The organism is Acholeplasma laidlawii PG-8A (assembly GCF_000018785.1).
GTDB lineage: Bacteria > Bacillota_I > Bacilli_A > Acholeplasmatales > Acholeplasmataceae > Acholeplasma > Acholeplasma laidlawii.
In genome coordinates, this window is record NC_010163.1 from 1,268,768 (window position 1) to 1,326,438 (window position 57,671).

Here is a 57,671-nt window from a genome sequence, read left to right on the forward strand (position 1 = left end):
TAGAAGTGCCCAAGTATATGGGTGTTTTGGATCATAGAAGATTTCTTCTACATTACCAGTTTCAACAATCTTACCAGCATACATTACTGCAACACGGTCAGCCATATTCGCAACAACACCTAAATCGTGAGTAATGAAGATAACTGAAAGGTTACGTTCTTTTTTAATACGGTTAATTAATTCTAAGATTTGAGCTTGAATTGTAACGTCTAACGCTGTCGTAGGCTCGTCACAAATTAAGATTTCAGCATTGTTTGCAAGTGCAATCGCGATAACGATTCTTTGTCTCATACCACCTGAAAATTGGAATGGATAGTTAGAATAACGTTGTGCAGCATTTGCAATACCTACTTCTTCCATAAGTTCAATAGCTCTTGCTTTAGCCTGTTCTTTTGTCATACCCATTTTTAAATAAAGGGCTTCTGAAATTTGATTACCAACACGCATAATCGGGTTTAAACTACTCATTGGATCTTGGAAGATCATTGAGATTTTAGTCCCTCTTAATAAATGGAAATCATCTTCTGAGATTTTCATTAAGTCAATAATATCAGTTTCATCATCATTTTGTTGATCTTCTTCACTACCTTCAGTTTGTTTTAATTTCTTAATGCCACTGTTATAGTAGTAAATAGAACCTTTTTCATGGATGGAGTTACCAGCTAATATACCAATAATTGCTCTAGAAGTAACACTCTTACCAGAACCACTTTCACCAACAATCGCTAGTGTTTCACCACGATGTAAATCGAAGTTAATACCACGAACAGCCTTTAGTGTACCTTGTTGAGTTCTAAATGAGACAGTTAAATCTTGAACGGATAAAATTTTATCTGACATTATTCTTCAACTCCTCTCAAGGATGGGTTAAACGCGTCACGTAAACCATTACCAAATAAGTTAAATGCTAAGATCATAAATGAAATAACTAATGATGGGAAGATAACTAAATGGAATGCTGACATCATACGTGATTGACCATCTGATAATAATGCACCAAAGCTTTGAGCATTACTATAGTTAATAATACCAAGGTATGCAAATGTTGATTCTGATGTAATTACACCTGGAATATATAATACTAAAGATGTGATTAAAGTACCAACAGTACTCGGGAAAATATGTTTTGCCATAATACGAATATCACTAGCACCTAATGTTCTAGCTGCAAGTACGTACTCGCGGTTTTTATATCTGTAAAATTGTGCACGGGTTAGTGCGGATATACCTAGCCATCCAGTTAATGTGAATGCTATGATAACAATCCATGTCGTATTACCATATCTTAATAGTAATAGTGTTAAGATAGCCATGAACGGTAATCCTGAAAGTATTTCAGAAATACGTTCAATAACTAAGTCTAATGTACCACCATAATAACCGGATATAGAACCCACAATAATACCTACAATAATATTAATTGCAGCAACCATAAATGCGATGATTAAAGAAACACTTAAACCATCCCACATTAATGTGAATAAGTCATCACCAGCAATTGTAGAACCAAACCAGAAATCTTGATTTGAATGACCATAAACAACTTCTAAGAATTTAAAGAAATGAATTTGTACTTTATAAGTACCGTTTACCTCAGGTGCATCAGTGATAATGATTTTGTCACCTGGATTTTCATTTTCATATGCTTTAATTAGGTTATATTCTTTAATTGATAAAGAAAATACACTCTCATAGCTGTTTATATAATCTACATATTTGTAATAATCAACTTTTACTTTAACCATTCCAGCTGCATTAGGTTGACTAAAATCTCCAATAATAATACCTTCAGCATTTGGGTCAGTTAATAAGATAGAAAAGCGTGCCGGAAATCCTTCGAGAGTCTTGTGACCGCTAAAACCAAACCACTCTAAACCAGAAATCCTTGGTGGCATTTCTTTTAATCTATCTGTCCATTTTCTACTTTCTGAATTAGATGTAAGATCATAGTTTCTAAGGTGTGGACCAACAACTGACATTAATATAATAATAATTAATATAATGAACGCAATTAAAGAAGCCTTATTTTTCTTAAAGCGACTCCAAGCGTCTTGATAGTAACCAACGGCTTTTGTCTTTAATTGTTCATCATAAATAACGCCTTTATCTTGAGTAAATACAAATTTACTTTTGTCTACATTTATATTGTTCATCGTTTTCCAGCTCCCACTCTAATTCTTGGATCAATAATTCCATATGAAATATCAACGATTAAACCTGCAAATAAACCAATGACAGTGTAAAACATTAGATAGCCCATGATTAATGGATAATCTCTGTTATTGAACGCTTCGATGTAAATACCACCAACCCCTTCAACTCTAAAGATTCTTTCAATTATTAGTGATCCAGATAAGATAGATACAAATCCACCAAGTAATGATGGTGCAATTGGAACTAATGCATTTCTTAGCGCATGTCTTACTGTTGCTTGCTTTTTATTTAAGCCTTTTGTTCTACTTAATAACATAAATTCTGATGTTAGTACTTCTGTTAATTCTGCTCTAGTTAATCTTGTTAAACCAGCTACAGAACCAATAGTCATTACAATAACAGGCATTGCATAAGAAGCAAGACCTCTAGCTATATTCTCTGCAAAATCTATGTTAGCTAAAACAAAAGGTGTGTCTAACCATTTTAATTGGTAGACTACAAAATATTGTAGTAATGTTGCTACAACAAAGGTTGGTACGGAAATAAAAATAACAACACCGATTGAAATTAAGTGGTCGGTTAATTTATTCTTTTTAAGTGCGGCCCAAATCCCTAATCCTATACCAATTGGAATTGATAATAAATAGGGAACAATATTTAATCTAAGTGATATTGGAATTCTATCAGCTAAAATAGCAGTTACGTCTCTTGCTCTATTTAGCGATCTTCCAAGACTACCTGTTGTAAAAATATTTTTTACCCAAATCCCAAATTGTTCTAAGATTGGCTTATTATATCCCTCTATTTCCTCAAGTATTTTTCGTATCTCTGGGTCTACTCCAAGAACAGCAGCATGATAATTTGGCAACATTTTAATAAATACGAATACTAAAAAAATGATGATTGATGCTGTTATGAAAATGAGGAAAACCCTTTTTAAGATATAATTTCTCATAATTTCTCCATTCATACGACATAAGAACCCTAATGTTTTATATCATCAGGGTCTTACTGTCGAAATAAGTTTTACTTATTATACTATGTGTTTAGTTAAAATACAATACTTTTTTTAGTCAAGGTACATGTATTTTAGACCACCCCAACCCATCCATGCATGGTATTCGGTAGCTTCAAATTTGACTCTTGAACTATAAACTGTAGCTGAAACTGATGTAAATAATGGGATTGCGATCATTTCGTCTAATAATGCCGCTTCAAATGCTGCTGTAATTCTATCAAAGTCATCGTTACGACCTGCATAGTTTACATCACTTACGTTATAGAATGTAGATGCAGCCGCTTTGTAGACATTATCTAATGTGTCAGAATATGTGTTTGAATCACCAAACTTAGCTAAAGCTGCTGTCCATCTTCCATATGCTGCTAATTGTGCTTCTGATGCTGTTTCTTCATTAAATTCAGCAACCCATTTTTGTAGAGCAGCTTTTGTATGTGGTAATTCGATACTTAATTGAATATTACCAGTATCAAAACCATTTTCTAACATGTTAGCAGCACCACTAATTGAGTTATAAACTTGACCCATTAAGGAAACTGGATTGAAGTTTAGACCTTGCCATCCACCAAATGTCATGTCGAAGTCAAAGTTATCCCAAGCAGCGTCTAATGCATCAGATGATACACCATTTAATTTAAGTTCGAATTTATCACCAAAGATAGTTTCAACTGTTTGTTTTACCCAGTTAGCAACAGTATCGTTAGTTTCGACTTTGTAATATGTATATTCTACAGTTACTTTGTCACCGTCTGCAATATTGCCATCAGCTACTGATTTAGCATAAGCTGCATCAAATAGTTGTTTAGCTTTAGTTGGGTTAAATCCAGTTGTTTCTGGTGATAATGGAGCAAATACTGCTTTACCTGCGTCTGATCCACGGTATGATACGGAACCATATTCAGTTGCTATATAGACTGGTCCGATGAATCCTTGGTTAGCGTAAGCCGGAGCTCTAACTTCAGATGCAAACTCTTCACGGTCAATTGCATAGTAGAATGCTTGTCTAAATTCTTTATATGTTAAAATTGGATTAGTTGTTCCATCAGGTCTTTCATCAATATTAAATGCAAATCTGAAGAATGTTGTTGCTGGAGTTAATTTTAATGTTGGTGAGTCTTTGAATTCTTTGAAGTATTCACCGCTTGCACCAACGATATCTAAACGCCCTGCTTTAAATTCGTTAACTGCAATACTTTGGTCAGCAATAACATCATATCTAATTCTCTTAATTCTATATTCTTCAGCAGCATAGTGATCATCATTTCTTTCGTATAAGTATAATACACCATCTTGCCATTCAATTAAGTTATAAGCACCGTAAGATACTAATGGGTTGTCAATTGTACCGTAAGTTGTAGTACGTTTGTCAGCTGATTTACCAGCTTCGTATTTAGCTTCGTGAACAACACCTGTAATACCACTCATTAATTGACCTTTAACGTACCAAGCGTCTTTAGGTTCTGTTAATGTGATTTGGAATTTGTGTGTTCCTGTAACTTTGAAACCAACATTTGCCCAAGCTACAGGATCGTTAGGGATTTTTGTTCCGCCAACTGGATCGCCATTTTCAGCAACCGGTACAACAGCACCGTCTTCAAATCTTAATTGTGGTCTACCAGATACATAACCTTCTTGAGCTGATTCTGCATCAAATGCAGGGTTTGCATCACCGTTAGGTAATTTTGATAGATTTCCAGCTGCGTCTTCAGCTAATAATGAACCATCTTCTAATGTAAGTGCCCAGTTAGAATAGTTTCTTGGGAAATATGATGCATAACTTGCACCATAGAATTCAACAAAGTAACCTTCTACTGTAGCGAAGTAGTAGTCATAACCACCAACTTCGTGTGAATAAGCGTTAGCAATGGACACTTCTTTTCCATCTACTAACCAAACAAATTCACCGAAACTATCAGATTTTGGACTCTTTTGTTTTGTGTAAGCCTCTGCGTTTACTAACGGTAAGTTAGATGCATCGTAAAGGTTACTTGCTCTTACGTTTAATTGATCAGGATCTAATAATTGTCTCCATGAGTAATCAAATGTATTTGCGTTGATTGGAGTACCATCTTGGAACTTCAGGTCAGTTCTAAGTGTGATTTCCCAAACAGTACCGTCTCCATTAACGTCTACTGGTTCCCCAGCTGCCATTCTTGGAACACGTGCATATGGTAATGATGCTGCATTTGTGAAGTCACCTACTTTTGTAGCTGTTCCTTCAGCAATTGCTTTATCCCAATCGTAGTCTCCTGTATATAGTGAATCTGTAACATAATCGAATAATTCACTAGCAGTTGCTAAACTTTCAGAATATGGGTTTAGTTTAGCTGTTCCGCTGGTGTAAGTACGATATGTATTATTATCTTTTGGAGTACATGCGACTAAAACTAATGCGCTTAGTAACACTAAAAGTGTAAATAATATTTTTTTCATTCTCTCTTTTCCTCTCTACCCAATTTATGGTATGAAAAGAGTTTACTATAATTGATTTATTTAGTCAACAATAATATTTCAAAAAAACGACAAATGTTGTAATGTAAACGTATTCATAGCGAAAAATTTTATTTTAACCCTAAAAATCGCCCTTTTATGATATACTTTCACTGTTTCCACTTACAATTTTTTAGGAGTTTTAGCGATGAGAGATAAAAGAAAGATTTTAAAACTATTAATAATAGATATATTGATTGGTTCCGTAGCTTTTGGTTTGTTTTACTTATATTCACCAGACTGGAAGTACTTCTTTGATTACTTCTATGTTACAGCTGCAATACTATTTGCTTTTGGCTGGATGGTATTTATTGCAAACGAGGGTGTCTTTGACTTATTTATTTATGGTGTTCAACAATTCTTCAAAGGTATTGTTGGTAAACGTATGAATGTGTCTTATCCAGAATATATTCAAGATCGACAGATTATTGACAGAATGACCTATATCATGTTGTGGGTTACTTCCCTTTTATTTGTTCTAACAGGTTTGATTATTCAACTAGCTATATAATATATATAAGGAAACAGGGCGTACCGATTAAGGTATGCCCTGTTTTTATTATTCACCGTAATATGTGGTTAATATATCTAATAATACAGTTTCATTATAGATGTTTCCAATTGGAATTGGATGTGTTGGTTCAATACCAAATTCATTTGGATGATAAACATACGGATCTGCTTCTGTACCAGTACCAGTTCTATACGCACTCATATTATTAGATGAGGTTGTAAATGCTGTACCATTAGGTAATAGAATTGGTGTAATACTTGATGTACCACCACCGGATGTTAATCCAATAATTGGACCTAAATTGTTTTCTTTAAAGATAGTAGTTAAACTGTTAGCCGCTGAAAAGGATGTTGGTGTTGTTAGTAGTCCCCAGTTTAAGTGATCATATGTTGGAACACCTTCAATTTTTACATATGAAGTTGAGTTAGACTTCGTATCTGCACTGATACTTGATACTGCAAAACTATTTTGTGTGATAAAGCCTATAACTCTATATAGTGCACCTACGTTACCACCTGTATTCCAAGTGATATCTAAAATCATGTTTTTTAAGTTAGTTGTTTGACTTAAGATGATATCCATGTAAAACTCCATAAATACTGCACTATCAGATTTAATTAGTGAATCTGAACTATTAACAAACTCAGGAACAACTGATTTTGTCATGTCAAACACGGATAATCCAACGATGAGTGACTTATAGGTATCATCATAAGAAGTTGAAGCATAATATTTTAAACCATCTACTTCTTTAGTAAATGTTAAGTTATTAGCTGATGCTGTAAACCCTAAACTAACAAGTGAAGCATTATAAGTTTGTAAATCTGTTCTAGTTAATCCTTTAATTAGTATTTCCACTACATTATTATCGTGATTTGATTGGTTATAGTAGAAATACTTACTTCCACCGTTCATTGCAGGGAATATATGACTTTCCACTTTCAAGATATCTAATACAGTTTGATTATTATAAGCTGTATCTTCAATAATATCTGCAGTAGAAAAACCATCTAAAGATAATACTGCAGATGTTTTAGCTTCATCTAAGAACCAGTAAAGTTTTCTATCTCTACCTGATGCATTCCATCCACTTGCTGCCTCGCCCCATTTTTTACCTATTTGAGCATCGGTTGCTACCATACCATCTAAATACCATTTCTTAAATCTATCACCAAAGTCATTTAAACTTGTAACAGAAGGTCCGGTATAAGTTGCACGGTTAAAATATCCTGGATAACCATAGGAAGTATGCGGCTCATCCACCACAAACGTTAAGAATTCATGGATAGATAAGTCAAGTCTTAATGCATTTCTTGTTAAGAATGAATCGCGTTTTTCAAATAATAGATCATAATAAGTTTCAACTTCACGTAGCTCTTTTAGACCATAGAAATAATCCATAGAAAATGCTAAGAAGTTAAATGTATGGATTGTAAGATCTGTTGGCAATGCTGTATTATTTTTAGTTGATGTTCTAATGGTTTCGTATGCATCTTCACCTTCACTTGGAAGTGAGTATACACCAAATAATCCATCATAGTTGTAGTACACATTATAATAACTAGATCCTGCAAAGAGTTGATTTGCCATGTAATATGGTAAAACAACATCCCCTTCAAATAAAACAATATCCATGTTATATTTACTTAAATCATAAACAACATCTACGCCTTCTGTATAATGAGCATTTGGATTTTCTCTATCATAAGTAATATGACGACCATAGTTTGTTGCTGTTGAATACACATAGCCCCAATAAAAACCAGGGTCTGGTGCTACCAATGTATTGGTTACAGTATCAATTGTGACATTAAGGTCATACGTTTTATCTTCATCTTCATCATAATAATCATATTGAATATAAAGTGATGTGTCATTTGTTTCATATGTTATATCAAGTGCTGGATCAATAAATCCAGTTAATAACTTCATGAAATCTTCAACACGAACATAAGGCACACTACCACCTTTTTCATATAGAAGTTCAATCTCACCATCTGAAACATCATATTCTTCTGTTAGATTTTTAAACGGCACTGTACGTCTATCTTCTAATTCAACATCTTTATTTTGATATAAGTCCACATCAAACTCATGATTAATTGTCACGCCGTTTAAAACAAACTTACCTGTAATCAATGTTGTATCTTCTGACTCACCGTCTAATAACGGTAAGATAATACCTGTATTTGAAACATATTTGTTTGCTGATGACCAGGAAATCACTGAATTATTAATTGGCCCCTTACTAAGTAAACTTAAGTCATAATATGTTTTGTATAATTGTTCACCTACTGCATCTATATCTTCATTAATCATGGCAGTGATTGTAGCAATATCAGTTGGATTTGCTTCATCATCCCAAGATGCATTTAAAGTGATATTAGACGTAATTGGTGTGTCAAATGAAAATGCAACATTTTCATTTGTTGTGTACCAGTATCTAAATACAAATCCCTCTTTATTTGGATCAGCTGGTGCTTCAATTAAACCATTCTTATCCACTTTGATTGGTTCAACAGGTGAACCACCCTTCGTATCAAAAGTTACTGTTAACTTTCCATCTGAGTTATTCGGTGTACAGGCTACAACAAATAACAATAAAAAGACAGCAACTATGAGTGTAGTTATTTTCTTCATTCTTTTACCTCTCTTATAAAATTGTAAATATGATATCACATTTTTTCAAAATCTATATACAAAATGTTTATAACAGTGTTTTTGCTGGTCTATATTAATTGACAATAAACCTAACAGTGGTTACAATAAAGGTATAACAACGTTCGTGGGAGGGGACTATGACAACCAAACAAAAGATTTATGAAAACGACATAGAATTATTTGCTTTAAACGGATACCATAACTTAGGTATGAGAGATCTTGCTAAAAGTGTCGGTATTAGGGCATCTTCTATTTATAACCACTATAAATCCAAAGAAGATATATTAATTGAAATAGCTCATGAACTTATGACTGAGTTATCAACATATGTCTATCCTCTATATAAGAGAATGGATTTAACACCGAGAGAGTTCTTCCTAAATTTATCTATTGAAACAAATAGATTTTTCGAACGTCCACAAATTAATAAGTTAACTAAACTGTTAATTCCACTAGAATTTGAAATACCTAGGTTAAAAGAATTACTACATGTTGAGTTCATTCAAAAACCTAGAACGGGTTTTAGTTACTACTTCCAAACACTGATGCGTAAAGGTCAAATGATGGAAGCTGATCCAATGCTTGCTGCCAAGATGTACCATTCATTCTTTGTATATCATTTCTACGAAAAATTCTTAAGCAATGAACCTGATGGTTTTTTAACTAAGTATGAAACATTATTTAGAAATCATATCAATTTATTTATGGATTACTTTAAGATACAATAAACACCAAGGCATGCGCATGTCTTGGTGTTTTCTTAATATTTTTGAACTATAGATTTGGGGGAAATCTTATGAATCAAAAACAAATATACTTTATTACAACTGTCTTATCTGTTGTATCCTTATGTCTTTATCTTTTTGCTTTTACTACTTTTGTTATTACAACTACTAACTTTAAAGGTATAGAACACTTCATCTACTGGTTAGTCATTCAAGTAACCATCACCTCTGTAAGTTTATATCAATATAAATTAGCAGTTTATGCCAAACCAACCGCATTTAAAATGTCACTACTTTACTTTTTACCCATCATCATCTATTCTATTTTTCAGGCATTAAATTTAGGGAGTGCAGATATAGATATGGTCTATATCATTATATACACAATCTTATTTTCTTTAATTAGTGTCCTATATTTATATGGTTTTATTAAATATAGACGTTAATATAAAAATATAGACGTTATTCAATGGATGAATAACGTCTTTTTTCTATAGTAATACAACTTTATCTTTACATGCCTCAATGGTTTCATCATCCCAAACGGATGCTTGAACTTCACCAATGTGTGCTTTTTCTAATAATATGAGACACAATCTACTTTGTCCAATACCTCCACCAATGGTAAGTGGTAGTGTTTCATTCATAATCATTTGATGATATGGATATTTTAGATCTTCTAATCTATGTTTCATCTCTAACTGTTTTCTTAAACTTGTTTCATCTACACGAATACCCATACTACTAATTTCTATGGCCATATCTAGTGTTTCATGGTAATACAACAAATCACCATTTAAATCCCAGTCATCATAGTCAGGTGCACGTAAATCGTGTGGCATACCAGATGCTAGGTTATGACCAATACGCATGATAAATACGACCTTTTTATCTTTTACGATTTGGTATTCACGTTCTTTACTAGTAAGGTTAGGATATAAGTTTTCTAAGGCTTGACTATCTATAAAAAAAACTTCATCTGGGGCTTGGTATGTAATCTCTGGATATTTAAGCATGACTGTATTTGAAGTGTTTGCGATAGCTTCTACAATACTTTTTACAGTTTCTTTTAAATAATCTAGTGTTCTGTCCGTTCTTTCAATCACCTTTTCCCAATCCCATTGGTCTACATAGATAGAATGAATATTATCTAGTGTTTCTTCTTTTCTTACTGCGTTCATATCTGTATATAATCCATTACCTACATAAAAATCATTTTGATATAACGCCATACGTTTCCATTTAGCAAGTGAGTGCACAATCTCTGCTTGTTTATTCATACTTGGTATGACAAACTGTACTGGATTTTCACCATTTAAACCGTCGTTAAGACCCGTTTCAGATAATACAAATAAAGGTGCGGTAACGCGTTTTAAATTAAGTTCTAATCCTAAATTATGCTGAAAAACATTTTTTATAAATCCGATTGCTGTTTGTGTATCATATAAGTTAAGTTTAGATTTGTAACCATCAGGTATGATTGTTTTTGACATGTGTATGCTCCCTAAAAGATATGATGTAATAGTATCATAAATAACCCAATATTTCAAACAATAACTCATATATAAAAATCCACAACGAAATCATTCGTTGTGGATTGAATACATTTGTTAATAACTACATTAAACCGTCCATGATACCAGCAAATGGTGGATACTCAACGAGTTCAAAACCTTCAAGTTCAGTATCACTTGGTAAGGTTAATGGATCGGCATTAAAATCTAGTGTAAATCCTAATTTGTTTAACTTCACAGTTAGTTTCATTAAAACCGGGAACCCACCACTTTGTTCTTCGTCTAAACTCATGGTAAATCCACTAAAATCACCAGTGATCATCATTTCAATTTTAGTTAATGTCTTAGCACCTTCTAATTCACCTTCTAAAATGATTCTAAAATCAAAGTTGAATGCTTTAAATGCTGCTTTCATAGATGTTTTAATATTATTTAGTGTTTCTTGATCACCAAGATCTTGAAGCTCTGATAACATTGCAACAAATAGTTCATCAATAAGTTCTGCTACTTTATCTTGAGTAATTAAAAACTGAATCGTGTGCACTGTACCTGAACTATAGATATTTACATGTGTATCGACCATATCTAACATTTCAGCACGTTCTTCTGCAGTCATTTCAGTATTTACATCAATCATTAAGCTTTGTTGAAGTTCCAAAATGCTAGCCATTAATTCTAAGTACATCTCTTGAGTAATTTGTCCATCTACTATTTTTTGTTGTACGTTCGCATAAGTTTCAGATTGTGAAGATGCTTCAACGACTTTGTTATCTTGTTTGAACTCTACATCATATCGACCATTTAATTGATAATACGCATAATCACTACGTGCTAGGAAGAATGTATTTGAAAGTGATGCATCGATGGTTGTAACCGTATCAACTACAACTGGTTCTTCACCAATGATGTAGAAGAGTATGTATCATTTAACATGTTAAATTCAAACTTGTTAAATTTAGAATATACATAAGTATCCGCATTAGATTCACCTACTTCAATATAGTTTGTCATATTAAAATCAGCATCCAATGTCACGGTTGTATTATTTTCCATAGACATACCATCTGATGTAAATGACATCTCATTGGTTAAAGCAAACTCTAAATCAAGGAATGTATCTAATTTAAAATTATTTGTTACCTCATCATTTGAGGTGACAACAGTTTGTAGGAATTCTACTTTTTCTTCAGCCGTCATGTCTACTTTTTCGTCATCTTTTAAGTCCGGTAATTTATTGTCACTCGTTGTACAACCAACAAGTAATAATAAGATAAGCATAATTATCGAACTAAATATTTTTTTAATCATATTTAAAGCTCCTTTCGGGTTTGAAACTAGAATTTATAGTTTTATTATACCTTTTTTAAATAAAAAAATGTTGTAGGTACTATATAGAATTATATTTTCCTACAACATTTTAGTGAACTTATATTCATTTGTATGATCAATTAATCAATTGTTAAATACTGTTGAACGTTTTTTGTAATCATTTGATCCATACGCTTTTTAAAGACGATGACATACTCATATACTTCATAAGGATCTATGCTTACCTCTGATGGGTTTTTATAGTAGAACACATTATCAGGGGTTGCTTCATTGTCGGTTGCTAGATGTTTTGATAATAAGTAATAATCATCTGTAATAATGTCAAAGGTTCTTGTATCAATTGAAAATGTTCTTTCATTTGATAGTGCATTGACACCATAATAGTATTGATTGGTTGTAACACCAAATAACTCTACAATGGTTCTATATAAATCGACTTGACTACGTACTAGTGGTTGTCTACCCTTTATAAGCCCTTTAGGTAATACCGATGTTGTATCGGTATCATCTGGTGCATAGATAAAGGCTGTTGTTTTTAACATTTCTGTACGATATTCCAGCGGTGTTAAACTTCTACCCAGTATCACTTCTAAATCTCTTTTTGCAATACCAGAACCGTGGTCTGCATAGAAAATATAGACTGTATCTTTAAGTGTTTTAGCTACTTCAAAGAATTTTTGATAAAAGTCATTGGTATAGCGTTCATAGTTAATAAATTTTAAGGCGGTTTGATCGATATTTAATGTATCTTGAGTAAACAGTGGTGTATCGATGTATGGATCATATAAGTAAGGTGTGTGTGGTTGAATCATGATTGGGTATAGGAAATAATTTTTACCTAAGTTAGATATTCTTTCTGCCTCCATCATGGTCCAGTCCATTAAGGATAAATCACTAATCCAAGGACTTTTCTCATCCGTTTTAATTAAGTGGTTTGGATATCTATTTACTGCATTTTTATTTGATGAACGATTATCATCTTCTGCATCATAATAGATATACTCATCAAACTCAAACATGTTTTCATGTACATTTTGACGATTATAGAATATTGGTACATCGCTATGTAGGGATACTTTTTCATACCCATTAAATAGTTTAGGTAATGCATCAAATACATAAGGTACTTCATTATAATTCCAGTAGATGGTTGTATCGCCTCTAGGATATAGACCAGTCATAACAGAAAACTCAGCATCTGATGAGTTTCCAATACCTACATTGGTATAGAAGTTATCAAGTACATAAGATTCACTTAATAAAGTCTTTAAATTACTAAAGTAGGCATCATCAAAATAAGGATTGTCTGTTTCAAGTAAGAAATGATTAAATGTCTCCACGTGAATAACAACTACATTTTTATCTTTAAAAATACCATTTAAATTATTATTTTGAAGTAGACTTGGATCTATTTCAACGGTTGGTGCCTCACTAATATGTAGTGTTTTACCATAACTTTGACCAAAGATATTGGTGTATGTATCTCTATTTTTATTATATGCACTAAATAATGTGCTATCAAATTGTTCATCATCTGATTTTTCAAGTAAGTTAATACCGAAAAACTCGCCTAAATAGAAGTTATATAAACCAGCAGATTGTACACCATAAAGTGGACGTTCTGCATTAATCGGCCATTTAGATTCCATCGATACTTTGACAACACCTAAAGTAGATACAGATAATATGAAGCCCATGATAAGTACCATGATCGGTAGCATCGGACCATATTTTAATGTGTTTTTTTGACTAAAGGATTTTTTATCCGCTTTATGTTTAGATTTGATCACAAGGTAACATATAGATAAAACAATGGTTGGTATAAAGACTAAGATTCTATAATATACAAAGATTTCTCTTAAGGCTTCAACAAATATGGAACCAGCTAAATCGAGGGCAGGATTATAAAACAGTGTCATTTCATAAATAGAAAACATTGTAGAGTAGTATTTTGTAAAGATACCTACTGCAAATATACCGACATTTAAACCAAAGGTTATCCAGATAATGTAAAGTAATCTTGTCTTTTTACTCTTAAACACCAGTAAGCCAATAAATAGTAAAATGGTTAGTGCTGCAATATTACCAATAATTGAGTTTAACTCAATCATAGGGTTACGCTTAAAAGCGATTAAATAGCGATTTAATACGGCAGTTGTTACAAAGTATGTATTTATGATATTAAGTAAATAATATAGTACTACGACAACAATCGATACTTTAGCTTCTTTTCTCAAGTTTTACCAACCCTATTTCTTTTATAAGCACTATGATACATGTTCATTATAAATTAATTTATATAAAAGATAATTTATAACACATTTTATTATACAATGTTAATCTAGAATTGTCATTCAAAGTTACCATATTCATAAAATATAAACTACTCAAATAAAAATTTTTGAGTAGTTTATATCATAAGTTTAATCTATAATTAACATGTCTTGTGCATCAAACTTCCACATCGGTCCATATGCAACTTCCCAATAATAGCCGTCTAAATCTCTAAAATAGCCACTATAGCCACCCCATGATGTTGTTTGGGGCTTTTTAATGATTACGCCACCATGATGTTTGACAAGTGCCATCAATTCATCTACAGCTTCTTTTGTTTTCATATTACAAGCTAATGTAATACCGCTAAACCCTGTTGTTTGAATGACCGGTGGATTATTATCATTAATATCTTTAGCAAGCTCCTCTACCGGAAATAATTCTAACTTTGTACCATTATTGTTAAAAAAGACAATTGGTGCACCAAATTGGGCATTTGTTTTAAAGCCTAATGCTTTAAAAAATGCTAAAGACTTATCCATATTTTTAACACCCAAACAAATAAGGTTAATCCGGTTGATCATATTTACTCCTAACCTAGTAACTTTTTATTTTACTATTTTATGCTTATGAGGAAGCGTTCCTCCAGATAAAGTAACCACATCATTTTCAGCAATTAAAGCGTGAGGTTCAATTGCTAAAATGCCTTGTTTGAGTTCTAATATATTCTTACGGTGGGTAAATAGCATAAGTACTTGAACTTCTGTTTTTAACCCTTTTCCTTGAACGGTTGTTAATCCAATTTTTTTATCTCGAATATATTTCGCTATAATTTCGCTATTTTTGATTGGAATGATAATGTTTAACATCACTTTTCCAAACGCCATCTTCTTTTCAACAATAGAACCTGCTATCACACCTACACCATAACCTAATGCATAGACGATACCTAATAGTGGTGCAGTTTTTACATCATTAACTACTTGAGAGGCTACGAATACCCAAATTAATACTTCGATAAATGAAACTAATGCGCCCTGAAGTTTAAATCCACGGTTTACAATAATAATTCTTACAGTTGAAAGTGTAACTTCAACCACTTTTGCAACAAAGACAAACAACACTGTATACCATGGTGCTGCTAATAAAAAATCTAAAATAAAATCTATCATGTCTACTCAACTCCTATATAAACTATTATAACAATTAGAAGTTGATTTTTGTTAACCCTTTAAACATAAAGTTGTTTCTTACGTAATCCTTACACTTGTCTTAGCTTCCAGCACTTTCATATCGCTTTAAACCTCTAGACCAAACGAATAATGAAACCATGAGCATACTTACACTAGCAATCATAACATATAGTGTTGTAAGCCATAAGTTACCACCTTTTAAAAGAGCCTCTATGGGTAAAAATATCACTACAGAAAACGGTAAGATATAGGTTAAAACAAAACGGATTGCACGAGTAAAGATATCAATCGGATATTTTGCAAAATTAGAAAAGTCATAAATCATTGTCATTACTTCAATACTTCTTTTTGTCCAAAAGGATAATGAACCAAAAATCAACTTAATAGCAAAGAAGAATAACATTGCAAAAAATGCAACTATTACTAACGCTAAAACATTCATCAGTGTCCATTCTACTGTAACTAGTGGTGTAAAAAGCGCTAAGAAGACAATACCAAGTATCAGTTCTCCAATACCTTCTAACTGAATCATTTCAACAACAAGTTGAAATAATGGGTTAATAGGCTTTACTAAGTACTTATCTAAAATACCTCTTGTAATACCACCATTAGCGAGTTGCCACACTTGATCAGATAAAATATGATCAAGTGATTTAGGTATTAAATAAAACCCATATAAAAAGCCCATCATATTGATATCCCATCCATTTAAAGACGGAATTGCAGATATGGTTAAATACATGGTCGAAAAAATGAGTGCATTTTCTAATAAGAAACCTAATATGCCTATAAAAGCATCAAACCTATATGCTAGTCTTGCTTTGATACTTCTAGATACATAATAAGGATATAATCTTAAATATTTTCTCATATCAACCACCAACACTTACTACATGTTTTTTAAGTCTATTAAATGAAAAGTTACATAATACACTTAATATTACTACCCACATCAGTTGTATAAGTAGCGTCATTAGAATATCCATATACTCTAATCTACCCAATAAAATCATAATCGGTTTTTCAACCATACTTTGAAATGGTAAGAATCTTAAAACTGCATTTAACCAATCTGGGAAAAATGAAGAAGGTAGTAAACTACCAGAGAAAAAGGATAGGATAATATTTTTAATAATCATTAATCCAAATAAAGCATTGGTGAAAATGGATATTTCACCAATTAAGAAATTCATAGAATCCACAATAACAAATGATAGGACCACACTTACTAAAAATAAAAGTAAGTGCGCTAGCTCTGGAAAGCCTATACCTAAACTTAAATTTAAAATGACAATAGATACGATAAATAGTGGAATAAACATTAAGATTGCAGTGGATAAGAAGTTACCAAAACTAGATGCTAATAATCGGTAGCGGTAGTTTATTGGGCGTATTAAACTAATTGCAATATTACCTTCATAAATATCAAAACCGATATTCCAAAATGAAGACGATGAGAAGATAAGGGTAGTTGATACACGTGCAAATATTAAGTAAGCAATCATATCTTTAAACGTCATACCATTAATCGTTTCAGTTGGTGAGTTTTGGTAAATGGCTTGCCATAGATAAAAGAGGATAATTATAGATACTAAGTCGCCTAATAACCATCCAAGTGCACTAAACTTATATGCAAATCCATCCAGTATTCCCGCTTTTGAAAAAGCGAGATACTTTTTATATTTGTTTATTTTCATAGATCTTTTTCACGATACTTTCTAATGAATTTTCTTCTATCTTAATATCTTCAATTGTGTATGTATCTATGATTGTTTTTAATACGTCATTCACACTCATTTTTTCTAAATCAAAAGATAGATGGATATAACCTTCTATTTCTTCTATCAAACAATCTTTTGGTAACATCTCTTTTAACTCAAGGAGTATATTTCTTTCCTTAGTTAAAAAACTAATATGTCTCATATCACCAAATTTAGCTTTGATTTTCTTAATTGGCCCATCATATAAGATACTACCTTCATCTAGAATAATTACGCGTTTACATAAGTCTGTAATATCTTCCATATTATGTGTTGTTAAAACAATGGTTGTATGATATTTTTTATTAATTTCTTTAATCGCCTCAATCATACGATCTTTAACTAGCACATCTAACCCTATGGTTGGCTCATCAAGGAATAAGATTTGTGGGTTATGAATTAAGCTTGCTGCTAAATCTGCACGCATGCGTTGACCTAAGGATAGTGTTCTAACTGGTTGGTTTAAGAAAGGATCTAGTTCTAATACTGTACTTAAAAATTTAAAGCGTTCTTCATATGCATCTTTGGGTACATCATAAATCTCTTTTAAGATGACTAAAGACTCAATAAGTGGTAAATCCCACCAGAGTTGTGTTCTTTGACCAAAAACAACACCTATTTTATTTAATACGTGTTTTCTTTCTTTAGGATTGTATGGTTTATAACCATCAATCGTAATCACGCCATCTGTTGGTGTTAAGATACCGCACATCATCTTGATCGTTGTAGACTTACCAGCACCATTGGCACCAATATAACCTACAATTTCACCCGGTTCTAAACTAAATGATATATCTTTAACCGCTGCTACTGTTGTATATTTAAAACTAAACAGTGTTTTAAACATACCAAAAATACCAGGTTCTCTCACTGGTTTTTTAAATACTTTTTTTACGCCTTTAACTTCAATGATTGGCATATCCATGTACCTCTTGTTCGTGTGTACTTTAATTATAAAATAATTGATAATATTTTACTTGTATTACTTTATGAAACCGCTTTTATATTTTAATAAAGAAAAGGTATACTTCAGTTTTTGAAGTATACCTTAAGTGTTTTACTTATTTATTTTGGATCAAACTGTGAATTGTAAAGTTCAGCATAGAAGCCATCTTGACCTAGAAGTGTCTCATGGTTTCCACTTTCTACAATGTCGCCATCTTTCATCACTAAGATTAAATCAGCATTTCTAATGGTAGATAGACGGTGTGCAATCACAAATGATGTACGACCAGTCATTAATTCATCCATTGCTTTTTGAATTAATACTTCTGTTCTTGTATCAATGGATGAAGTTGCTTCATCAAAGATTAATAGCGGTGCATTTAAAATCATTGCACGAGCAATTGTTAATAATTGTTTTTGTCCTGCAGATAGGTTGACCTTATCTGTTAAGATCGTATCATATTTTTCTGGAAGGGTATTAATGAAGAAATGAATACCAACAGTTTTACAAATAGATTCTACTTGTTCTCTAGTTACATCTTTATTAGTAAATACTAAGTTATCATATACGCTACCTTCAAATAACCAAGTATCTTGTAAGACCATACCAAATAGATTATGTACATTTTCACGTGTGATATCTTGAATATCTACACCATCAATTAAGATGCGTCCTTCGTTTAATTCATAAAAGCGCATGAGTAGATTGACAAGGGTTGTTTTACCAGCACCAGTAGGACCAACAATTGCAACCTTTTGACCAGGTTTAATCTTAGCAGAGAAATCATTAATGACTAATTTTTCTTCATCATAACCAAACTTAACATGGTCAAAGGTAACTTCACCTTTGACATTGGTAAGTTTGGTTTCTTTATGAGATTCATCTTCTAACTCTTTTTCTTCTAAGAATTCAAATACACGTTCAGCAGCAGCTGTACCTGATTGTAGAGAAGTCATTGCTTGAGCCATAGTTGATAGTGGTTGAGTAAATAATCTAACATAAATTAAAAATGCTAAGATGACACCAAACTCTGTTTTACCACTTGATACTAAGATAGCACCAACAATAATCACTGCTACATAACCAAGGTTACCTACAAAACCCATTAAAGGCATCATGATACCTGATAAGAATTGGGACTTCCATCCACTTTGATATAAGTCCTCATTCATTTGATTAAATGTTTCTACTTCTTTAGGTTCTGCAACATATGCTTTCACATTGGTATGTCCTGTATAGATTTCTTCAATGTGACCATTTAATGCACCTAATTTTGATTGGAATGTTTTAAAGTATTTTTGAGATCTTGTTACAATTAACATCATAAAGACAAATCCAATTAAGGATGCACCAATTGCAGTTAATGCAAGAATCCAGTTAGTAATAAACATCATGACAATCGAACCAATAAACATGGTCACTGCAGTCACTAATGAACCAAATGATTGTTGGTAGGTTTGACCAACCATGTCCACATCGTTGGTCATACGACTTAAGATGTCACCAATGTTTGTTGTGTCATAATATTTAAAAGGTATTTTATTCATTTTAGTTGCGATATCTCTTCTAAAGCGATTGGATATTCTTTGAGATACGGTTGTGAGCATAAAGCCTTGAATATAGTTAAAGATAAATCCTAAACTATAGAATATTACAAGGGTTAGACCGATACGACCAATAAGTTCCATATTAATGGTTTCACTTGGGAAAATGCCTTGATCAGGTCTAAAGTCCACTGCTTTTGTAATTTCATTGGTCATTTGTTTAATTAAGTCTGGACCAATAATATTTAATACGGTACCAATAAATGCTAGAACAAAGGCAATACCGATTAATACATGGTATTCTTTTGCATAACTAAGCATTTGTTTAAAGGACTTTTTAAAGTTTTTAGCCTTTTGACCTCCGCCCATTTTTCCATGACCAAAGCCAGGATTTTTAGGTGCTGGGTTGTTATCGTGATTTTTTTCTTTAGCCATGATTGATTTCCTCCTCTGATAATTGTGATAATGCAATCTCGCGGTAAACATGATTATCTTTAATTAATGTTTCATGTTTTCCTGAACCTACAATCTTACCTTCATCAATTACTAAGATTAAATCCGCATTCTTAATCGTTCCAATTCTTTGAGCAACAATTAATGTGATGTGATTTTTAAGATTTGATTTTAATGCATTTCTTAAATTTCTATCTGTTTGATAATCAAGTGCAGAAAAACTATCATCAAAAATTAAGATATCTGCTTCTTTTTGGATTGCTCTTGCAATCGATAATCTTTGTTTTTGTCCACCAGAGAAGTTTTTACCTGCTTGAGATACACGTGATTTTTCTTGTTCTTCTAACGATAAAACAAAGTCACTTGCCTGTGCAATGTGAAGTGCATCTTGAACTGTTTTATCATTATCCACACCATAGTTAACGTTTGTTTGAATCGTTCCACTAAACAGAAAAGCTTGTTGTGAAATATAGCCAATTTTTGATCTTAAATCTTTTTGATTGTAATCTTTAATATTTACATTATTGATTTTAATTTGACCCTCTGTAACATCATAAAATCTAGGAATCAAGTTGATTAATGTTGTTTTACCAGCACCTGTAGCACCGATAATTGCAACTACATCACCCTTATTTGCACTAAAGGATACATTTTCAAGAACTAAATCAGATGCATCGGGATATTTAAAACTCACATTTTCAAAAGTTAAACTTTCTACTTGTTCTTGTAAGTTTAACTTACCATCTGTAAGCTTAGTTTTAGTTTGTAGCACTTCTAAAATACGGTTTGCTGATACTTGAGCACGTGGCATAATAACAAATATCATAACGAGCATCATAAATGCCATAATGACTTGCATTGCATATTGTGAGAAAATAATCATTGGCCCATATACTTCCATACGAGCTAATAATCCAACCATTGGATTTGTAAGATCTAGTGCGATATCACCAATTAATCCGCCACCAATCCAGTAGATCGCAAGCCCCACACCTGACATAACGAGTGTCATAGTAGGCATCATGAAACTCATGATTCTACCTGCAAACAAACTGTCATTCATTAAAGTATCACTAATACTGTTGATCTTATCTTTTTGAAACTTTTCAGCATTATAAGCTTTTATAACTCGTAAGCCTGATAAGTTTTCTCTTGAGTGCTTATTGAGTTCATCTGTATTTTTTTGAATTTTTTTAAATCTTGGCATTGCAAGGAAGATGACCATTAATAAGACAACACTAATAACTAAAATAGCAACAACTGTTGATAATGTAAATTCCCATCTAGAGTCAGATATCTTATATATACTCCAAATCGCTAAAATAGGCGCTTTTAAGATGATTTGAGCACCAAGTGAGATAATCATCTGAACTTGGTTAATATCGTTTGTAGATCTTGTAATTAAACTAGGTGTTGAAAAGTTATTTATCTCTTCCATTGAAAACTCTGTTGTCTTTTCAAAAATCTTAGAACGTAGTCTAGCACCAAATCTTGATGAGAGTCTAGCAAAGATTAAACCTACAACAACTGCAGATAATAAACTACCAAATGCAAGTCCTAACATTTTTAATCCTTCTAATACAATATCCATAAGCACTGCATTTTCACCTAGTGCCATCCTTGAAATATTAAGCATGTATTGTGGTAGTTCTAATTCTAAATAGACTTGCCCCATAATAAGGACAAGTGAAAATAATATCCACAACCATTCTTTTAATGTAATATGTTTAAGTATTTTAATCATTTTTAACCCTCTTCTTCTACGGTTATATTTTGCTTAATCTGGTCAATCACTCTAAAGAAGACTTCTAATTCTTCTTTAGAGATATTATCTTTAATTCTATTTTCCATTTCATCAAATTTTGATTTGATGTTTCGAATAATCTGGATTGATTTTTCGGTGGGTTTTATAATTTTCTTTCTTGAATCTTCTTTATCATCTATGCGAACAACCATATCATTTTGCTCCATCGCTTTTAGCATTCTAGAGCATGTAGAACCCCTCATACTAAATGCTTGCTCTAAATCTTTAGAGTTTAAATCTTTATCTTTATGATGAATTAAGTACTTAACTATTGCAGCTTGCTGCATAGATAAGCTTTCTAGTTCAGATAATTTATGGGTATAACGAACCATTAGGTTCATCAAACTTTTAAGTTCAAGTCCAATATTCAAGTCGGTACCTCCTTATTCATAATATAGTTAGCATGCTAATGATTATATAGTTTTTATAGATAATGTCAAATCATTTGTTTTTGTTTTTTTCATATTCGAAATATCTTTAATTTTTACATAATTAAAGCAATATAAAAATAAAAAACTTACCACATACGAACCGGTAAGTTTTTAAAATTATGTAATGGTTTCTATGAGAAAAAATTAACTATTTATGAAAGTTCAATATTATAAGTTCCTAATTCCAAATGGAAGGTACCACCATGCCTGATTGAATACTTACTTCTTACTAAGACCCTCACATGATTGGTAGTGTTAATCTTGACTTTTTCTGATTGTCTGATTACACCTTTAGGATCCGTGGATACACCCCAAGTTAAAAAACAAGTCACTAATGTTTTGTCAGTTGTTCTACTCACGATTTCTCCATTGTTTATAACTCCAACATAGTGATCATCTAAATATATATAAACAGGAACTAGTGCATTCATAAATTTCTTATCCCTTTTAAATTCAATCTTCCCCATATAATTATCTTCCTATCATATTGATGTAATCTATATTAATTTAATCATATCATTTTTTAATCATAAACAATTATCAAAACATAAATACCAAGATATATTCAAATGACCAAAGTGCTTTTTATGAGTTATGGTTGGAATAGATTCGTTTGGTATGTTATAATACATAGTTATTTAAATATCTATATAAAAGGGGTTAACATGAAATATATTAAAGCCATAACCATGATGCTACTACTAATCTTCTTAGTATCATGTACAACGACTGATGAAGTCACTTATGAAATACTGATTAATGAAGCTACACCAACCACTTACGAAGTTGGTGCTTCTATTACCTATACTGACTTTTTTATCATCAAAGACAGTCTAGGAAATAGGATAACTATCGAAGAATCTATGTTAGATGTATCTTTAGTTGATATGTCTAAGGCAGGTAGTTATATCATTAAAATTTCTTTTGAAGGTTTGAAAAATGAAGTAACTATTACTGTAACAGCACCCGAGGAAGAAATTACTTATACACTAGCTATTAATGAATCACTTCCAACTACGTTAGAATTAAATGATTCAGACATTGATTTTAAAGCTTACTTTACAATTACTGATTCTAAAGGTAACTTCATTGAAGTATTAGAATCTATGATCGATAGTTCAAACGTTAATCTAAATGAAGTGGGTACTTATAACTTAGTATTAAATTACCAAGGTTTAAGTAAAACTGTTGTTTTAGAGGTCGTTGATAACACACCTGTTATAACATATACTGTTGTAGTAAATGATGCGCTACCTACTGAATTTACATTAGGTACCACAGATATTGATTTTAAAACTTACTTTATTATTGTAGATTCTAATGGAACAACGATTGAAGTTACTGATGATATGTTAGATTTATCACTCGTAGACTTTACTAAGGTGGGTACATTTAGTATTACATTTAACTTCAATGATATTGAGCATATTTTAGAGTTTGAAGTAATACCACCTGACTTTATGTATGCAAGTGATTTATTTATTAGTGAATACTCAGAAGGTAGTAACTATAATAAGTATATTGAAATCTTTAATGGTACAGGAAAACATATTAACTTATCAGAATATAGTGTAAAACTATTTAATAATGGTGCGAGTACGCCTCAATATGAGTTTGCACTAAGTGGTGTATTAAATGATGGAGAAACTTATATTATTTATAACGGTGCTGCAAATACCACCATTAAAAATAGTGGTGATGCGAGTCACCAAGTAATCTCATTTAACGGTAATGATCCGATCGCTTTATATAAAAATGATGTTTTAATTGATGTTGTAGGTATCATGGATACCCCTGTATCTGATGGATATAATGCAGGTGGCGTTGTTAATGCTACCAAAGATAATACGATTGTAAGAAAATCAGATGTTTTTGGACCAAATGCTACATGGACTGAAGATGAGTGGTTAGTCTTAGGTTTTGAAGTTTATACAAATCTAAAACTACATGAAATGGATTATTATCATCTACCAGAAGAAATTGCTAGAATACCAGATTTATATATCTCAGAATATTTTGAAGGTGATGGCATCTATGCCACTTCAAAATATATTGAGATTTATAACAGTTTAGGTTATGATGTAGATTTATCTAATTACCGTGTTGAACTTTACAGTAATGGTAGTTTAACACCTACCTATACTCAAAACTTAACTGGTACATTAAAGCATAAAGAAGTTTACGTCATTTATGCACCACTTAGTCTAGATGATATTAAATTACTAGGCAACCTTTCTAGTGAAGTTGCAAACTTCACTGGACGTGATGCACTTACTTTAGTTAAGGATAACGTCATCATTGATGTCTTTGGAGTGATTGGTGAGACACCAAATGAAAATGGTTGGTTGATTGAAGGTACTAAAGGTAGTGTTAACTATACTGTCGTTAGAATACCTGAAGTGACCGGACCAATTGGTACTTGGGATATAAATGACTGGAAAGTCACTTACCAAAACGACTTATCTGATTTAGGTAAACATAACTTTACCTATGAAGATCAAGTGATTGAAGACTTTGACATTCTATTTAACTTAATTAAAGGTTTAGAACTTAACAGTAAAGGTACTGCAGCGAGTGCTTATAGTATCACAATTAAAGGTACAGTATTCATGGATGTTCAAAATGAAACTACATTAGTATATATGACTGATGGTAAAAACTTCATTAAACTTCATGGTGCAAAGATTCATAACTACACATCGTTAAACACTGTTTATGAAGTGAAGGGTAACTATAAGTCACACCTTTACATCCCTACATTTGAAGTCATCAATCCTGGCACTGACATTACTGCAATATCTAGTGCAACACCCGTATCTAAAATTACAGTTAAAGAGGTAAGTTTAAGTACTATCCTAAACTTAAAACTAGAAAACTTTGTAGAAAACATCAACAATGGTTATCTACAATCCATGCTTAAAGTTACAGGTTATCTACAATTAGATACCCATAACTCTACAAGATGGGATTACGCATTAACAGTTACTGAAACTTATACTAAAAATAATACACAATATATTAATAATGGTCTATACTTTAAAAATGATATTGGTGAATTAGAAGATACGTTAATTGACTATGAAGTCAATCTAGAATATGAAAATGTCGAAGTGTCTGTATTTGGGGTTATCTATGACTGGAATCCAAACCGTAAAAACTGGAGACTTTATGTTTCTAACACCTTAACAGCAGATTTTTTACTAACTTAACTAAATCTATAAATAAAACAGGTGGTGCAATTATCTTGCACCACCTGTTTTACTACTCATATATCATATCATCTAAAAAGTAAGGTTCCATTTCACTTCTACCTACATCCGTTAAGGTATATATACCCCTAGAAACTCTTACAAACCACTTATAGTAATTCTTGGTTAATATATTAGGTACATCTTTTATGCCAGTATATAAGGTGATTTCTTTAGGGGACTTTTCACCAGATAGGTAAAGATACTTAGCGACTTCTATAACTCTTTCTTTATAGTGAGTCATAACCTTACCACTAGTTCCGCCTATATTAGATTGACTTTTTCTTAATGAAAATTCTTTGATTAATTTTTCTTTTTGTTTCTTACTTGAATTGATACTTTTCTTTAAATCAAATCCAAAAGTCTCTATTATAACTTCTGCATGCGTACCAACAGCAATCAGTCCGATTTCTAAACGTTTTAGTAAGTTCATGAAGTCTTTTGCAGAACCTCTTCTTGAACCAATTACCTTTTTTGGTAAGGCAACATAGACTTTATCTGCTATTCTTTGCCTGTCGATTGCTTGGTAAATTAGTTTTAATGAAATGGTTGTTTTAAGTTCAACAATCACTATATAGTTATCTTTGATTGCAGTGATGTCTGTTTTAAGAATTTCTGCCTTTACTTCAAAGCCTTGACTTTCAAGTAGAGTTTTACAGGGTTCATATAGATCTGTTTCTTTCATTAAAATCCTCCATTAAACTTAACCTTAATCCTTATTGTAGGTCCAGCCAAAATCATTATGATAAATCATTAATTTAGACATGCCACCATCAACTCTAATATTTTCACCTGTGATGAAGCTTGCTTTAGTTGAACATAAAAAGGTAACAAGGTTTGCAACATCAGATGGTTTTCCAACATTGCCTACTGGATGTTGAAGTGCATCTGGACCTTCATAAGCAGTTGATGTGGTGTTGATCCAACCAGGAGAAATACTATTTACTCTAACACGGCCTTGAAGCGTTATTGCAAGTGCATGAGTAAGGGCTTTAATACCACCTTTAGCAGCTGTGTAACTTTCTGTGTTTGGTTGGCTTTGATTATCTCTTGAAGAAGATATATTGATAATGACTGCACCTTCATTAAATTCTTTATTAAACAGTTTAGTTAAGTAAAATGGTGCGAGTATTCCAATAGAAAGTGATTTTTGAAAACCCTCATAAGAAGCATCTTCTAACCCCAACATCGTTGGCGGTGCATTATTTATTAAAAAATCTATTTTTCCAAACTCTTTAAGTACTTTTTGTGTAAATTTTTCTAAAACTATTCTATCTGATATATCTCCAACAAAGTATGGATTGTCTTTAATATCAATTACAGCAACTCTAGCACCTAATGATTCAAAACTATCAGCAATAGCTTTTCCTATACCACTAGCGCCACCCGTTATCACAGCTACTTTATCTTTAAAACACATGATACTATCTCCTTACTACTTATTTAATATGGTTTCTATTTCTGAAACATGAATCAATTTATCTTGATCATAATATAGATGCATCTGGAAGGGTTCTTCTTGATCTAACTTTTCTAGAAAATAATAATCACCTTCCCACATAGGTAACTGTCTTAATTTATCTTTTTCTACCCATGTAAGATTCCCTTCTTCACTACTTTTAAGTACTCCTTTAAATTCTAGTGCCTTATAAAGTATCATATGTTCTTTATAGTCTTTAGAATGAAAATAGATGTTTCCCTTAAAGATTGGTTTAATAACTAAACCAGTCTCTTCAAAAGCCTCTCTTATTGCCGCTTCTATAGGTGATTCATCCGATTCAATTTTACCGCCAACACCCATGTATTTATTATAGTTCATATCCTTTTTCTGCTTATGAATTAATAAATACTTATGGTTTTGTTCAATATATATTAAAACCGTTCTTTTCATGATTTTTATCCTTTAAATTATATGCACATTAATTATAGCACAATAAAAATCATGAAATAAACTTGATTAAGTACTGCTTATTGTTATATAAAAATAAAATGGCTATACAGTATTCTTGTAAAGCCATTTTATTAATTACTTTAAAGGTTCATCTAAAAACTGTTTTAGATAAGCGATTAAATCATCATCATTTGTAGTTGTATAGTATTCACCATCACTTTTAGTATATACATCTGTATACATACCGTTAACAAGTACTACTATAGCCTCTCCATAAGGTTCTGGGTGCTCATGTGTTGATACAACTAAATGTTTTGGCACTCTTATTAAAACTGAATCATCACTACTTAAATGCATATTATATGCTCCCCTTTTTAATATTAATTATTATCTATAGAACAATTAATTTATTTTTTAATGCCCATACCATAACCACTTATTTGGATAATACCTTCTGCTGTAATATCATGATCTTGTTCCGAGCCAGCATTAACCCTGCTCCAATTAGAGGTTTTTAAAATGTACTTATCATTTTTATATAAAAGTTTGTATGCAAATCCACCACACATACCTGGTATTCCAAACCAGCCACTATCAACTATATCCAAATCTAACGTCTTTATTAGATCTTTTACAGTGGGATATTCTATTTTATAATGTGTCATTGCCTCTTGCGCCTCATAAGCACGAACCTTATCATTAATCAGTTCATGAAAATAAGCGAGAATTTTATCTAAATCATCCATTTATCTATCATTCTCCTTTTTATGGATTCATAATATTGCCTTATTATAGATGGTTTATCTAGTTAAATTATATCATCATTTTCATTTGTTTATAAAAAATACCCGAAGACGATATGTATATACATATCAATCGCCTTCGGGCATCTTATATTTTTTAATACATTGGTTGTGTAGGTATATTTTGGTCTTTATCTTTAATTTCCACAACTGCTGCTTCAGAAGTGATCATTAATGCTCCAATACTTGATGCATTAAGAATTGCATTTCTTGTAACTTTAGTTGGGTCAATGATACCTTCTTTCAGCATATTAACCCACTTACCTTCTTTAGCATCAAACCCATAGTTTTTATTTTGTTTTCTTTGTTCTGTTAATATATCTTGGCCATCAAAACCAGCATTTTCAGCTATTTGATAAAGTGGTTCCGATAATGAATCTAAGACAGCAAGTATGCCTTTATATATATCTATATGGCTATCTTTAAGTGTTTCTTTCAGTTCAGTTTGTATATCTACTAAAACGGAACCACCACCAGCAACAATACCTTCTAAAATTGCAGCCTTTGTTGCATTAAGCGCATCTTCTATTCTTAATTTCTTTTCTTTTAATTCTGCTTCAGTAGCTGCACCTACTTTGATGATTGCAACACCTCCAGCAAGTTTTGCAAGTCTTTCTTGTAGGCGTTTTTTATCATAATCTGATGTAGATGAATTAATTTGTGCTTCAATTTCCAAAATACGCTTGTCAATAGCATCTTTAGTGCCATGACCACCGATAAGTGTTGTTGTATCTTTTTTAACAACAGCTTTTTGGACCAGTCCAAGATCTTCTAATTTAATTTCTTGAAGCTTCATCTGTAAATCTTTTGCATAGAAGGTTGCACCAGTTAATATTGCAATATCATTTAACATGTCTTTTTGGTTATCACCAAAGCCAGGAGCTTTGGTTGCAACGACATTAAACGTACCTCTAAGTTTGTTTAGAATCAGTGTAGATGTCACTTCATTTTCTATATCATCAGCGATAATTAATAGTGGCTTATTTGCTTTAACAACTTGCTCTAATATCGGTAAGATATCTTGAATTGTAGATATCTTTTGATCAGTTACAAGTACATGTGGATTTTCTAATTCAACTGTCATTGTTTCTCGATCACTTACAAAGTAAGGTGATATATACCCCTTATCATATTGCATACCTTCAACAACTTCCAGTTCTGTTTCAAAACCTTTAGACTCATCAACTGAAATCACACCATTTTTTGAAACCTTATCCATCGCTTCGGCAATTATTTTACCGATTTCTCTAGAGGATGCACTAATGCTTGCTACATTTTCTATATCTTCACTAGTTTCAACCGGTCTAGATTTTTCTAATAACTTTTGTGAAACTTCTTTACCAGCACGTAAAATACCTTCTCTAACTAAGACTGGATTTGCACCATTATCCACAGCTTTAAATCCCTTATGGATAATGGATTGTGCAAGTAGTGTTGCAGTTGTTGTACCATCACCAGCAACATCATTTGTTTTAGATGCAACTTCATATAATAATTTTGCTCCCATATTTTCATATGGATCTTTTAATTCAATCTCTTTTGCAATGGATACACCATCATTTGTAATCAGTGGAGAACCGTATCCTTTGTCCAAGACTACATTTCTTCCTTTTGGCCCAAGGGTGATTTTTACTGTATTAGCAAGTAAATCTACCCCTTTTAGTAAAGATTGTTTAGCATCTTTACCATAACGAATTTCTTTACTCATTATAAGTATCCTCCTTAATATATGACTATTCTTCTATGATTGCGAGAATATTTTTAGATTGAACTAGTAAATATTCAACCTCTTTTAGTTTGACTTTAGTTCCAGCATAAGATTGATAAATAACCTCATCATTTACCTTAATATTTTCAACTTTTGGTCCTATTGAAATTACTTTACCCATAGCTGGTTTGTCTTTGTCTTCAGTTGCTAGGATAATACCACTTGCTGTAGTTTTTTCTTCCTTTTTAACTGATAGAACAACATAGTCTTCTAATGGCTTAATCACAATATCACCTCCAATTCTGGCACACTGTAGTTTAGAGTGCCAATCTAGTTATTATTATAACCAAAATAAAACGGTTGTCAAGTATTCACTTTAAAAAATGCAATTTTTATGCATGCTAATAAAAACAACTTTCATCTTTAACATTTACATGAATATTCTATAATAAATAAAGCGCAATACATTGCATAATATACGTTAAATATCGTATAAATGAGCAATGTATTGCGCTTTATATTATGTAATACTTATTTAATTTTATTATATCGTCTTAAAGGTACATACTTGGAAACTTTATGAATATAGTCCTTATACATTGGATATTTACTTAATGAAATATTTTCAGAAAATAAAGAACTACCCATAAATAATAATATAAGTACCATCGCACCAACTAGTGTCCAGTTAAAGAATATATAACTAGCTACTCCTGCACTGATAGTAAACAGATATAAGACTATCCAAATAGCTTGTTCAGAAAAATAGTTGGGATGTCTAGAACGTTCCCAAAGACCTTGAGTATTAAACCCTAAATTATATGGTGCAGGTAGATCTTTTAAACTTTTCCCTTCCTTTAAAAGGCTATATTTTTTGGTTTGAAACGACATCTGCTGTCTATCTGCAATTGTCTCTAATATAATAAAGCCTAACAAGAGTGCTGCAATCAATCCATCAAATATGTTAAAAGCCATAGCAGATTCCATAACCGCTAAAAGCGGTAATGTAATTGCAAGTACTAAGGCATTTTGAAATACTGAAATAAATACTAAATCAAATAAAGCCCACTTCCACTTTTTATTAAGTTTAGGGTCTTTTCTTAAAACTATCCATCTATAGTCTTCTTCACCTGCCCAAAACTTAAAAGAATACGCGCCCTTTTTAGCAAAGTTTAAGGTAAGTCTAACACCCCATATTGTAATAAGTAGAGCCATTACAATTAACCTTGGGTGCATTGATCCTTTTACCGCTACTATCCATGCATATGCTATCGGTAAAATAGACCATAATTTATCCATTTGAGAATTATTTCCTGATAATTCTCCTACGATAAAACAATAAGCCATACTGATACCACACACAATTACCAGTATATTTAGTGTCTCTTTTTGAAGGTTTGTTAAGTCAAATCCTCCAAATACAAAACCTAGTACAGACAATGTCAGTGCTAAAACAACCATAATGATTGTCAACAATCTTCTCTTCATACTTGTCCCCTTTTATTAAAATAGTATTTTGTATTTATTATACAATAAATTTACTTTATAAAGTTTTTAGTACGTTCCATTTTTGGATTATCAAAAATTTCTGTTGGTGTACCTTCTTCAACAATCAATCCTTGATCCATAAATATGATTCTACTAGATACCTCTTTTGCAAATTGCATTTCATGTGTGACAATAATCATTGTCATACCTTCATTTACTAAATCTTTCATGACTTGTAATACTTCACCAGTTAATTCAGGATCTAGTGCAGAAGTGGGTTCATCAAATAGTATAATTTGTGGATTCATACATAATGCTCTGGCAATTGCCACTCTTTGCTTTTGTCCACCAGATAAGGTGTCTATCTTTTTATATGCAAATGATTTCATGCCTACTTTATCAAGTAATTTTAATGCTAATTCATTTGCATCTTCTTTCGTCATTTTAAGCAATTTGATGGGTGCAAGTGTACAGTTATCGATAACATTTTTATTATTAAATAAATTAAAAGACTGAAACACCATACCAATCTTCATTCTTAATTGATCCAAGTTTGTACTCGGATCCATGAGATCACTTTCATTAAATATAATTTGTCCACTATCAGCTTCATTTAATAAGTTTAAACATCTTAGTAGTGTAGTTTTTCCACTTCCAGATGAACCTATAATAGTGACAACATCACCTTCATTAATTTTTAAATTAATATCTTTTAAAACATGGTGTGAACCAAAATGTTTAGATAAATTTTTAACCTCTAAGATATTACGCATGTTTAACTTCCTTTCCTGCTTGTCTGTTTTCCAAGTAATTTACAGCAAGTGATGTAACCCCTGTTAAGACTAAGTAGATAATTGCTGTAATAACAAATGGTGTAACAGTATCATAGGTTGCACCAACAACTTGACGTGTTGCATTAAATAAGTCAAGCACACCAATCACACTTAATACTGCAGTATCTTTTAAATTGACAATGAACTCATTGCCAATTGCTGGCAATGCATTTTTAATTGCTTGAGGATATACAATGTATAATAACGATTTTACTCTTGAAAACCCTAAAGATCTTGCTGCTTCCATTTGTCCTTTATCAATAGCATTCATACTACCACGCAGTATTTCTGCTATATAAGCAGCAGTATTTAAAACAACAATGATTAAACCAGCAGATAGTGGTGTCCACCAAGATAGATCAAAAATAAGTTTTACACCGTAATAAAAAATCATTGCTTGTACAATCATCGGTGTACCTCTAAATAAAACAATATAAATTGTAGCTATACCGCTTGTTAAACGCTTAAATAAAATTCTAATGAAGCCATCTCTTTTTTTATCTACTATTTGAGTTTTTAGCCAAACTAGTATAAGCGATAATATAAACCCACCCAAAGTACCTATGATCGCTAATAGAAGTGTTACCCCAACACCTTGAATGAATAGTGATACATACTTACCTATTAAATCAAATATACTAAGTTCAGATTCGTTGTTTCTGATCACTGCTGCAGTCATCATTTCATTTCTAGTTTCAACACTAATTGTGCTTAATGCACTATTAATTTCATCAAGTAACTCAGTATCTGATTTTCTAACACCTACAGAAACGGTAATATCTGATTCTTCTGATGTAAATCCAAATCCTTGTTCAAATTTAACAATTGTTAATGAAGGATTTGATTTTACAACAGATTCTGCAACTGGTAGCTCTGCTACAAAAGCATCTGATACATTTGTCATAACAGATGCAACTAGATTGCTATAAGCATCTAGCGGTGTTTGATGTACCACGTTTTCTATTTGTGGTATTAAATCATCATATAGTGTACCTCTTTGAGCAACAACCTTAGAACCGTTAAAGTCGGTTAATTTTGAAGCACTCGCATAATTTGAATCCTTTTTAACGACCATGACTATCTCAGAACGGTAATATTCATCACTAAAATTAATCTGTAGCTTTCGCTCACTTGTTGGACTCATACCTGCGATAATTACATCAATCTCGCCACTGTTTAAAGCAGGAATTAACCCATCCCATTCGATTGCTTTAATAACTAGATTACGATCCATAATATTAGCTAGTTCTTTTGACATTTGAACGTCATAACCATCTACATATGAACCTGGTTGATTACTAATCGGATAAGCGTAATCACTCACACTAGTTACAGTCCAATTAAATGGTGCATATGCCGCTTCTAATCCAACGACTAAATCTTTTTTAGTTTCATTATTTGCTTGTGTCGTACAAGCAATTAATGTAGTACTCATTATTAACACTATGAGTATTGTTACAAGTTTCTTCATATTAAACCACCTTATTTATTTTGTACAAAAAAAAACGCCAAGAAGCGTTTTATAATATCAATTATAATAGCTCCTCTACTTTCGTAGGAGTGTTATTGGTATTACCAACAACCCCATAAATAATGAATGTCTTCATTATTTATTCGGCGATTTTTGCCTTTGAAGTGGTTCATAGCCTACCGGCTCCCCACTCTACTCTTCTTAATCGCAACCTCTATTTATATTTATTTGTAAGGACATTATAATATAACATCCCTAATATATCAACCTAAGATTTTAAAAAAATTATATAATGTGATAAATGTCATATATCAAATACTCTTATTTTTAATGCTTTAAGTACTTATTAGATCTTTTGATCAAGATTTAACCATGTTTAAAGTTAATGCATTAAGTGCAACAATTACAGTTGAAAGTGACATCAATACACCACCAATTGCAGGTGATAAAATTATTCCAAACGGTGCTAAAATACCAGCTGCAATTGGAATTGCAATAAAGTTATAACCAGCACCCCAAATTAAATTTTCATTCATTTTTCTGTTTGTCTTAAAAGACAAATCAATAAATGATGCAATATCACCTGGTTCTGAATTTGTTAAAATAACATCTGCAGAATCTATAGCAACTTGGGTACCAGCTCCAATTGCTACACCAACATCTGCAAGTGCTAAAGAAGGTGCATCATTAATACCGTCTCCCATCATTATGACAATTAAACCTTGTTTTTTAAATTTATCAACTAATTTATACTTATCTTCCGGTGACTGATTAGCGTAATATTCAATGTCTAGTTTATTAGCTACAATTTTTGCAGCATATTCATTGTCACCTGTTGCCATAATAGGTCTTATACCTTTATGTTTTAATTCTTTTATAAGTTTTTGACTTGAAGTCTTTAGACTATCACCTAATTTGACAACCCCAATTGCTTTATTATTCTTTAATAGAATACTTACTGTGTACCCAAAATCATTTTGAATCGTGATTGGTTCTTTATATGCATTTACACTTATAAACTCATAAGTATCTAAACCAACACTACCTTCTAATCCTTTACCTGATATGTAATTGATCTTATCGAATTTTAAAGCTTTAATATCCTTATTTTTAGCATATTCTATAATGGATTGTGCAATCGGATGGCTAGATGCTGATTCTATACCATATAAAATTGAAATAACTTCTTCTTCAGTTAGTGAGTTATCTAATAGATCAATATGTTGTACTTTAAAAATACCTGTGGTTAGTGTCCCTGTTTTATCTAATATAACAATATCCGCTTTAGTAGTTAAATTATAAGTTTGTCTATCTTTTACTAAAACACCATTTACACTGCCAATGCTGGTGCTTCTAGATATTACTAGAGGTATTGCTAAACCAAGCGCGTGTGGACATGCAATAATTAAAGTTGTAATTGAAAATAAAATAGCACTATTTAAATCCTCCATCAAATACCATACAACAAATGATACAAGTGCTGCAAATAACGCTAAATAAAATAGCCATCCTGCTACTTTTTTAGCATTATTTTCAGCTCTTGACGGTTTAGACTGTGCATCCATAATTAAGTTTTTAACTTGTGATAAATATGCATCTTTGCCTGTTTTTGTGACTTTAACTTCTAGTTTACTATATTCGTTTGTTGAGCCACCAATAACAAAGTCACCAACTTTTTTTACTACAGGTACTGATTCTCCAGTTAATAAAGATTCGTTAACTCTAGATTCACCCTTTAAAATAATGCCATCTGCAGCAACATTTTCACCTGATTGAACAATGATTACATCATTTATCTTTAACTGTGAAATTGGAACTTCTACCATTTCACCATGCTCTTTTAGTAGTAAAGCATTTTTAGGTAATAATTTTGCAAGTGATTCTTGTGCATCACCTGCTTTCATTAAAGCAAGCATCTCTATCCAGTGACCGAGTAGCATAATAAGTAATAAAGAAGCAAACTCAAATAAAAAATCCATATAGTGTTCACCTGTAACATATCTTATAACCACAGCAAATACACTATATAAAAAAGATACACTAATACCCATTGTAACAAGTGCCATCATACCTGGCTGCTTATTTTTAAGTTCCGTTACTGCACCTTGTATAAATGGTTTACCACCATAAATGAAGAGTATTATAGAAATAAATAAGGCCAGTATATCTGAATATTTAAACTCATAATAAAATGGAAATGGTAAGTGTATACCCATAAAAGGTGATAACCACATTACGATTAAACCAAGTGGTAAGGAAATTAAAAATATCTTCTTAAAGTTACCGTGATGGTGATGTTTGTGATGGTTATGATCGTCATGGTTATGATGATTATGGTCATCATGGTTATGATGATTCATGTGTTCATGATTATGATGATTATGGTCGTCATGGTTATGATGATTCATGTGTTCGTGTTTATCATCCATTGCGTGTTCATGATTATGCTTAGACTTAGAATTAAATTGATTTTTTTTCATATGTGCACTCCTTATTTAACCCCTATATGGGGGGGGTATGTTTATATCATATCTAAATTTTAATTACTTGTCAATTAATATTACTTATAGTGTTTATTAAGTTTGATTTTAACATTTAGTTTGAGCAGGTTAAAAAAACCAGAAACTTTACATAGTTTCTGGTATAAATGTCAATATAAGAGGGTAGCAAAACTGGACATTCCAATACTTTTTATAGGGTATAGTTTAGTTTTTATCCTTAATTTTATTTTAATCACACTTTCTATAATAGACTGTGTTATTTTATCTAATTTTAATTTTTAAGAGGAGTATCTAATTTTTACTTAAAATCAAGCAAGTACGCAAAATCATCGATATCATATAATTTAATATTTAGCTTTTCTGCACCAATTTTAGCCTGTCTAGTAAATCCATGATTATTTGATATGACTACCCAATATTCATTACATTTATAAATTTTACCCCCTGAATGTACTTCTTTAACAGCATCATAACCAACTTTACCCTTATAGTGCTTAACCTGAATACCGATAACCTTGTTTTCGATCTTCGCGATTACATCAATACCAAAATCACCGGATTTCTTTGTCAATTCTGTCTTGTATCCGATCAGTTTTAAACTATCTGCAACAAACTTTTCAAATTGATATCCATCCATGGTTTTTATCTTTTTGAAGTTATACTTAATCCTTGTGCGTTCAATCTTCTTATTTCTTTCATAAATTTTATATATTTTGTAACCTCTCATACCTAACGCTGCTATCGTTAGTATAATCCCTGGTATTAAATATAAAATTCCATAATTCATAGCTGCAAGTATAATTGCTGCTAAACCAAAAGAACCAATAACTATATCCTTATTCTTTATTAAATATTTAATTTCAGCTTTTGAAAATAAATTGTCATTGCTCATTTTTATCCTCCACAAGATTAAATGCATTTGATTATCAAACAAAATAAAACTTATTATTTAAGCATGCTAGAACAATTATTTCAGTATGTTTATAATACTTTCTCTAACAAACATATATCTTCTTGAGTAGTCATTACCTATCTTTAGTAGTTTTATATTGTTATCCTTGCATATTTGCTCTTTTTTTGAATCACGCCACTTTGTTTCTTCACTCGAATCATGTTCAGGTCCATTAAGTTCTATTACTAGTACAGGTATTAAATTTCTACCACGTTTAATATAAAGCACAAAATCAAACACCGCTTTTGTACCATAATCAAATAATACTGGATGTGTAAATTTATTAAGAACATTAGCCACTTTAACTTGTGTTTTAATTTCATACTGATCAGCTGTTGTTAGATAGTGCTTAATTGTTTCGAAGAGTTCAGTTTCGGCTTTCGTATTATATTGTTGATAGTTATGGCTATTCACAGTCATAAGTTCGTTTTTTGGAGTTAACTCAAACTTCTCTCCATTATTAGCAACATAATCTACTAATTCCACCAAATCATTACTTTGCCCTAAAGATCTACTTCTAATTTCTTCTGCATCTCCAACAATAATGAGTTCTTTCTTAGGACGTGTGGTTGCTACATTAATTAGCTCAACATTATTCTTAATCCAATCAAAAGTACCTTGTTTAGTACTAGGAGTTATTGCTGGACTAAAGTATATCGTATCCTTTTCATCACCTTGAAAAGTATGAATAGTTCCCACTTCTACATGTTTCAAATCATATTCATTTAATATGTTTTTTATAAGCTCAGATTGATTAACAAATGGTGTAATTACACCAACATTAAAATTACCCCTTTTTTTAATATACTCTGCAATTTGGATTGCTTCCATTTCAGAAGTATTTTTTTGAGAATTTGTTTTATTAGTACTATTTCCAGCAACATCTGCTAAAAATAATGCCTTTGTATCGTTGATTGCTGTTTCTATTTTTAATTCATTTTTATAATACTTTTGATTACTAAAATTTATAATTGATTTGTGACTTCTATAATGATAGTTAAGTAGTACAAAGGGTGAAATATAATCAACTAATTGCATGAGCCCTAGTATGGAATTGTTTAAGTAATTATATACATCTGGTATCTTATACTTAATCATTAGTTTTTTATTTAATGCATGAGAAAGTGTAATCACTGGTCTTAATTGATTTAAATCACCCACAAGCAATAATTTTTTTGCTCTAGAAATAGGAAATAGAGCATAGCCGATTGAACATTGTCCAGCCTCATCTATAATCGACAAGTCAAATGAAGGCTCAGGATTTCCTAACCTTGCAGCAGATATATTTGTAGTCATTATAATTGGAAATATTTTGATTAAATCTTTTAAATTGTCTTGGTTGGTAATATATCTATTAAAGTCGGTTACTCTCTTTTGCTCGTTTTCATCTTTTATAATACTGATTAAATCATTGTATTTAGGTTCTTTAAATAGTTTAGAAAAACTATTTAAAGATGTATAATACAGCCACATTAAAAAGTCTCTATCAACTTTTTGGATGTGTTTTTGGATACTATCTACCTCAATATCCGGTAAACTATCATAATCTTTCTTATATTTTTCATACTCTGCAGTTATTGTTGATACTCTTAAGTTACCCTTAAAAGCTTCTATCACAGAATCTAATGAATCCATCTGTTCTTTAAGTTGTAATTTGTATTCGTAATCTTTTATTAAATTATTTATAATTGAAAAATTAGATTGACTCAAATTCTTTTTAGAATTAAGCTGACTCTCGTTAGGTCTGTCAAACTGTTCCTTATAACCATCATATATCGCCTTAATACGCTCTATGGCTTCTAAGACTCTATCTCTGTTGCCTAACCTTAAAACAGGTAGAGGTATTGTTTTAGTACCATATTTGAGATTAATCAGTTTAGTATAGATATCATCTATGGGTTTATTATTATTTGATGATACTAATACAGTTTGTTCGTTAAATAAGGTAGATATTAATAAGTTAATAATACTATGTGTTTTTCCTGTACCAGGAGGGCCTTGTACATATGTTATTGGGTGTTTTAATGCATTAGAGATAACTCTTAATTGACTTATATTTACCTTATTATCTAATGTCACTATTTGGTAATCATCTTTTTTTCCTAATCTGTGTTTACTCATATTGCCAAAAAAGGCTTGTAGCGGTGTATTACCTTCCTTTTTTGCCATAAGTATTGAAATATATTTGAATTGTTCTTGAACATTAATACTAAGTTGCCTAATTTGATCCATTATATATGGAGTATCATCAAGTTTCTCACCTTTTCTTATGTTGTCCTGTAAAATGTTCTTTGCTTCATTAATATTTGTTGTATATAGTTCTGTGAACACTTCAACTTCTATATCTAAGTAATTTCTTAGGTTATGAATGTTTATTTCTTTTTCATCCATAATAAATGAATAGTTAAAATGTACTTCATCTTCCATAACCAGAGATTTTGAATAAGGATTGAAATTTAATTTCTTGTAGGCAATAACATATTTACCCCTAGGTGTAATAATGGACAAATCATTAATAATAAGATCAATAATTGTGAGATTATTATTTTCCATTTGAGATGAAATTTTGCTTAACTGATCAGAAATTATGCCAATTTGTTGGTAGTTAAGTTTAACTGTTCCATTAGTTTTTAATATATTTTGATCAATACCATAAACTAGTACACTCTCTCTTTGGTATGGGGGTTGATCATATATTAAGCAGTCTTTATAGTATAGAAACATCTTTTCATCATATAGATCAAATTCCAACCATTTTAGCCTATCTAATTGGCCTTCTATTTTGTCAATCAAATCTTCCGGTACATCATAAGTTGTGCCCTCAACAATATACGCAGCTTGAATTCGATCAAAAAGGATAGTTCTCTTATCTACCCCATTATTATCATTTTCCAATTTAGTTTGATTAAATGCATCAATATAAAGATATTTGTTATCAACATCAATATCCCGAATGCAACACCAAAAGAACGTCTTTTTATCATCAGCGTTCGTGTAGTTAATTGCAACCCATTTGGACTCTTTAATTGATCTTGATAATGTTTTCCCTATATGTTCCATATGTATCCCCATCAACATATCTTTATAGAAATAGTTTATTTAATTTACTCTACTAGAGGTATTATACCTTTTTTTATCAAAATTTGAAAACCTAGCTTAGTTTATAATCAGGGTTCCTCTCATTTTGAATTATCTTCTTTACTGTAAATATCAAATGCTTCAACAATCTTTTCCTTAAATCTTTTTCTTCCAATTAATAATACATGCAATTTATTTGCTGAAATGGTGGCTGATTTTTGAAATTTGGCATTTGTAATAACAACTGCTGTATTACACTTGTAAATCCCTTTAGCAGTATAAATTTCTTAAACTGCCTTTAAGTTTACTTTTTGCTTTAAATATAATTTAGCTTGGATATAGATTTTATCTTTCCTTTTTTCTGCAAAGACATCTACCCCATAATCGTGACTTCCTTTTGTTATTTTGACCCTAAAACCTGATCTTTTATATGTTTCTGCAATGATTTTTTTAAAAACATGTGGTTTGAGTTGATCTATTAATGTCAAAATTTCATCCTCTGTTGATTTTAAAATTTTGACTTTAATAACCTGCTAAGTTTGCTATCCATACAATAAATATATATACCCTTCATTCCTCTTTTCATTAGAACATTATATGTATTTCTTATGATCAAATCAATTTGATCTAAATCTTCAATTAAGGGTGAGCGTCTACCATGTCGTCTAAAATGACCAGCATTCATAGGATGCTTAGTATAATCAGTTTGAACTTGACCTTTTAAAGGGTTATATATTAAATCATCACCTATAATTAATCCTATATAATCAAACTCTAATCCTTGAACTGTATCAATATGACCCACTCGATATTTTTGACTTTCATCTGCGCTAAATGTAGTGTCTTTATTCCATTGTAACGATAATCCATTTATTTTTATATCAAATAATGTTGAATCATCCTTTGAAACCCAATCAAAGACATCTCCTGCCAACATTCTACTATGAGGAGTTTCTTCAATCTTTTTCATAATTGCTTCATGCCAATCTTGAATATTATCAAAAACTTTGACTTCATATTCTAAGTCCTTGTTTACTATAACTTCCTCATTATATAAAATACTTTCAACTGCATTAATATATTCATCATTGCCTGAACATCTAAACTGAGAACTAAGCCTTAAATTTTCATCATCATAAACGTGTGCACCAAGTTTTTTTGCAGTATGAGTAATACGCTCTATAGTAGCATAATCTCTTATATCAACTTGTTGTTTTTCATCAATAAAAAATATTGAAACTTTTGTGGAATCAATAATTTCTTTAATTAAATCTTCTCCTAAAAGTATATTTCCAGATTTTGATCTTTTTGGTAACCTATGTGCTTCATCAACAACTAAACATTCATATTGATCCTTTGGTCGATCTCTTGATATTTTAATTGTTGAAAGAAAAAGCGTTTTTAAATGTGTATTTTCTCTGCCAGATAACTTTTTACTATAAACATTTCTAACAGCTGAGTTTTTAGTTACATAAAAAGCTAGTTTTTTGTTTTGAATAAATTCATTTAGTATTTTAACTGCAATAACACTTTTACCTGTTCCAGCACCACCTCTAACAATAAAAACTTGTTTTTGGTTATTGCCTTCATTATCCCTAATCGCTTTAATGACATTTTGGTAGCAAATCTCTTGTTTATCCAATAGTGTAAATACTTTATTATTGGATAGTTCGCTGGATAAACTATCCATAAGCATTTGTGCTGGAATTATTTTTGAATTTTCAATTTGATATAGTAATTGGTTATGATATGCTTTAGAAACATGCATTTTTATAAAATTTGCAAGTCTTTGATTATCTTTTGCCGCAAATACTGGTGATTTTTCCAGAAATTCATTATAAAAATCATCTTTGATATCACTATCTTCATATAGATTATGCAAATAAGAACATGAAGAGACTTGTATATTTTCCTCAGTGATGTTTTGGTTATATGCTTCTAAATTTAGTTTGTATGTATATGCTTGGTATGAAGGGTGGAGTGCATCTTGACCATATCTTGTATCATCTGCATTGACTAGTCTACTTTTATTTGTTTTAGATACAGCACTCCACCGTTTCATTTCAACTATAATCAATGATTTTTCCAAACGATCATTTAACCCTGCGATTAAAAAGTCAATTCGATTATTAGTGATCGGAATTTTTAATTCCATGCCAATTTCAATATCACCATCTAACCCTGCTAGTTCAAGAATATTTTTCATGTATACTGCAGCATCTTTCCATGCACTTTGTTCTGACTTACCAGCGTTAAGTTTACTGGAGATTTTTGTCATGATTTGATTATTCAAAACATCTTGATTAAATTGCTTAATCGACTCATTATATGCTAACATCCCTTGTCCCCACAATCTTGTTTATAACATATGCGATTTTAAATTCGTTAATGATATTGTATCATTTAAATGTATGATATGAACTTTTTATGAAAAACATGCCTAAAAGTTAACTGTAATAACATCTAAAGTAAGTTTTTTTATACAAACGACTTTTTTGTAAATCTATCATAATACCATGTAGCAGTCATTAATTATCTCTTTTATACCTCTTGGAGCCTAAAAACAAAAAAACATCTATTCAGTTTATCTCCTGAATAGATGTTACCTTGATAGATCATTTCATACTTGCGTCTTGGTTATTTTATTAGTAATTCTAAATATTCTCTTAACTTTTCTTCCGGATGATAACAGACTTTATAATTATCTTCACAAACAAGTAACTCATTACAAAATAGACCCGCATGTCTTTGTTCAATAGAGTCTGGATGATATCCATCAGTGCCTAATATATGATCTACCATTTCTACTGCTTTATTTAATCTCGCAACTAAAGTTCTATGCTTAGTTTTGTTAAATGAAAATGATTCAGGTCGTCTATCAACATAGGCTCCTATTGCATCTAATGGTATACCAGCATCCATCATAGCGTTCATTACACCAACACTGATCATGGGATAGAGTTCTTTAATGTGACTTTTCTTTAATCCATAGAATACAACTGTAAATCTTGATAGGTCATGCATTAATACGAGTAGATTCTTTCCACTTCGTTTTAAAAAGTGCGCATGCCAAGCATACATATCATTATCTGTGTCATGTTCTGTAATTTTCGGTTTAAAATAATCTAGCGTTGCTTTTGTACATTGTATGTGCACAGGATATCACCTTAATTCAATTCATTATATCAAAATTATAGATTTCATTGGTAGTTGATAAAAGTTTAAACATAACAAAAATGGCATTCTTTTTTATTCGAAGTCTATAATTTAGTTCCACACCATCCACCAAAACATACATTCTACCATTAGTACATCACTAATTAAAAACATATACCTCTAATCTCAAATAGCACTATGAGTAAAAAACACCTACTTCTAAGTAGACGGACTAGGTATTGCAGCTAATGTGAAAATGAAAAGCGTTATACATATAACCTTTCCAAATGTAATAACTGAGTTTAAAGTATCAATAACCCTCAATCAATTAACCAATTAAAAAAAGGCCTGATACATGGGACGAATGCTCATTCGCTTTTGTATCAAACCATTTAGTGTTTATATGTGTGATGCTATCTATCCTTTTACAAATTGACACGCTACCTATTTTTTTAGCACCCTCATTGCATTTAGGATTGCTATCAACGAGACACCTACATCAGCAATAACGGCTTCCCACATTGTTGCTATTCCAAATGCACCAAGAACTAAGAAGAAAGCTTTAATACCTAATGCTAATATAATGTTTTGCCATACAATTTTTCTTGTTCGCCTAGCAATTTTTACCGCAGTTACAATTTTTAATGGCTCATCTGTCATAATAACAATATCTGCTACATCAATTGCGGCATCTGCACCAAGTCCGCCCATTGCAATCCCGATATCAGCTCTTGCAAGTACTGGTGTATCATTTATACCATCTCCAACAAAGAAGAGCTTACCTCGTTTTGACTTACTGTTTAAAAGTTCTTCGACTTTATTTAATTTATCTTCAGGAAGTAATTCAGCGTGAATCTCATCTAATCCTAATGCTTTGCCAACACTAGTTGCAACAGATTTTTTATCTCCCGTTAGCATTATGGTTTTCTTAACCCCTAATGCTTTCAATAGCTTTATTGCTTCTTTTGAATCTTTTTTTATTTGGTCAGATACAACAATATTACCAACATATTTTTTATTAATAGCGATATACAAGATAGACCCTAATGCAGATGATGCTTCAAATGAAATATTTTCTCTTTCCATTAAACGAGCATTTCCTACTAATACTTCATCACTATTAACCTTAGCTTTTATACCATGACCTGAAACTTCTTTTATATCTGATACAATTTCTTGTTTAATGCTTTTGTTATATTCTTTGACAACTGATAAAGCTATTGGATGATTTGAAAAACTTTCAACGTATGCAGTTTTTTCTAACAATTCATCCTTTGAAATATCAATAACCGGATTAATTTGGGTCACTTTAAATGATCCTTCAGTTAATGTACCTGTTTTATCAAATACAGCAATCTCTATTTCATTTAGTGCTTCTAAATAGTTTCCACCTTTTACTAATATTCCATTTTTTGAAGCTGCACCTATCCCACCAAAGAATCCTAATGGTATAGATACAACTAGTGCACAAGGGCATGATATGACTAAGAATATTAATGCTCTATATAACCATTCTTCAAATGTTCCAACTTGAAAAATTAGAGGAGGAATTATAGCAAGCAATACCGCTGACAATGTAACAATTGGTGTGTAGACTCTTGCAAACTTTGTAATGAAGTTTTCAGTTGGAGCCTTTTTACTTGTAGCATTTTCAACTAACTCTAATACTTTAGCAACTGTAGATTCACTTGCTAGTTTTGTAACCTTAACTGTAAGTAAACCATTAATATTAATACAACCTGATAATATCTGTTCACCTACAGTCACATTCATAGGGACCGATTCACCTGTTAATGCTTTTGTATCCAGTGATGAATCACCATCTATTATTATGCCATCTAAAGGAACTCTTTCACCTGGTTTAATAACAATAATATCATCCACATTTACTTCTTCAACTTTGATTTCTTGAACCTCATTACCTTTTTTTACATAAGCAACATCCGGTCGTATTGACATAAGTTTTTTAATCGATCTTCTTGATCGATTTACTGCTATATCCTGGAAGAGTTCTCCTACCTGATAAAATAGCATAACCGCAACAGCTTCAGGATATTCTCCGACAGTAAATGCTCCAATAGTCGCTATAGTCATTAAGAAATTTTCATCAAACACTTTTCCCCTTAATATATTTCTAAAAGCTCGAAATACTACTTCTCCTCCTATTAACAGATAGCTTACTATAAACATCGGAAGATAAAAAATAGATGATTTATTAATAAATAGTACCCCAACAAAGATAAGTATACCTATGATGAGTTTTAACATTTCATGAAGACTTACTCCTTCTTCGTGGTCATGATCATGATCGTCATTTTTCGCTTTACTCAGTTCACGAATTTTAACACCTGGTTCGATCTTATCTATAATTTTTTGTGTTTTTTGTAAGACTTCATTTTTATCAGCTAAGCTTGATAATGATAATATAAGTTTCCCTGATAAATAATCCACTCTCGCTTCTTCTATTCCATCTGTTTTATTCAATTGAATTTCAATTTTTGCAGCACAATTAGCACAGTCCAAACCTTCAATTGAACACACAATATTTTCTTCAAATGTTAATTCACTCACTTCTACACCATCCTGTATTTCGCTTACTCTCGATTTTATCTGCACATTTTTCACAACTTATGTTTTTTAAATGATATCTATATTCTTTCATTTCTCGCACTCTTTTTTATTTATGTAAAAGGTGATCTAGTCCTTGGCTTATAAGTAACTTAATATGGTCATCATCCAATGAATAATAAACTGTTTTACCATCTTTTCTGTACTTTACTAACCTAGACTGTCTTAATACTCTTAATTGATGTGATACTGCAGATTGAGATGTATTAATTACATTTGCTAAATCACAAACGCATAACTCAGTTTCCATTAATGCACATATTATTTTAATACGTGTGGAATCACCGAAGGTCTTAAAAAAATCCGCTAAATTAAATATAAGTTCATCACTTGGTAAACTCTCTTTTGCTTTATTTACCGCTTCAGGATGTATAATATTTGAAGCACATACATCCATTTCTAAATTTTTCATATTATTACCTCACACTTTCATATGAACATATGCTCATACATTCATTATACTTCTCTTTAAAATTACTGTCAACTGTTTTTTCCGTTTTAAAGTTAGTAAAAATAGCTATGTACTACAAAAATTCATGAATGGTACTCAGTATGGTTACACTATTTTTGTAAAGTAAAGAAAGTATGCCTTTCTACAATAAAAAAACATCTATTCAGTTTATCTCCTGAATAGATGTTGGCTTTTATTTAATAGTTTTATTTGTTACTGAGAAACTTGGTTACATATAAAAATTCTATTAGTTTCAGGAAGATATACTAAATAGAAGTATTTATGTCTATTACCACCTCCACCGACGCTATTTAATAGTAAAAATTTATAATTTTCATTAAGATCCGGATAAAATTCAGAAGGAATATTTATTTTCCCCGATGAAATACCAAGACCTTCCATTGCATTAATAAATGATGTTTCAAAATCATCTTTGCTAATATCATCCCCTATTGTAAACATTGTTTCTGTAAGTTCACTAGTTGTTGTAAAAACATAATAGTGAATGCTGCCATCAATATGAACTTTTTTTGAATCATATTCCAGTTTAATACCATTAGGTAAATTAATATTCCACTCATTTTCTAATTGCGATACTTTATATGAAGCGGAATTAAAATATAGTAATCCTGCAATTATTAAACCACCTATGACTAAAAAACTACCAAGAATAATGACAATTTTTTTGGTTATATTCATATACATCACCTCAAAATTTCTTTTATATATATATTATGAAATAGCTGTTATATTGTTGGTAGAGATTTTAGTGGACAATAACACTTCTATTGACTCAATTTAAATATTATTCATCCAAACATTTAATCTCTTATTTTAATTCATTATACCATGTGTCCCTTAACTTCCACGCTATTCTCCTAAAAAAAATCTCTCCTGGGACACATTCGAAAGAGGTGCGGAGAGTTTTATTACCTAGATTATATATTTTTTGTAGATTTATGTCAATAAAGATTGTCTATGCAATGACTTTTTGATGTGCGTTTACAATAGAATGTGTAAACGCACAAAATTAAAGGTCTCGATAAATTGATACATATTGACATTTAAAAACATTAGTATATAATATTTGTGAGTCCTAGCGACGGGTTGATAGTCTTGCTACTATCACATACAACTAAAGTCTTTCTCTATAAGAGAAGGACCTTTTTATTTTCCCCCTCCTTGCATTTATGTTTTAACACTACAATATTTATAGAAGAAGCTATGAACGAATTAAGTTTCGAGTCGTTCTTCTTTTTTTACTTATCACTTATACTAATCAACATATCATGATATTCATTCGGTGTACAGCTGAGTATATTTGATAATTGATCCAGACTTTCATGGCGATTTTTTTCTAATCTTCCAATTTTAAACAAAGTAACACTTATTACTTCTTATCGATTGTCGATATGTCATAACTTACTTATAAAATTAAAAAAATTAACAGTGTCTCTGTTTACAACTAAAGTAGTTGTTTTTCTGTTATTATACCTATAACTACTAGTTAGAGTCCGTTAATCGGTAATTGTAAGTAAATGAGGTTGTTTTCTATAACCCTATTTAAAAGAGGATGTATCAGAGATGTTACCTTTAATAAGTTCTTCTGCTAATAACGAGTCATCATACCTCATGATATCTGAATATGCTTGTTGTTTGTAGATAAACGGATTAATGGACCCATACCAAATTACTTTATGTTTTTATATATATTTTCCCATAATAGTCTGTTTATGTGCACTGCTATGATTTTCTAGGACACATGGGTACCACCTTTCATAAATAAAATGCCTCCATATGCTAAAAGTTGAAATCGAACCTTTAAAAAAGGATATATTTCTGAGGTCTATACGTTTGTTTTTCTTAAAAATGAAATACCTCTAAGTAGAAACTGTTTGAGTGATAATATTTTTTTATTATTTATCCTGTTTACTTTTAGATTACCAGTGTATGTCTCCTAGTATTCAAAAAAAGAACCAATCATTTCTAATTGATTCTACGTGTTTTGACTAATGATACTTACTCGGTCAACGATTGCTTGAAGATAATTCCTAGCAAATCACCTGGAACGTCTTGATTAATTTCTAGTCTTAACATCCCTTTGGGAGTTATTTTATAACCAATCAATTCTTTTGTATACTCACTAATTAATTTAGCCTCTATATTAACGTAATCCTTAAAAGGTATGATTCGAATAAACTTATTTCCATAATAAAACGATGGTATGCTTGCCCAAATTCTTTCATCAATTTGTAAATTAGTCTCATAGATTATTTTTCTGATCTTCAAAAATAAGTCTTTAACACCGTTGTTATATTTACTTAATTTTACTTCAATTTCTTCATTCATATCCGCTCCTAAAATGACATCTTACTATTTACTCATGTTTACTAATCTCTTAGAAAATAGCTGACTAGCTTATAGATTATTTTTAATACACAGATAAATCCTATCGATTAGACCTAATTTTCTCCATGTGCACTTCCAAAAGATTACATCATAGTCACTATATCATAACTTCACTATATTGTTAAATTTTTATTTGGTTTTCATTTACACAAAATATTTTACACTGTGTTTCTAAGGTGATTTATGTACAAAATTTAAATGTTATTGACAGTTTATTATCATTAATAAATAATGACATAACCTCACTTAATCTTCCTATAGTTTACGAATAATATATTTGGCACACTTACTTCGTTAAACTTATAAAACTTGTACATTTTTAACATAAAAGAAATGCCATTCACACCTTGAATTAACGTGTGTATGGCATTATGTCACTAAATGTATACTTGCTGTAGTGTTCTTGCTATAAGGTTTCTAGTTCTTTCCACTTCTTACAGCCTTTCACTACTGTTATTTAACCTATAATAAACGAAAGATTTTTAAAGTGACTTGTCCTTCATTTTATCAATATCTTTCCCATAATAATGTTTTAAATTCATAATATCAAATTCAAAATGATTAACCCAATATCTAAACTGTATCACATATTTTTGTAGAACTGCAATATCCTCATCAGTGGTTTGATCCATTATTGTTTTATCGAAATCCTTTTGTACAATACTTGACGAATAATCAAATATTTCTTTTTCAAAATCTTTGAACCATTGATAAATCGAACTACTTTGTAAAGATAGAATCTTAGAGGTATTATCCAGAAAATCATTTAATGAATTATTAAATTCGCAAAACTCACTTACAAAATCCTTGTTATTCTTGATGTCTTCTTTCATCATGTATTCATTTATCTCGTTATAACTTTTCTTAAGTAGTTCAAATTGATACAAAATCTGATTGAATTCTGCCTTTTTATTTCGGAGTCTTCTTTTATGAGAAGCATTGATTCCACTGATTATGAGTGATATTAAAAAACCTGTTGATAAACTTATATATACATCATAATCAAAATCATAATTATTGTTTTTACTATCAACTGCTAGTGCTAGAAAAACAAACATTAAAATAAATGATAGAATTGTAATCCAGTTGTTAGAAAAGAAACGATTAAATTTCCATACTTTTTCAAAATTATCAGCTACATTCTTATATTTAGAATGATAGTCAGGTAAAATATCTAACCTCAAGTAAAAGGGATGTATACATTTATCAAAAACTGTTCTTAACAAATCATAATGAGATTCAAAATAATTTTCTATATCTGGTAATCTATATTTGTTTTTAAAATAATTCCAAAAGTTTTTATCCACTTTTTCATATTTATCATATAAGATACTCGTATAAACTGTGTAATCATCTACAAATTCATTTGATGGATTATTGGTTAAATTATCAAATAAATCAAAAATAATTTGTAATTTTTCATTTAATTCTTCGATTTTGCTCATATAGTATGGTAACAATCCTTTCTACTAAATTGGTTCTTTTATAAGAAACATCATTTAAAATGACATTAACACTTTCCTAGATTTATAACAGTATTTTTTATTTCATTGAATCGCTATTCTATTATTATATCAATAACATTATTTATTTCATACTTTATTTTGTCAATGAATAGTAGTCGATTAATCTCATCTAGTTTTGTTATAAAACCTTTGTATTCATAAACATATCCATCATCTAAATACATAATAGTTACTTGTTTATTATCTTGGATTGCAGATTTCATGATTCTATCCATATCTTCAAGTTTATCTTCTTGGAGTTCTGGTTTTGGTTTTTTATTTAATCGATAACGAAGTTCTTGCATCATATCTACAAATCCTGCAAGACCATCAAATGGTGAGTATTTGATAATACCTCTATCCGTATAAGGTCTCATGCTTTGTGACGCCCAATAAATGTATTATGTTTAATAATCGTGGATTCTTTATTAAGTGCAGTTGCTCGGTTTACTGCATTCTTGCCAAACTTCTCTTTAATCTCATCCATAGCAGACATCAAATTATATTCACGGTCGATGCTTTCTGCATCTTCAAAGATTGAATACTGATAAGTGGTAGATTCTGTTAAACCACCAAGAGAAACTTCTACTGTTCTTATTGGAAATCCATCATACTTATTTTTGAAGATATTTAGGCATGTTTCAAAGATTTGATCGACTGATGATGTTGGTTGGTCGAATGTGATTTGTTGATGTAATCCTCCACCAATATCAGCATTATAACCTATACCAAAATGAATGACTCTACATCTTTTTTTATTGAGTCTTAATCTTCTTGATACTTCATCAACCATCTCTTGGATGATGGTTAATACTTCCTCACCATTATAATCATGAAACAGCACTTGACTCATCCCATAGGATTTGTTTTGATAGCGGAGTTTACCTTTATCTTGAATTAGTGCATTATCAATGCCATGTGCATGATACCAAAGTTGTTGACCCATCACACCAAATCTATCTTGTAGAGCATCAACATTATAAGCTGCAAGGTCTCCTATTGACCATATACCAAGTTTATTAAGATTAATTTCCATACGTGGTCCAATACCCCACATTTTAGATAGTGGTTCTACTGGCCATAATCTATCCGGTATATCTTTATAAGACCATTTTGCTATCGAATCCTTTTGTTTCTTGGAATCTATATCCATGGATAGTTTTGCCATAAGTATATTAGGTCCTATACCAACAGATACTGGTAAGTGCGGTTCATCAGTTATCTTTTTAATGATTTCTTTTGTTAGTTGAAGTTCTGTTTTATTGTAGAGTTTTAAATACCCTGTTAAATCTAAGAATGCTTCGTCTATGGAGTAAACATACAAATCATCTTCTGATACAAAAATCAAATAGATCTCAATAACCTTCATGGTGTACTCCATATAGGTTTTCATTCTTGACATTGCATAAATGGTACCTTCTTTTAGATTATCTGGAATATCAAAGATTCTGATACGACCTGGAACTTCCATACTCTTTAAATACGGTGATACAGCCAGACACAATGCATCTTTACCGCGAGAACGATCTGCAACCACTAGTGGTGTAGTAAAAGGGTCTAATCCCCTTAAAACGTATTCTACAGAAGCATAAAAAAACTTAAAGTCGATACATATAATATTTCTATGAACTTGTAAGTGTTGTAAATCTTCCACACATTCTTAAAACCTCAATTCTTGTTATTGTTATCAGTCATTAATTTAATTAGCTTTACATTCTTTAGAGTTTCTTCTATTGAATCCCAACAGTTTAACACCATATTTTCTTTACTCTTTTTTTCAAAGTTATATATTTTACTTAAGGCATTTATTTCTTGTTTAAATCTAATTCTTATAACATCTATAGAGGTAGTAAGAAATACTTCTTTCTGAATGGCAACTGGTTCTCCATCCATTATTCTTATCTTCATCATTTTCATAATATTAGCTAGAATTGATGTATAGTCACTAAGGAAAACAATCGCTTGAATCAAATATTCAAAACTGACTTTGTTATCGTACTCGAAATTATGATCAACATGACTATAATTTTTATCACGCATATATTTAAAATGATTGATTTCAATAGAGTTTTTTTCCCTCCATTCCATAAACAAATCAAAATGATTTTTGAGCTTATTCAGATCAATATTTGTTTGAAATATGGATATAAACTCTTTACCTTTGTCAGATACATCTTTGTAAAAGTGATTCACAAATCCAGTTATAGAACTATCACCTTTAATATCGAGTAAATTGTTCAACTCAATAAACATATATGATTCATAAATAAATGCTTTATGTCTTAATGGATATAACACATAATTTTCACTAATGTTTTGAACTCTAAGATGTTGAAAGAATATATTTACTGTATACCAGGACACTAAACTTTCAAACAACACATCAATGCGATGTTCTATTTCATTAAAAACATTAATCCATTTCTTTTCTTCAGAGGATGCATTAGGATTAAATTCATTAAATAATCTGTTTGCTATTTTCTTTATCATGTTTATTCCTCTCCGTGCATCTGCAAGAATTAGATTTTAATTGTCTCAATACCTGTCCAAATCCTTATAGTAATTCTTTATATGTGCTTGCCACGTTTTATTGGTATCAAGATTATATTTATCGTATAAGTGTTTATTAAGTTTATTCAGTATGGTAAAAACTTCTTCTGAAGTGGCAATGAATCTAATCTCTTGATCTTCTTTTTTTACTGCATGAGCAATGGAATTTCTTAGTTCTCGAAGCCTTAACCAATCTGCTTCTTGCAATCCATCTCTTTGTTTCGCTTCATATAGTTCACGAGCACATATAATAGATAAATGCATCATGCTCATGGGGACATCAATGTATGCGGGATGTTTAATTCTAAATTCACTCACTGAATCTTTTGTTTTTTTATGCTTTTTCTCAACTTTATTATTGTAGTAGTTTAGCAACAATGTGGCAGTTAAATAATTCAGTTCAAGAGATGTAGGTGTACTCATTTCTCTTGTTCCTCAACAGTTTTCTTTAATTTTTCACGAAAATCAAACTTATTATCTATATTGTAAAAGATAAGCGTTTCAAATCTATTAACTAAACTTTCATTGATCAAATTCTTCTTGCATAAATCAATAGCGTTTCCTATTAAACTCTTCCATTTCAATTATACTAATCCTTTAATAGTATTGAAACTGCATTATATCCTATGAAAAAATCTATCTCTAATACAAGGATATTATCAACTAAACTCATATTTTCAGAAACTTCAAAAACTAAATTGAATTCATAAATACCTGGTTCTTTGATTTCCAAATCTATCCATGAATAATCATTAATCGGTCTTAAACTGGCAAAATCAATAAAACCATAATATTTACTAATATCCTTATTAATATATGTGTTTTCTAAATGAAAATCGTTGTCATTATCAAGAGTATGATTTTTACCTTCAGTTTTTAATATACTAACATTAAGAATTAGATACTTGCTACCTTGAGGAGCGATTAAATGATTTTCTGAGTCGTTTTTATTCAGCGTAGTTGCCTCATTTGAAAAACTCGCATTGGTAATCTTTATGGTATACACACCGTTTTCTAATATAGTATCTTCATTTATATTTATATATTCATCAAGAGGTACAAGTTCCTGATAATTTGCATACACAGTATAAACCAATTCATTCTCTGATGCATAAAAATATAAATCTCTGATTTTTGTTTCTGGGCTATCTTTTACACTTGACCAGTATAGAAATTGATAACCTTCTTTATAAGGTGTTGCAGTAGGCAATTCTTCAATTTGTCCTTTAGAAATGTTTATATCTATAATTTCTGATGAAGTTCCACCGTTGAAATCAAAATGAACATTATAATCATGAAGATTAGGACGTAAGATTAGAAAAACATTTTGTTCAATTCTATCCCAAGTATCAATTGAAAGCACCATTACTTGGGTAGAATTCAAAAATTCATCTGTTAAGAGAAAAGATAATTCAATGAATGAAGAAACACCATTATTTCTATATGGTTCAAATGTCTCAAATTGATTTGGATCACCTTTGATCACTTTATTTTTATTGCTAACTGCATTCTCAATACTACCTGTTATGTAATCCTCAGCAAAGCCAAGAGTTTCTTCAATGACATTAATGTCTCCTCCTATTGCACCAGATAACATAGCAGAAAAAGTAGCATTTGCCAATGCTTCCATAAAAATAGACATATTTGAGCGGGCATACATATCAACCAACCTTAATTCAAAATATTCAGATTTAATATCTTGTTGATTTACATTGATATCAGTATTCCATTGTTCAACTCTTATACTTAAATTAAGCATATATTTTTCATCTTCTGTTTCAACAGCATTGATGCCAACCACCTTCATGAAAATTTCATCTGCAAAAACAAATTCTTCATATAAAAAGTTGTTGTTTTCATCATATTCCTCAACCAGTGGAGGATTATTTGTTGGTGGATTTTGATTAGTTATTGAGTTGTATATTGCTATACCAACTATTGCTAATATTATGACTCCAAAAAGAATCCTTATAGACATTGGAATCTTTATTGTGATTAATTCTACAAACTTTTGTATGCCTTCTAAAAATTTCATTTTCTCTCCTAATGTTAAACTACTTGCAATAGTTCACTTTATAAACCCATTCTACCATAAAAGAAAAGCCGTTAACATACTTGTTTATGATGTTATCGGCTTACTGTATCTGTTTTACATTTGTTGATAGATTTTTGCATAATAATTTCTTTTAGAGTTAATCGCTAATATTATTATTTTCTAAGCTTTTTATAAAGTTCTTTAGCCATTGCATCCATTACTCTTTCGTAAAAGGATGTGTCTGTAAATAATTTTTCAAATGACTCGTGATTTTCTGTAAATAATCTTAAGGCTATATCCTTGAATTTATCAGGAAATAAACTCTTAATGAACATTTCTGGATTATTTTCTTTTGCGTATTGAGCATATTTTTTAACTTCTGGATCATTCATGAACATCTCAAAGATACCAGAAATAATGACTTTATCACTATCAGTGAATTGTCCCATATATTGCTCATTAACCTTATCAATGATACTTTGAAGAGTGTCTTTAGATTTAGGTTTTCTTTTTGCATCTACTGATTGCTCAGGTTTTAAATCAACTGATGTTTTTTCTAGTTCTATGCTTCCTTTATATGTCTCTTTAAGTTTGGCAAACTCTAGATTAATCTTGTCATCAATACTAATTTTTTCTGCAGTATCTTTAGGTAATAGATTGATTAGATAAGAAATGAACATAAACTCTTTAAAGAGTTCTTTATCATTAATTCTTACGATTTGGGTGATATATGAATAGGCATGATTGAATTTTCTTAATAGATCCCTATATTCATATTTTTGTTTTTCATCCAACTCAAGATACTGATCTATGACAGGTTTTAGTATACTTGTTACACGGCCAAGTGCTTTATCGTCTTGTTTCTTTGCTGCATCTATTTTGATTTTGGCAAAAAGATCCACATCTTGATCGTTATATAGCATATAACTGTGTATCTTAGTTCTTAAATCATAGACACGATTATAATCTGTTTGGCCATCTAAATAGGTTGTTTCAAAGAATGGTTGGAATGACTTTTTCATGTCTTCATGCGTGTTTACAAAATCCATGACAAAAGTGTCTACCTTACCTGGATATACGCGATTCATTCTAGAAAGCGTTTGAACAGCATTCACACCATGAAGTTTTTTATCAACATACATGGAATGTAGTAACGGTTCATCAAATCCTGTTTGATATTTATTTGCAACCACTAAGATATTGAATTTATCGCTTCTAAATGCTTTTCTGAGTTTCTTATCAGAATTAATATAATGACCTTCACTATCAATATTCATTTCAGCTTCTCTATATGATTTACCATCTAGCTTAACCTCTCCAGAAAATGCAACAAGTACCCCAATATTTGAAGTTATATCTGGATTATCTTTAATGTATTCTTGAATTGCATGATAATATCGGACAGCATTATGCCTTGAGTCAGCAACAACCATCGCTTTCGCTTTACCATCAATTCTAAATTGACCATTGTTTAAGAAGTTGTCCATAATAAGTTCGGTTTTCTTGTGAATGGTAAACCCATGTTCTTTATAATAGCGAACTAAGACTCTCTTAGCTTGTCCTTCGATAACTTCAGGATTGTCTCTTGTTGTTCTAACTATCTTAAATTGATCTTGAAGTGTTGTATAGTATTTTAAGACATCTAAAATAAATCCTTCTTCAATGGCTTGTCTCATAGAGTAAACATGAAATGGTTCATGTTTTCCAGTGGATGGATTTCTTCTGCCAAAAAGTTCAATTGTCTTATTTTTAGGCGTTGCAGTGAATGCAAAGAAAGATTGATTACTGTGTTGTCCTTGGGCTAATACTTCTGCAACAAGTTCATCCGTATCATCGACTTCATCTTCTTCGATACCTTCCATCTCTGCATACTCTTTAATTGCAACTTTCTTATCAATCAGTGCCCTTCTTAAGGTCTTAGCACTTGCACCAGTTTGACCTTGATGCGCTTCATCCACGATAATCGCAAACTTTCTACCTTCCATTTCATCGAAATCTTTATAGGCAAACAAGAATTTTTGAATGGTACAAATAATAATACGTTTCTTATCGTTAATTGCTTCCGTAAGGCCTCTTGAACGCTTTTTATCATCAATTGCTTCAACTAATCCAGCTCTATGCTCAAAGCCGTTAATCGTATCTTGTAGTTGTGAA

General features: G+C 31.0%; 49 protein-coding genes and 1 riboswitch (2 of these 50 running past the window's edge). Of the genes, 4 read left to right on the forward strand and 45 right to left on the reverse strand.

Going from position 1 to position 57,671, the window contains the following annotated elements; all coding sequences use genetic code 11:
* The 4 genes from ACL_RS06040 to ACL_RS06055 all read right to left on the reverse strand — a co-directional run.
* Positions 1–840 carry the 5' portion of an ABC transporter ATP-binding protein gene (locus ACL_RS06040; protein ID WP_012243150.1) on the reverse strand. 270 nt of this gene lie to the left of the window's left edge, so only the first 840 of its 1,110 coding nucleotides appear in the window; it begins with the start codon at positions 838–840; its stop codon lies off the left edge, out of view.
* Positions 840–2,153: an ABC transporter permease gene (locus tag ACL_RS07330; protein ID WP_012243151.1), complete on the reverse strand. Its 1,314-nt coding sequence runs from the start codon at positions 2,151–2,153 to the stop codon at positions 840–842. The genes ACL_RS06040 and ACL_RS07330 overlap by 1 nt, the downstream gene beginning before the upstream one ends.
* Complete coding sequence (locus ACL_RS06050; protein WP_012243152.1) at positions 2,150–3,109, reverse strand: ABC transporter permease; 960 nt, start codon at positions 3,107–3,109, stop codon at positions 2,150–2,152. The genes ACL_RS07330 and ACL_RS06050 overlap by 4 nt, the downstream gene beginning before the upstream one ends.
* Before the next feature lie 114 nt (positions 3,110–3,223).
* On the reverse strand, positions 3,224–5,605 hold the full coding sequence (locus tag ACL_RS06055; RefSeq protein ID WP_012243153.1) for an ABC transporter substrate-binding protein: 2,382 nt from the start codon (positions 5,603–5,605) through the stop codon (positions 3,224–3,226).
* A 205-nt stretch (positions 5,606–5,810) separates the two neighbouring features.
* Here ACL_RS06055 and ACL_RS06060 point away from each other — a divergent pair, with 205 nt between their 5' ends.
* Positions 5,811–6,173: a DUF3899 domain-containing protein gene (locus tag ACL_RS06060; protein ID WP_012243154.1), complete on the forward strand. Its 363-nt coding sequence runs from the start codon at positions 5,811–5,813 to the stop codon at positions 6,171–6,173.
* Positions 6,174–6,221: 48 nt separating this feature from the next.
* Here ACL_RS06060 and ACL_RS06065 read toward each other — a convergent pair whose 3' ends face one another.
* Positions 6,222–8,816, reverse strand: coding sequence for a S41 family peptidase (locus ACL_RS06065; protein ID WP_012243155.1), 2,595 nt, complete (start codon positions 8,814–8,816; stop codon positions 6,222–6,224).
* 158 nt (positions 8,817–8,974) lie between these two features.
* Here ACL_RS06065 and ACL_RS06070 point away from each other — a divergent pair, with 158 nt between their 5' ends.
* Both ACL_RS06070 and ACL_RS06075 read left to right on the forward strand, forming a co-directional pair.
* Complete coding sequence (locus ACL_RS06070; protein WP_012243156.1) at positions 8,975–9,565, forward strand: TetR/AcrR family transcriptional regulator; 591 nt, start codon at positions 8,975–8,977, stop codon at positions 9,563–9,565.
* 68 nt (positions 9,566–9,633) lie between these two features.
* Positions 9,634–10,008 (forward strand): hypothetical protein, encoded by a 375-nt coding sequence (locus ACL_RS06075; protein WP_012243157.1) that lies wholly within the window; start codon positions 9,634–9,636, stop codon positions 10,006–10,008.
* 45 nt (positions 10,009–10,053) lie between these two features.
* Here the strand turns inward: ACL_RS06075 and asnA are convergent, their stop codons facing one another.
* The 13 genes from asnA to ACL_RS06140 form a co-directional block, all read right to left on the reverse strand.
* The gene (asnA, locus tag ACL_RS06080) at positions 10,054–11,055 is read right to left on the reverse strand and encodes an aspartate--ammonia ligase (RefSeq protein ID WP_012243158.1); all 1,002 of its coding nucleotides are present in this window, start codon (positions 11,053–11,055) and stop codon (positions 10,054–10,056) included.
* A gap of 124 nt (positions 11,056–11,179) precedes the next feature.
* Positions 11,180–11,761, reverse strand: a complete 582-nt coding sequence (locus ACL_RS06085; RefSeq protein ID WP_012243159.1) for a hypothetical protein — start codon at positions 11,759–11,761, stop codon at positions 11,180–11,182.
* A 197-nt stretch (positions 11,762–11,958) separates the two neighbouring features.
* The gene (locus ACL_RS06090; RefSeq protein ID WP_012243160.1) at positions 11,959–12,384 is read right to left on the reverse strand and encodes a hypothetical protein; all 426 of its coding nucleotides are present in this window, start codon (positions 12,382–12,384) and stop codon (positions 11,959–11,961) included.
* A 140-nt stretch (positions 12,385–12,524) separates the two neighbouring features.
* Entirely contained in the window at positions 12,525–14,642 is a 2,118-nt protein-coding gene (locus tag ACL_RS06095) for an LTA synthase family protein (protein ID WP_041634309.1), read from the reverse strand.
* A gap of 186 nt (positions 14,643–14,828) precedes the next feature.
* On the reverse strand, positions 14,829–15,260 hold the full coding sequence (locus ACL_RS06100) for a VOC family protein (protein ID WP_041634968.1): 432 nt from the start codon (positions 15,258–15,260) through the stop codon (positions 14,829–14,831).
* Between the two features lie 27 nt (positions 15,261–15,287).
* Entirely contained in the window at positions 15,288–15,851 is a 564-nt protein-coding gene (locus tag ACL_RS06105) for a DUF2179 domain-containing protein (RefSeq protein ID WP_012243163.1), read from the reverse strand.
* Positions 15,852–15,951: 100 nt separating this feature from the next.
* Positions 15,952–16,743 (reverse strand): ABC transporter permease, encoded by a 792-nt coding sequence (locus ACL_RS06110; protein WP_012243164.1) that lies wholly within the window; start codon positions 16,741–16,743, stop codon positions 15,952–15,954.
* Position 16,744: 1 nt separating this feature from the next.
* Positions 16,745–17,569 carry an ABC transporter permease gene (locus ACL_RS06115; protein WP_012243165.1) on the reverse strand — a complete coding sequence of 275 codons (825 nt, stop codon included), beginning with the start codon at positions 17,567–17,569 and terminating at the stop codon, positions 16,745–16,747.
* Positions 17,550–18,545 (reverse strand): ABC transporter ATP-binding protein, encoded by a 996-nt coding sequence (locus ACL_RS06120; RefSeq protein ID WP_041634969.1) that lies wholly within the window; start codon positions 18,543–18,545, stop codon positions 17,550–17,552. The genes ACL_RS06115 and ACL_RS06120 overlap by 20 nt, the downstream gene beginning before the upstream one ends.
* Positions 18,546–18,697: 152 nt before the next feature.
* The gene (locus ACL_RS06125; protein WP_012243167.1) at positions 18,698–20,557 is read right to left on the reverse strand and encodes an ABC transporter ATP-binding protein; all 1,860 of its coding nucleotides are present in this window, start codon (positions 20,555–20,557) and stop codon (positions 18,698–18,700) included.
* Complete coding sequence (locus ACL_RS06130) at positions 20,550–22,319, reverse strand: ABC transporter ATP-binding protein (RefSeq protein ID WP_012243168.1); 1,770 nt, start codon at positions 22,317–22,319, stop codon at positions 20,550–20,552. The genes ACL_RS06125 and ACL_RS06130 overlap by 8 nt, the downstream gene beginning before the upstream one ends.
* 2 nt (positions 22,320–22,321) lie before the next feature.
* Positions 22,322–22,750 (reverse strand): MarR family winged helix-turn-helix transcriptional regulator, encoded by a 429-nt coding sequence (locus tag ACL_RS06135; RefSeq protein ID WP_041634315.1) that lies wholly within the window; start codon positions 22,748–22,750, stop codon positions 22,322–22,324.
* Between the two features lie 212 nt (positions 22,751–22,962).
* Positions 22,963–23,277, reverse strand: coding sequence for a hypothetical protein (locus tag ACL_RS06140; protein ID WP_012243170.1), 315 nt, complete (start codon positions 23,275–23,277; stop codon positions 22,963–22,965).
* Between the two features lie 198 nt (positions 23,278–23,475).
* Between ACL_RS06140 and ACL_RS06145 the strand changes: the two genes are divergently transcribed.
* Positions 23,476–26,019, forward strand: a complete 2,544-nt coding sequence (locus ACL_RS06145) for a lamin tail domain-containing protein (RefSeq protein WP_041634319.1) — start codon at positions 23,476–23,478, stop codon at positions 26,017–26,019.
* A 52-nt stretch (positions 26,020–26,071) separates the two neighbouring features.
* Here ACL_RS06145 and ACL_RS06150 read toward each other — a convergent pair whose 3' ends face one another.
* The 27 genes from ACL_RS06150 to ACL_RS06280 all read right to left on the reverse strand — a co-directional run.
* Entirely contained in the window at positions 26,072–26,743 is a 672-nt protein-coding gene (locus ACL_RS06150; RefSeq protein WP_012243172.1) for a DUF2161 domain-containing phosphodiesterase, read from the reverse strand.
* Positions 26,744–26,767: 24 nt separating this feature from the next.
* On the reverse strand, positions 26,768–27,478 hold the full coding sequence (locus tag ACL_RS06155) for an SDR family oxidoreductase (RefSeq protein ID WP_012243173.1): 711 nt from the start codon (positions 27,476–27,478) through the stop codon (positions 26,768–26,770).
* A 15-nt stretch (positions 27,479–27,493) separates the two neighbouring features.
* A complete protein-coding gene (locus ACL_RS06160; RefSeq protein ID WP_012243174.1) occupies positions 27,494–27,949 on the reverse strand; it encodes an NUDIX hydrolase in 456 nt (151 codons plus the stop codon).
* A 135-nt stretch (positions 27,950–28,084) separates the two neighbouring features.
* Complete coding sequence (locus ACL_RS06165) at positions 28,085–28,306, reverse strand: hypothetical protein (protein ID WP_012243175.1); 222 nt, start codon at positions 28,304–28,306, stop codon at positions 28,085–28,087.
* 50 nt (positions 28,307–28,356) lie between these two features.
* Positions 28,357–28,695 carry a hypothetical protein gene (locus ACL_RS07335; RefSeq protein ID WP_012243176.1) on the reverse strand — a complete coding sequence of 113 codons (339 nt, stop codon included), beginning with the start codon at positions 28,693–28,695 and terminating at the stop codon, positions 28,357–28,359.
* 154 nt (positions 28,696–28,849) lie between these two features.
* Positions 28,850–30,460, reverse strand: coding sequence for a chaperonin GroEL (gene groL / locus ACL_RS06175; protein ID WP_012243177.1), 1,611 nt, complete (start codon positions 30,458–30,460; stop codon positions 28,850–28,852).
* A 25-nt stretch (positions 30,461–30,485) separates the two neighbouring features.
* The gene (locus tag ACL_RS06180; protein ID WP_012243178.1) at positions 30,486–30,746 is read right to left on the reverse strand and encodes a co-chaperone GroES; all 261 of its coding nucleotides are present in this window, start codon (positions 30,744–30,746) and stop codon (positions 30,486–30,488) included.
* Positions 30,747–30,991: 245 nt separating this feature from the next.
* A complete protein-coding gene (locus tag ACL_RS06185) occupies positions 30,992–31,948 on the reverse strand; it encodes a DUF1295 domain-containing protein (protein WP_012243179.1) in 957 nt (318 codons plus the stop codon).
* 50 nt (positions 31,949–31,998) lie between these two features.
* Positions 31,999–32,721: an amino acid ABC transporter ATP-binding protein gene (locus tag ACL_RS06190; RefSeq protein WP_012243180.1), complete on the reverse strand. Its 723-nt coding sequence runs from the start codon at positions 32,719–32,721 to the stop codon at positions 31,999–32,001.
* Positions 32,714–34,252, reverse strand: coding sequence for a transporter substrate-binding domain-containing protein (locus ACL_RS06195; RefSeq protein WP_012243181.1), 1,539 nt, complete (start codon positions 34,250–34,252; stop codon positions 32,714–32,716). The genes ACL_RS06190 and ACL_RS06195 overlap by 8 nt, the downstream gene beginning before the upstream one ends.
* Positions 34,253–34,311: 59 nt before the next feature.
* Positions 34,312–34,477, reverse strand: a riboswitch (Lysine riboswitch).
* Between the two features lie 134 nt (positions 34,478–34,611).
* The gene (locus tag ACL_RS06200; protein WP_012243182.1) at positions 34,612–36,732 is read right to left on the reverse strand and encodes a copper-translocating P-type ATPase; all 2,121 of its coding nucleotides are present in this window, start codon (positions 36,730–36,732) and stop codon (positions 34,612–34,614) included.
* 319 nt (positions 36,733–37,051) lie between these two features.
* Positions 37,052–37,645, reverse strand: a complete 594-nt coding sequence (locus tag ACL_RS06205; RefSeq protein ID WP_041634328.1) for a restriction endonuclease — start codon at positions 37,643–37,645, stop codon at positions 37,052–37,054.
* Between the two features lie 75 nt (positions 37,646–37,720).
* Positions 37,721–40,765 (reverse strand): AAA domain-containing protein, encoded by a 3,045-nt coding sequence (locus tag ACL_RS06210; RefSeq protein ID WP_041634333.1) that lies wholly within the window; start codon positions 40,763–40,765, stop codon positions 37,721–37,723.
* A gap of 305 nt (positions 40,766–41,070) precedes the next feature.
* Positions 41,071–41,271, reverse strand: coding sequence for a restriction endonuclease (locus ACL_RS07340; RefSeq protein ID WP_012243185.1), 201 nt, complete (start codon positions 41,269–41,271; stop codon positions 41,071–41,073).
* A gap of 20 nt (positions 41,272–41,291) precedes the next feature.
* Positions 41,292–43,121: a DNA/RNA helicase domain-containing protein gene (locus ACL_RS06220; protein WP_012243186.1), complete on the reverse strand. Its 1,830-nt coding sequence runs from the start codon at positions 43,119–43,121 to the stop codon at positions 41,292–41,294.
* Positions 43,122–43,420: 299 nt separating this feature from the next.
* Complete coding sequence (locus ACL_RS06225; protein WP_041634338.1) at positions 43,421–43,939, reverse strand: DUF6933 domain-containing protein; 519 nt, start codon at positions 43,937–43,939, stop codon at positions 43,421–43,423.
* Positions 43,940–44,383: 444 nt separating this feature from the next.
* Entirely contained in the window at positions 44,384–46,510 is a 2,127-nt protein-coding gene (locus ACL_RS06230) for a heavy metal translocating P-type ATPase (protein WP_012243188.1), read from the reverse strand.
* A 106-nt stretch (positions 46,511–46,616) separates the two neighbouring features.
* Positions 46,617–46,979, reverse strand: a complete 363-nt coding sequence (locus ACL_RS06235) for an ArsR/SmtB family transcription factor (protein ID WP_012243189.1) — start codon at positions 46,977–46,979, stop codon at positions 46,617–46,619.
* A 252-nt stretch (positions 46,980–47,231) separates the two neighbouring features.
* The gene (locus tag ACL_RS06240) at positions 47,232–47,717 is read right to left on the reverse strand and encodes a hypothetical protein (protein WP_041634345.1); all 486 of its coding nucleotides are present in this window, start codon (positions 47,715–47,717) and stop codon (positions 47,232–47,234) included.
* 1,320 nt (positions 47,718–49,037) lie between these two features.
* Positions 49,038–49,367: a DUF1801 domain-containing protein gene (locus tag ACL_RS06245; protein ID WP_012243191.1), complete on the reverse strand. Its 330-nt coding sequence runs from the start codon at positions 49,365–49,367 to the stop codon at positions 49,038–49,040.
* Positions 49,368–49,909: 542 nt separating this feature from the next.
* Positions 49,910–50,872 carry a hypothetical protein gene (locus ACL_RS06250; RefSeq protein WP_012243192.1) on the reverse strand — a complete coding sequence of 321 codons (963 nt, stop codon included), beginning with the start codon at positions 50,870–50,872 and terminating at the stop codon, positions 49,910–49,912.
* Between the two features lie 113 nt (positions 50,873–50,985).
* The gene (locus ACL_RS06255) at positions 50,986–51,309 is read right to left on the reverse strand and encodes a YolD-like family protein (RefSeq protein WP_012243193.1); all 324 of its coding nucleotides are present in this window, start codon (positions 51,307–51,309) and stop codon (positions 50,986–50,988) included.
* Entirely contained in the window at positions 51,306–52,586 is a 1,281-nt protein-coding gene (locus ACL_RS06260; protein WP_012243194.1) for a Y-family DNA polymerase, read from the reverse strand. The genes ACL_RS06255 and ACL_RS06260 overlap by 4 nt, the downstream gene beginning before the upstream one ends.
* Positions 52,587–52,600: 14 nt before the next feature.
* Positions 52,601–53,422, reverse strand: a complete 822-nt coding sequence (locus tag ACL_RS06265) for a hypothetical protein (protein ID WP_012243195.1) — start codon at positions 53,420–53,422, stop codon at positions 52,601–52,603.
* Positions 53,423–53,467: 45 nt separating this feature from the next.
* Positions 53,468–53,905: a hypothetical protein gene (locus tag ACL_RS06270; RefSeq protein WP_012243196.1), complete on the reverse strand. Its 438-nt coding sequence runs from the start codon at positions 53,903–53,905 to the stop codon at positions 53,468–53,470.
* Between the two features lie 166 nt (positions 53,906–54,071).
* The gene (locus ACL_RS06275) at positions 54,072–55,517 is read right to left on the reverse strand and encodes an InlB B-repeat-containing protein (RefSeq protein WP_012243198.1); all 1,446 of its coding nucleotides are present in this window, start codon (positions 55,515–55,517) and stop codon (positions 54,072–54,074) included.
* Positions 55,518–55,690: 173 nt separating this feature from the next.
* Positions 55,691–57,671, reverse strand: the 3' portion of a protein-coding gene (locus ACL_RS06280; protein ID WP_012243199.1) for a type I restriction endonuclease subunit R. The gene runs 1,013 nt beyond the window's last position; 1,981 of the gene's 2,994 nt are visible here — the last part of the coding sequence; the start codon falls outside the window, past its right edge; its stop codon occupies positions 55,691–55,693.

What these genes read in the sequence shown, in the direction of transcription:
- ACL_RS07330 (WP_012243151.1), bottom strand. Translation starts at nt 2,153, where the DNA reads ATGAACAATATAAATGTAGACAAAAGTAAATTTGTATTTACTCAAGAT.
- ACL_RS06050 (WP_012243152.1), bottom strand. Translation starts at nt 3,109, where the DNA reads ATGAGAAATTATATCTTAAAAAGGGTTTTCCTCATTTTCATAACAGCA.
- ACL_RS06055 (WP_012243153.1), bottom strand. Translation starts at nt 5,605, where the DNA reads ATGAAAAAAATATTATTTACACTTTTAGTGTTACTAAGCGCATTAGTT.
- ACL_RS06060 (WP_012243154.1), top strand. Translation starts at nt 5,811, where the DNA reads ATGAGAGATAAAAGAAAGATTTTAAAACTATTAATAATAGATATATTG.
- ACL_RS06065 (WP_012243155.1), bottom strand. Translation starts at nt 8,816, where the DNA reads ATGAAGAAAATAACTACACTCATAGTTGCTGTCTTTTTATTGTTATTT.
- ACL_RS06070 (WP_012243156.1), top strand. Translation starts at nt 8,975, where the DNA reads ATGACAACCAAACAAAAGATTTATGAAAACGACATAGAATTATTTGCT.
- ACL_RS06075 (WP_012243157.1), top strand. Translation starts at nt 9,634, where the DNA reads ATGAATCAAAAACAAATATACTTTATTACAACTGTCTTATCTGTTGTA.
- asnA (WP_012243158.1), bottom strand. Translation starts at nt 11,055, where the DNA reads ATGTCAAAAACAATCATACCTGATGGTTACAAATCTAAACTTAACTTA.
- ACL_RS06085 (WP_012243159.1), bottom strand. Translation starts at nt 11,761, where the DNA reads ATGTACTTAGAATTAATGGCTAGCATTTTGGAACTTCAACAAAGCTTA.
- ACL_RS06090 (WP_012243160.1), bottom strand. Translation starts at nt 12,384, where the DNA reads ATGATTAAAAAAATATTTAGTTCGATAATTATGCTTATCTTATTATTA.
- ACL_RS06105 (WP_012243163.1), bottom strand. Translation starts at nt 15,851, where the DNA reads ATGATAGATTTTATTTTAGATTTTTTATTAGCAGCACCATGGTATACA.
- ACL_RS06110 (WP_012243164.1), bottom strand. Translation starts at nt 16,743, where the DNA reads ATGAGAAAATATTTAAGATTATATCCTTATTATGTATCTAGAAGTATC.
- ACL_RS06115 (WP_012243165.1), bottom strand. Translation starts at nt 17,569, where the DNA reads ATGAAAATAAACAAATATAAAAAGTATCTCGCTTTTTCAAAAGCGGGA.
- ACL_RS06125 (WP_012243167.1), bottom strand. Translation starts at nt 20,557, where the DNA reads ATGGCTAAAGAAAAAAATCACGATAACAACCCAGCACCTAAAAATCCT.
- ACL_RS06130 (WP_012243168.1), bottom strand. Translation starts at nt 22,319, where the DNA reads ATGATTAAAATACTTAAACATATTACATTAAAAGAATGGTTGTGGATA.
- ACL_RS06140 (WP_012243170.1), bottom strand. Translation starts at nt 23,277, where the DNA reads ATGGGGAAGATTGAATTTAAAAGGGATAAGAAATTTATGAATGCACTA.
- ACL_RS06145 (WP_041634319.1), top strand. Translation starts at nt 23,476, where the DNA reads ATGAAATATATTAAAGCCATAACCATGATGCTACTACTAATCTTCTTA.
- ACL_RS06150 (WP_012243172.1), bottom strand. Translation starts at nt 26,743, where the DNA reads ATGAAAGAAACAGATCTATATGAACCCTGTAAAACTCTACTTGAAAGT.
- ACL_RS06155 (WP_012243173.1), bottom strand. Translation starts at nt 27,478, where the DNA reads ATGTGTTTTAAAGATAAAGTAGCTGTGATAACGGGTGGCGCTAGTGGT.
- ACL_RS06160 (WP_012243174.1), bottom strand. Translation starts at nt 27,949, where the DNA reads ATGAAAAGAACGGTTTTAATATATATTGAACAAAACCATAAGTATTTA.
- ACL_RS06165 (WP_012243175.1), bottom strand. Translation starts at nt 28,306, where the DNA reads ATGCATTTAAGTAGTGATGATTCAGTTTTAATAAGAGTGCCAAAACAT.
- ACL_RS07335 (WP_012243176.1), bottom strand. Translation starts at nt 28,695, where the DNA reads ATGGATGATTTAGATAAAATTCTCGCTTATTTTCATGAACTGATTAAT.
- groL (WP_012243177.1), bottom strand. Translation starts at nt 30,460, where the DNA reads ATGAGTAAAGAAATTCGTTATGGTAAAGATGCTAAACAATCTTTACTA.
- ACL_RS06185 (WP_012243179.1), bottom strand. Translation starts at nt 31,948, where the DNA reads ATGAAGAGAAGATTGTTGACAATCATTATGGTTGTTTTAGCACTGACA.
- ACL_RS06190 (WP_012243180.1), bottom strand. Translation starts at nt 32,721, where the DNA reads ATGCGTAATATCTTAGAGGTTAAAAATTTATCTAAACATTTTGGTTCA.
- ACL_RS06195 (WP_012243181.1), bottom strand. Translation starts at nt 34,252, where the DNA reads ATGAAGAAACTTGTAACAATACTCATAGTGTTAATAATGAGTACTACA.
- ACL_RS06200 (WP_012243182.1), bottom strand. Translation starts at nt 36,732, where the DNA reads ATGAAAAAAAATCAATTTAATTCTAAGTCTAAGCATAATCATGAACAC.
- ACL_RS06205 (WP_041634328.1), bottom strand. Translation starts at nt 37,645, where the DNA reads ATGAGCAATGACAATTTATTTTCAAAAGCTGAAATTAAATATTTAATA.
- ACL_RS06210 (WP_041634333.1), bottom strand. Translation starts at nt 40,765, where the DNA reads ATGGAACATATAGGGAAAACATTATCAAGATCAATTAAAGAGTCCAAA.
- ACL_RS06220 (WP_012243186.1), bottom strand. Translation starts at nt 43,121, where the DNA reads ATGTTAGCATATAATGAGTCGATTAAGCAATTTAATCAAGATGTTTTG.
- ACL_RS06235 (WP_012243189.1), bottom strand. Translation starts at nt 46,979, where the DNA reads ATGAAAAATTTAGAAATGGATGTATGTGCTTCAAATATTATACATCCT.
- ACL_RS06240 (WP_041634345.1), bottom strand. Translation starts at nt 47,717, where the DNA reads ATGAATATAACCAAAAAAATTGTCATTATTCTTGGTAGTTTTTTAGTC.
- ACL_RS06245 (WP_012243191.1), bottom strand. Translation starts at nt 49,367, where the DNA reads ATGAATGAAGAAATTGAAGTAAAATTAAGTAAATATAACAACGGTGTT.
- ACL_RS06250 (WP_012243192.1), bottom strand. Translation starts at nt 50,872, where the DNA reads ATGAGCAAAATCGAAGAATTAAATGAAAAATTACAAATTATTTTTGAT.
- ACL_RS06255 (WP_012243193.1), bottom strand. Translation starts at nt 51,309, where the DNA reads ATGAGACCTTATACGGATAGAGGTATTATCAAATACTCACCATTTGAT.
- ACL_RS06265 (WP_012243195.1), bottom strand. Translation starts at nt 53,422, where the DNA reads ATGATAAAGAAAATAGCAAACAGATTATTTAATGAATTTAATCCTAAT.
- ACL_RS06270 (WP_012243196.1), bottom strand. Translation starts at nt 53,905, where the DNA reads ATGAGTACACCTACATCTCTTGAACTGAATTATTTAACTGCCACATTG.
- ACL_RS06275 (WP_012243198.1), bottom strand. Translation starts at nt 55,517, where the DNA reads ATGAAATTTTTAGAAGGCATACAAAAGTTTGTAGAATTAATCACAATA.